At 46.2% G+C, this 57,671-nt stretch carries 39 protein-coding genes and 1 CRISPR repeat array (1 of these 40 running past the window's edge); of the genes, 23 read left to right on the top strand and 16 right to left on the bottom strand.

Annotated elements, in window-relative coordinates:
• Positions 1–1,534, bottom strand: the 5' portion of a protein-coding gene (locus tag QUA43_RS22350; protein WP_333376600.1) for a CHAT domain-containing tetratricopeptide repeat protein. 1,928 nt of this gene lie to the left of the window's left edge; the window shows 1,534 of its 3,462 coding nt (coding positions 1–1,534); its start codon is at positions 1,532–1,534; its stop codon lies off the left edge, out of view.
• Positions 1,535–1,930: 396 nt separating this feature from the next.
• Positions 1,931–4,591, bottom strand: coding sequence for an alanine--tRNA ligase (gene alaS, locus QUA43_RS22345; protein WP_333376599.1), 2,661 nt, complete (start codon positions 4,589–4,591; stop codon positions 1,931–1,933).
• A gap of 1,115 nt (positions 4,592–5,706) precedes the next feature.
• On the opposite strand from alaS, the gene QUA43_RS22340 reads away from it, so the two are divergent.
• The 7 genes from QUA43_RS22340 to QUA43_RS22310 all read left to right on the top strand — a co-directional run bounded on the left by QUA43_RS22340 (position 5,707) and on the right by QUA43_RS22310 (position 18,847).
• Positions 5,707–6,315, top strand: coding sequence for a hypothetical protein (locus QUA43_RS22340; protein ID WP_333376597.1), 609 nt, complete (start codon positions 5,707–5,709; stop codon positions 6,313–6,315).
• A 6-nt stretch (positions 6,316–6,321) separates the two neighbouring features.
• On the top strand, positions 6,322–9,000 hold the full coding sequence (locus QUA43_RS22335; protein ID WP_333376596.1) for an OmpA family protein: 2,679 nt from the start codon (positions 6,322–6,324) through the stop codon (positions 8,998–9,000).
• 2 nt (positions 9,001–9,002) lie between these two features.
• Positions 9,003–9,539, top strand: a complete 537-nt coding sequence (locus QUA43_RS22330; protein WP_333376594.1) for a Rab family GTPase — start codon at positions 9,003–9,005, stop codon at positions 9,537–9,539.
• Positions 9,536–11,089, top strand: a complete 1,554-nt coding sequence (locus QUA43_RS22325; protein ID WP_333376593.1) for a PAS domain-containing sensor histidine kinase — start codon at positions 9,536–9,538, stop codon at positions 11,087–11,089. Before QUA43_RS22330 ends, QUA43_RS22325 begins: the two co-directional genes overlap by 4 nt.
• Positions 11,090–11,146: 57 nt before the next feature.
• Entirely contained in the window at positions 11,147–13,933 is a 2,787-nt protein-coding gene (locus tag QUA43_RS22320) for an adenylate/guanylate cyclase domain-containing protein (RefSeq protein WP_333376592.1), read from the top strand.
• A gap of 83 nt (positions 13,934–14,016) precedes the next feature.
• Complete coding sequence (locus tag QUA43_RS22315) at positions 14,017–17,724, top strand: PAS domain S-box protein (RefSeq protein WP_333376590.1); 3,708 nt, start codon at positions 14,017–14,019, stop codon at positions 17,722–17,724.
• A gap of 4 nt (positions 17,725–17,728) precedes the next feature.
• Positions 17,729–18,847: an ATP-binding protein gene (locus QUA43_RS22310; protein WP_333376588.1), complete on the top strand. Its 1,119-nt coding sequence runs from the start codon at positions 17,729–17,731 to the stop codon at positions 18,845–18,847.
• A gap of 28 nt (positions 18,848–18,875) precedes the next feature.
• On the opposite strand, the gene QUA43_RS22305 is transcribed toward QUA43_RS22310, so the two are convergent.
• Complete coding sequence (locus tag QUA43_RS22305) at positions 18,876–20,141, bottom strand: FAD-binding oxidoreductase (RefSeq protein WP_333376587.1); 1,266 nt, start codon at positions 20,139–20,141, stop codon at positions 18,876–18,878.
• Between the two features lie 211 nt (positions 20,142–20,352).
• Here QUA43_RS22305 and QUA43_RS22300 point away from each other — a divergent pair, with 211 nt between their 5' ends.
• Complete coding sequence (locus QUA43_RS22300; protein ID WP_333143218.1) at positions 20,353–20,631, top strand: hypothetical protein; 279 nt, start codon at positions 20,353–20,355, stop codon at positions 20,629–20,631.
• A 51-nt stretch (positions 20,632–20,682) separates the two neighbouring features.
• A complete protein-coding gene (locus QUA43_RS22295; protein WP_333376585.1) occupies positions 20,683–21,222 on the top strand; it encodes a DUF2231 domain-containing protein in 540 nt (179 codons plus the stop codon).
• 67 nt (positions 21,223–21,289) lie between these two features.
• Here QUA43_RS22295 and cutA read toward each other — a convergent pair whose 3' ends face one another.
• The 3 genes from cutA to QUA43_RS22280 all read right to left on the bottom strand — a co-directional run bounded on the left by cutA (position 21,290) and on the right by QUA43_RS22280 (position 25,658).
• Positions 21,290–21,610 (bottom strand): divalent-cation tolerance protein CutA, encoded by a 321-nt coding sequence (cutA, locus tag QUA43_RS22290; protein ID WP_333228501.1) that lies wholly within the window; start codon positions 21,608–21,610, stop codon positions 21,290–21,292.
• A gap of 183 nt (positions 21,611–21,793) precedes the next feature.
• Positions 21,794–22,690: a pentapeptide repeat-containing protein gene (locus QUA43_RS22285; protein ID WP_333376584.1), complete on the bottom strand. Its 897-nt coding sequence runs from the start codon at positions 22,688–22,690 to the stop codon at positions 21,794–21,796.
• Positions 22,691–22,943: 253 nt separating this feature from the next.
• Positions 22,944–25,658, bottom strand: a complete 2,715-nt coding sequence (locus tag QUA43_RS22280) for a VIT domain-containing protein (protein ID WP_333376582.1) — start codon at positions 25,656–25,658, stop codon at positions 22,944–22,946.
• Positions 25,659–26,011: 353 nt separating this feature from the next.
• Between QUA43_RS22280 and QUA43_RS22275 the strand changes: the two genes are divergently transcribed.
• The 4 genes from QUA43_RS22275 to QUA43_RS22260 all read left to right on the top strand — a co-directional run bounded on the left by QUA43_RS22275 (position 26,012) and on the right by QUA43_RS22260 (position 29,797).
• Positions 26,012–26,962, top strand: a complete 951-nt coding sequence (locus QUA43_RS22275; RefSeq protein WP_333376580.1) for an Rpn family recombination-promoting nuclease/putative transposase — start codon at positions 26,012–26,014, stop codon at positions 26,960–26,962.
• On the top strand, positions 26,959–27,174 hold the full coding sequence (locus QUA43_RS22270; protein ID WP_333376579.1) for a hypothetical protein: 216 nt from the start codon (positions 26,959–26,961) through the stop codon (positions 27,172–27,174). The genes QUA43_RS22275 and QUA43_RS22270 overlap by 4 nt, the downstream gene beginning before the upstream one ends.
• A gap of 64 nt (positions 27,175–27,238) precedes the next feature.
• On the top strand, positions 27,239–28,897 hold the full coding sequence (locus tag QUA43_RS22265) for a CTP synthase (protein WP_333376577.1): 1,659 nt from the start codon (positions 27,239–27,241) through the stop codon (positions 28,895–28,897).
• 477 nt (positions 28,898–29,374) lie between these two features.
• A complete protein-coding gene (locus QUA43_RS22260) occupies positions 29,375–29,797 on the top strand; it encodes a hypothetical protein (RefSeq protein ID WP_333080303.1) in 423 nt (140 codons plus the stop codon).
• Positions 29,798–29,970: 173 nt separating this feature from the next.
• Here the strand turns inward: QUA43_RS22260 and QUA43_RS22255 are convergent, their stop codons facing one another.
• The 4 genes from QUA43_RS22255 to QUA43_RS22240 all read right to left on the bottom strand — a co-directional run bounded on the left by QUA43_RS22255 (position 29,971) and on the right by QUA43_RS22240 (position 33,613).
• Complete coding sequence (locus QUA43_RS22255) at positions 29,971–30,861, bottom strand: ROK family protein (protein ID WP_333376575.1); 891 nt, start codon at positions 30,859–30,861, stop codon at positions 29,971–29,973.
• 419 nt (positions 30,862–31,280) lie between these two features.
• Entirely contained in the window at positions 31,281–31,988 is a 708-nt protein-coding gene (locus QUA43_RS22250; protein ID WP_333376573.1) for a tetratricopeptide repeat protein, read from the bottom strand.
• A 151-nt stretch (positions 31,989–32,139) separates the two neighbouring features.
• Entirely contained in the window at positions 32,140–33,363 is a 1,224-nt protein-coding gene (locus QUA43_RS22245) for a murein transglycosylase A (protein WP_333376571.1), read from the bottom strand.
• Entirely contained in the window at positions 33,356–33,613 is a 258-nt protein-coding gene (locus tag QUA43_RS22240; RefSeq protein ID WP_172192361.1) for a hypothetical protein, read from the bottom strand. Before QUA43_RS22240 ends, QUA43_RS22245 begins: the two co-directional genes overlap by 8 nt.
• Positions 33,614–34,148: 535 nt before the next feature.
• Here QUA43_RS22240 and QUA43_RS22235 point away from each other — a divergent pair.
• Together QUA43_RS22235 and carB are read left to right on the top strand one after the other, a co-directional pair.
• Positions 34,149–34,388, top strand: a complete 240-nt coding sequence (locus tag QUA43_RS22235) for a hypothetical protein (protein WP_333376569.1) — start codon at positions 34,149–34,151, stop codon at positions 34,386–34,388.
• Positions 34,389–35,137: 749 nt separating this feature from the next.
• On the top strand, positions 35,138–38,449 hold the full coding sequence (gene carB / locus QUA43_RS22230) for a carbamoyl-phosphate synthase large subunit (RefSeq protein WP_333376630.1): 3,312 nt from the start codon (positions 35,138–35,140) through the stop codon (positions 38,447–38,449).
• Positions 38,450–38,549: 100 nt separating this feature from the next.
• Here carB and QUA43_RS22225 read toward each other — a convergent pair whose 3' ends face one another.
• Together QUA43_RS22225 and QUA43_RS22220 are read right to left on the bottom strand one after the other, a co-directional pair.
• Positions 38,550–38,804 (bottom strand): DUF6737 family protein, encoded by a 255-nt coding sequence (locus tag QUA43_RS22225; protein WP_333376567.1) that lies wholly within the window; start codon positions 38,802–38,804, stop codon positions 38,550–38,552.
• A gap of 53 nt (positions 38,805–38,857) precedes the next feature.
• Positions 38,858–39,460, bottom strand: a complete 603-nt coding sequence (locus QUA43_RS22220; protein ID WP_333376565.1) for a Uma2 family endonuclease — start codon at positions 39,458–39,460, stop codon at positions 38,858–38,860.
• Positions 39,461–39,707: 247 nt separating this feature from the next.
• Between QUA43_RS22220 and QUA43_RS22215 the strand changes: the two genes are divergently transcribed.
• The 6 genes from QUA43_RS22215 (at position 39,708) to QUA43_RS22190 (ending at position 46,875) form a co-directional block, all read left to right on the top strand.
• Positions 39,708–40,370 carry a VWA domain-containing protein gene (locus tag QUA43_RS22215; protein WP_333376563.1) on the top strand — a complete coding sequence of 221 codons (663 nt, stop codon included), beginning with the start codon at positions 39,708–39,710 and terminating at the stop codon, positions 40,368–40,370.
• A 348-nt stretch (positions 40,371–40,718) separates the two neighbouring features.
• Positions 40,719–41,504 (top strand): PP2C family serine/threonine-protein phosphatase, encoded by a 786-nt coding sequence (locus tag QUA43_RS22210; RefSeq protein ID WP_333376562.1) that lies wholly within the window; start codon positions 40,719–40,721, stop codon positions 41,502–41,504.
• 191 nt (positions 41,505–41,695) lie between these two features.
• On the top strand, positions 41,696–42,388 hold the full coding sequence (locus QUA43_RS22205; protein WP_333376560.1) for a hypothetical protein: 693 nt from the start codon (positions 41,696–41,698) through the stop codon (positions 42,386–42,388).
• Between the two features lie 351 nt (positions 42,389–42,739).
• Positions 42,740–43,747 (top strand): ribonuclease III domain-containing protein, encoded by a 1,008-nt coding sequence (locus QUA43_RS22200; protein WP_333376558.1) that lies wholly within the window; start codon positions 42,740–42,742, stop codon positions 43,745–43,747.
• A gap of 33 nt (positions 43,748–43,780) precedes the next feature.
• Positions 43,781–44,476, top strand: a complete 696-nt coding sequence (locus tag QUA43_RS22195; protein WP_333376556.1) for a Uma2 family endonuclease — start codon at positions 43,781–43,783, stop codon at positions 44,474–44,476.
• Between the two features lie 281 nt (positions 44,477–44,757).
• Entirely contained in the window at positions 44,758–46,875 is a 2,118-nt protein-coding gene (locus tag QUA43_RS22190) for a DNA-binding protein (RefSeq protein ID WP_333376554.1), read from the top strand.
• A 279-nt stretch (positions 46,876–47,154) separates the two neighbouring features.
• Positions 47,155–48,719: direct repeats of the CRISPR family, unit length 37 nt; unit sequence GCCGCAATTAACCTAAACCCCTATCAGGGATTGAAAC.
• 60 nt (positions 48,720–48,779) lie between these two features.
• Here the strand turns inward: QUA43_RS22190 and QUA43_RS30935 are convergent.
• Positions 48,780–49,883: a precorrin-8X methylmutase gene (locus QUA43_RS30935; RefSeq protein ID WP_445301993.1), complete on the bottom strand. Its 1,104-nt coding sequence runs from the start codon at positions 49,881–49,883 to the stop codon at positions 48,780–48,782.
• A gap of 354 nt (positions 49,884–50,237) precedes the next feature.
• Between QUA43_RS30935 and QUA43_RS22180 the strand changes: the two genes are divergently transcribed.
• Both QUA43_RS22180 and QUA43_RS22175 read left to right on the top strand, forming a co-directional pair.
• Entirely contained in the window at positions 50,238–52,151 is a 1,914-nt protein-coding gene (locus QUA43_RS22180; protein ID WP_333376550.1) for a heavy metal translocating P-type ATPase, read from the top strand.
• 303 nt (positions 52,152–52,454) lie between these two features.
• Positions 52,455–54,515: an elongation factor G gene (locus QUA43_RS22175; RefSeq protein WP_333376549.1), complete on the top strand. Its 2,061-nt coding sequence runs from the start codon at positions 52,455–52,457 to the stop codon at positions 54,513–54,515.
• 93 nt (positions 54,516–54,608) lie between these two features.
• Here the strand turns inward: QUA43_RS22175 and QUA43_RS22170 are convergent, their stop codons facing one another.
• The 3 genes from QUA43_RS22170 to QUA43_RS22160 all read right to left on the bottom strand — a co-directional run.
• Positions 54,609–54,998, bottom strand: a complete 390-nt coding sequence (locus tag QUA43_RS22170) for a HEPN domain-containing protein (RefSeq protein WP_333376548.1) — start codon at positions 54,996–54,998, stop codon at positions 54,609–54,611.
• A complete protein-coding gene (locus QUA43_RS22165) occupies positions 54,995–55,660 on the bottom strand; it encodes a hypothetical protein (protein WP_333376546.1) in 666 nt (221 codons plus the stop codon). Before QUA43_RS22165 ends, QUA43_RS22170 begins: the two co-directional genes overlap by 4 nt.
• A 20-nt stretch (positions 55,661–55,680) precedes the next feature.
• Positions 55,681–57,671 (bottom strand): CHAT domain-containing protein (locus QUA43_RS22160; protein ID WP_333376544.1); only part of this gene is annotated, 1,991 nt, incomplete at its 5' end.

Genomic DNA, 57,671 nt, shown 5'->3' with positions numbered 1-57,671 from the left:
CTTCTAAAGCACGTTTTTGACATTTAATCGCCCTTTCTATATTCTCTCCCCTGTCTCCCTGGATTCTGTCACTGTAAGCAGTTGCCAAATTATTTTGAGTCCCAGCCCAATTTTGGGGAAAAGCTTCGCGGGTGCGAACTTGTAAAGCAGCTTCATAAAATCCGATCGCCCTTTCTAAATTATCACCCCTGTCTCCGTGGATTCTGTCACTGTAAGCAGTTGCCAAATTATTTTGAGTCCTTGCCCAATCTTGGGGAAAAGCTTCGCGGGTGCGAACTTGTAAAACTGCTTCATAAAGGGCGATTGCCCTTTCTAAATTATCACCCCTGTCTCCCTTGATTCTGTCACTGTAAGCAATTGCCAAATTATTTTGAGTCCCAGCCCAATCTTGGGGAAAAGCATCGCGGGTGCGAACTTGTAAAGCAGCTTCATAAAATGCGATCGCCCTTTCTATATTCTCTCCCCTGTCTCCCTTGATTCTGTCACTGTAAGCAATTGCCAAATTATTTTGAGTCGCAGCCCAATCTTGGGGAAAAGCTTGGCGGGTGCAAACTTGTAAAGCTGCTTCATAAAATGCGATCGCCCTTTCTAAATTATCACCCCTGTCTCCCTGGATTCTGTATCTGTAAGCTTCTCCCAAATTATTTTGAGTCGCAGCCCAATCTTGGGGAAAAGCATCGCGGGTGCGAACTTGTAACACTGCTTCAAAAAATGCGATCGCCCTTTCTAAATTATCACCCCTGTCTCCCTTGATTCTGTCACTGTAAGCAATTGCCAAATTATTTTGAGTCGCAGCCCAATCTTGGGGAAAATCATCGCGGGTGCGAACTTGTAAAGCAGCTTCAAAAAATGCGATCGCCCTTTCTATATTCTCTCCCCTGTCTCCCTGGATTCTGGAATAGTAAGCATTTGCCAAATTATTTTGAGTATGAGCCCAATCTTGCGGGAAAGCATCGCGGGTACCAACTTCTAAAGCAGCTTCAAAAAATGCGATCGCCCTTTCGATATTCTCACCCCGTTCTCCTTTGATTCTGCTACGGTAAGCAGCAGCCAAATTATTTTGAGTCCTCGCCCATTCTTGCGGAAAAGCATCGCGGGAAAGAACTTCACTAGCTGCTTCATAAAATGCGATCGTCTTTTCTAGATTATCCTGCCTTTCTCCTGTGATTCTGTTCCTGTAAGCAGTTGCTAAATTATTTTGAATATATCCCCAGTTTTCGGGATCATCATATCGGTTAAAAATTTTCAGTGCCACCTCATATCCTGCAATGGCAATTTCCATATTGCTGCTTTTGCTACCCAGTGGAAACTCTTGAATCAAGTTACTGAATTCTAAAATATTAATAATAATGTCTCTAGCTTGGCGGTATTTTTTTTCTGCTATGATTTTAGTTGCCCACTTCCGTAAAAATCCCGCAAAGTCATCATCGATCCGTTTTTCCTTGGATTTCAGGATGGCGATTTGTGCTTCCTCGTTGGGGGAGTTGATCAGGGATTCTATCAGGTCGAAATAGGTTTGTTTTTTGCTTTTCATTGCACTACCCATGTTTGGGATATTTTACATTTTTGGCGCGGGAAAAACCAGGGATTTTGGCACAATACCTTTACCCAGATTTTGTAGGGGCGGGTTCCACCAACAATATCTAACGAATACCAACAATCTAGATAAACCCGCCCCCCACCACCGATCGCCCACATCAACCTGGAATTTGCATCGCATCGGAAAATGTAGTATTTTTCGTGGGGTGGGGGCGGGTTTTCGAGATTGTCGATTATTGACGATTATGGTTGGTGAACCCGCCCCTACAAGCACCATGTACATTGTGATTTATGGTTGGGTGGGGCGGGTTTATCGGATTGTCGATTATTGGCAATTATGGTTGGTGAAACCCGCCCCTACAGTTTCCCATAAATCACCCGATCCGAGTAATTACCCCAACCCTTCAACTAACAAATTGCGAGCACTTTCCAACGCTTCCTGCAACTTACTTGCATCGCGTCCCCCAGCTTGCGCCAAATTAGGCCGCCCGCCGCCTTTTCCGCCGCAAATTTGAGCAATTCCCCCGATAAACTTGCCAGCTTGCAATCCTTTCTTATTGACTTCAGGACTAAAAGCTGCCACCAAACTTACCTTATCCGGTTCAGGAATTGATGCCAAAACAACCGCAGCATTTCCTAACTTTTGCTGCAATCTTTCTGCCGCAGTTTTCAGCGCTTCCGTATCCACATCACCCAATTGAGCTACAATGATTTTGAATTCCCCGATCGCCTCCGCCGCACTCAGCAACTGGTCGGATTTCGCGATCGCCAATTCCGACTTCACAGCAGCCAAATGTTTCTGAGTATCCTTCAACTCATTCTGCAAATTAGTAATCCGGTTCGGCAATTCTTCAGGCTTCGCCTTAAATCGATCGCCCAAATCGCGCACAACCCTGTCACGCACATTCAAATAATCCAAAACAGCCTGGCCCGAAACCGCCTCAATCCGGCGAGTACCAGCCGCAACCCCCGCCTCGGAAACAATCTTAAACAGCCCGATTTCAGCCGTATTGCTGACGTGAGTCCCCCCGCACAATTCCATCGAAACGCCGGGAAAATCGATCACCCGCACCACATCGCCGTACTTCTCGCCAAACATCGCAGTCGCGCCTTTTTCCCTCGCTTGGGCGATCGGCATTTCTGCAACGACCGCAGCGTGCGCCTCAGCAATCCAACTATTAACTAAATCCTCAATTTTCTGCAACTCTTCTGCTGTGACAGCGCGCGGAGAATTGAAATCAAACCGCAATCTCTCTGACGATACCAGCGAACCAGCTTGCGAAATCGAATCGTCTACAATTTTTCGCAAAGCTGATTGTAATAAGTGAGTTGCTGTGTGGTTAGCCTGAATTCGGCGGCGACCGCTATTGTCAATCTTCGCAGTAATACTATCGCCCACTCTCAGCGTTCCCCGTTCCACAAAGCCGAAATGCACGAAGAAATCCGATTCCTTCTTCACATCATCAACTCTTACTAACAAACCCTCTGCATTCTCTCCCTGAATGCTGCCGTTCAAATAACCTTTATCCCCAATTTGTCCGCCAGATTCAGCATAAAACGGCGTTTGGTTCAAAACAACTTGTACCTCAGTACCTGCGGCTGCTTCCTCCACAGATTTGCCGTCAACCAAGATAACTTCCACCTCAGCTAAACTAGACAATTCAGCATAACCGACAAACTCAGTTCCTTGGATTGTTTCAGCCAACTTATCCAAAGAACCCTGCACCGTCAAATCAATTGTTTGGCGAGCATTTTTACCGCGAGTTTGCTGTTCCTCCATCTCTGCTTTAAAGCCGTCTACATCGACAGTAATTCCCTCTTCCTCAGCAATTTCTTGAGTCAGTTCTAAGGGGAAACCGTAGGTATCGTAAAGAGTGAAAGCATCTTTACCGCTGATTTGTTGGTTGGTTTGCTGTTTTGTGCGATCGACAATTTCCTCCAGCAGCTTCTCTCCGCGTTCCAAAGTCTTGAGAAACTGCGCCTCTTCCCTTGCCAATTCCGCCTTAATTTGAGCTTCCCGCGATCGCACGTTCGGATAAGCTGCTTCCGAAAGGCCGATCGCACTTTCAGCCACCCGCACCGTAAATTCGCCCTGAATTCCAATCAGCCGCCCGTGGCGCACTACCCGGCGAATCAACCGCCGCAAAATGTAACCCCGACCCACATTCGACGCGCGAATTTCGTCCGCAATCATGTGCACCACAGCCCGAATATGATCGCCAATTACTTTCAGCGAAACCTTGACTTTTTCATCGCTATTGTGGTAATCAATTCCGGCAAGTTCCGCCGCCGATTGAACGATCGGAAAAATCAAATCTGTTTCGTAATTATTGGGGACTTTCTGGAGGATTTGCGCCATCCGTTCCAATCCCATGCCAGTATCAATATTTTGATTTTGCAGCGGTGTTAAATTGCCCTCTGCATCTTTATTGTACTGCATGAAAACCAGGTTGTAGAATTCAATAAACCTGCTATCATCTTCGAGGTCAATATTGTCGCCTCTTTCTGGGTGGAAATCATAGTAAATCTCCGAACACGGGCCGCAGGGGCCAGTCGGGCCGGATTGCCAGAAATTGTCATCTTCTCCCATGCGCTGAATCCGATCGCCCGGAATGCCAATTTCATCGCGCCAAATCGCAAAAGCTTCGTCATCTTCTCGGAAAACACTAACAACCAAATTGGACGCTGGTAAACCGAAAACTTCCGTGGAAAGTTCCCACGCCCAGGCGATCGCCTGTTTCTTGAAATAATCCCCGAAACTGAAGTTACCCAACATTTCAAAAAACGTGTGGTGGCGGGCGGTGCGGCCGACGTTTTCGATGTCGTTGGTGCGGATGCACTTTTGAGAAGTGGTGGCGCGCGGTGATTCGGCGGCGCGCTGTCCGAGAAATATCGGCTTGAATTGCAGCATTCCGGCGATCGTCAGCAACACTGTCGGATCTTCCGGCACCAAAGAAGCACTCGGCAATATCTTATGTCCCCGCTGAGCGTAAAAGTCGAGGAATGTTTGGCGGATTTGGCTGCCACTGAGAAACTTAGGAGAAATAGACATGACAAAAACACTTAAGTATGTAAAGATGTAGCAACAATAGAATTTATAGGACTTACGCACGGGTGTCCAGAAACCGGGTTTTTCAACCAAAATACTTGCTTAAAATCCTCAATCTCGGTGAAAAAACCCGGTTTCTTTGTTCGGAGTGCGTGAGTGCTAACTTACATCTATGTGGATATTCATATCATTATACTTAGTAATGTAAAGACCTATCAAGTTTTGCAAATAGTGCTTTACTGCTCCGAAAGGCCATGCTAACTTAATAATAGACACCGGGACAGAAAGAGAAAGGAGGTCGCTATATTTAGAAAGAAAGTTCGAGGATATAGGCATGGTGTCTCCGGTCTAGATTCCCAGGAGCAGCAGAAATTAACCGAACACAACTTGGAATAGTGGCAAACTGCTGATCGAGCAGTCAAGCCAAACCGCAGTCGAGTCAGACTTAGTTGTCGTTGCGGATTAAAAGTAAAGCTGCACAAGTTGTAAACCCTAGTAAGTAAAAGTTCTCAACCGGAAACATCTCGTTTGTTAGAAAAAACAAAGTTCTCATATTATTGGGTCTGATCGCTGTCGATCGGGCCCTATGAATTTTTATAGGGCGATCCGAGGAGGAGACGGTTCGAGGGGGAGAGATGGGCCGAGTTCGGCTGTATAAGTGCTTTCTGCTCAAACGCAACATCCCTCGGAGCCGATCGGCGATCGACCCAGCTTTCGAGTTATATCTTATATATAATTGGACGTGGAGCGCGCGCCCGCTTTTTAGCGTACCCCAGGCGCTATGCTATGAGGCACTGTTGTCAAGATGCGATATCATTGAGGATGTCAGTCAAGACATTAAAACCTACCCCGCTGTATAGCAGGAAAGTCTACGCTCCTCTGAGCTTGCTGCAAGGCAAGGATAGCAAACCGTCATTTTTGGTGACAGGACTCGGCCCAAGAATTTGTATCTCAGGATATTTAGAGTCAAAACTCTAAAAAATCCCCTCCCCGACGCAGGGGTGAGAGTTCAAAAAATAAAAGCCCCCTCACTCAAAAAAGCTAGTGCCGCCAACAACGGTCATCAATCACTAGCGCAGTTCTTAAACTCACCATTTTAGGAGATTCGAGGTAAAAGCATGGCGGAAATAACTAAAGAAGAAATGCGGGAACGGCTGGGAAATATCGACCAGATCCGGGATATAATTTTCGGGGCGCAGCTTAGAGAATACGACAATCGCTTCGATAAAATAGATTCCGACTTGTCGATGATGCAGCAAGATATGCAAACTCGCATCGAACAGGTGAAAACAGTTCTGTCCACAGAAATGAAGGCGGCAGTTGATTCATTAGAAAAAAAAGTTAAATCGCTCACCTCAAACACCCAAGAAGAAAGCGCAGATATCCGTCAGCAAGTCGATCGCGTTAACCGCAAATTCTCCAGCAGCATGGAAGCCCTCGACGAGGCTATAGACAATCAAACCAGTTCGCTTCGTGACGAACTCTCCCAAACCAGAGAGCGACTATCTGAAGAAACCCGCACTTTGAAAACACAGGTTTTTGAAGAGCTCGATCGTCGCTTTTCCATGCTCAGAGATGTTAAAGTTTCTAGAGACGATATGGCAGAAATTCTGTTTGAACTCGGCATGAGGCTCAAAGGAACAGAATTTGTACCCGAACTTAAAGGCGTTGCTGATAATAAGTTAAATACCGAATTTCTGTTGCCGGAGCGCCACCATAACGGATAATAACGCATGGCTTTACCGAAAGAAAATCCGGCTGACGAAAATGAGTTAGAGGGTTTTGTTTCTCAACCCGACCAGTCTGCTACCGATGCAGCAACCCAGCTAGAACCCTTGCTGAATTTATTATTCGATCTCAAACTTATAGCTGGTTCAAACCAGCAAAATGCAGAGTCCGAATGTGACAGCAGCGGGGAAAACAATCAAGCTGGGGCTCTCGGCGGGTTGATGGACTTGTTAGGTATTTCTGAGCCAGAGCAAGCGGAAATTGCAGCGAGTGTTCCGCCAAAAACTGGCGATCGCGAACCGGAGTCTACTGATTCTGCTAATCCAGACGAACCTAAAAGTCTGCTATTCCCTACTCACAGACTTAATAGTTCAGAACTAGAAAGAAATTATTCCTCAACTACAACTATCGATGTTTCAGCAGATGTTTCGGATTTTGAGATAGCATCACCGTCCGTACAGGAATTGCCTAACTTGACAATTCCCAATTCTGGGCAGTACATACAAGCGGAAAAATCCGAGGAGACAGAGCCGCCAATCTCCACAACAGAGCAGAATGCCGCAGAGGCCACACTTCTCGCGCCTTCGGAAAAAATATATTTAGATGCGGTGGTTCATCAGCTTCAATCTACACCAAACTTGGTAGAAGAGCCGACAACGATATCGCAGCCAGCAGAAATATTTGGCCAAATTAAACAGGACTTAAATGAAGCCGACAGCGCGATGGAAAGGCTGCAAAGTCTAATTTTCGGCTCCCAAATGTCGGATATCGAGCAAGTGAAAATTCTGCTGGCAGAAAACGATTTGCCGGGGGTGCGCCACCTGATGGCAAGCATCGACGATAAATTAGGAAAACTGGAGCACCAAATCTACGATCCCCAAGAGTTGATTGAGTTGATGCTGCCTTGGATCGCAGAAATTCTCAGCCGCAAAATTGCCGATTCCAGAGAAGAAGTTGTCAAGGCGATGGTGCCAATTATTGACGAAGTGATTAGGGCAAAAACTCAGGAAAACAAGTCGGCAATGAGTGCGGCAATAGCTGAGCTGCTGCCCGACGCACTTGCTCAACAAATAGTGAATTCGCCAGCGGATATTGCTAAGGCGATCGCCCCAGAAATCGGTCTGGCAATTAAAGAGCAAATTCGCCTTGACCAAGAGTCGATCGCTCAAGCCCTCGCCCCGGAAATGGGCAAAGCCATTACAGCCCAAATTGAACTCGAACGCGACGCAATGGTGGATGCCCTCTATCCCGTAATTGGCAATACTATTGCCAGATACATGGCAGAAGCTATCAAGACAATCAATGAAAAAGTGTCAAATGCCCTCAGCGTCGAAGGAGTTCAGCGCAAAATTCGCTCCAAAGTACAAGGAGTCTCCGAAGCCGAATTAATCCTCAAAGAATCAGTACCCTTTACCGTCCAAGCAGCATTCTTAATTCAAAAAGCATCAGGCTTGATAATTTCCGAATTTCAAAACTCAGAAAGCTACCAGTTAGAATCAGAAATGGTAGCAGGAATGCTCACAGCTATTCGCAGCTTTGTTAACGAGTGCATCGTGCAGCCGGGAGAATCTTCCGAACTAAATCAAATTGAATACGGCGACTCAAAAATCCTGCTAGAAGTAGCGGGATATTGCTACATGGCAGTCGTGATCAAAGGAGAACCGCCACACTCGTTCATCAAAAAACTGCGGCAAACAGTTAGTAATCTCATCCTTAATTATGCTAAAGTAATTCACGAGTTTAACGGCGATCCCGGTACTATACCTGAGTCCCTGCACCCGTACATAAAAAGTTTATTCGACCCGCTGCAAAGGGAAAAATCAACAAAACCCCCGATCGCCCTTGCTGCTATTAGTTTAGCAGCCCTCAGCTTAATCTTAGTACCTTGGGGGATTTATCAGTACCGCAGCAACATTTACCGTCGCCTCGAAGCAAATGCCATCGCAGCTTTAGCCTCGACTCCCCAATTAGCTGTTTACCGCTTAGATGTTGCAGTTGATGGCAAAACTTTAAAGCTAACCGGAAAGTTGCCAAATCAAGAATTGCGGGCACAAGCTGCAAAAATAGCCGCATCAACTGCACCGAAATTGCAATTAGATAATAGAATTCTAGCTGTAGATGTCCCCCCAGATCCAGTTTTGACGGCGGCCGAGGTGCAGCGGATTACCGCTGTTTTGAATCAGAAAGAGGGCCTTTCTATTTCTACGCGGTATGGCGATCGTAAAGTTACAGTAGAGGGCACAGTTAGAGACGGTGCAGACGCACAGAAAATAGCTCAGTCCCTGAAGCAAATTCCCGGTGTTCAGTCAGTCATCAGCACTGTTAAATTAGAGCCGCTGAAAATTACCACCCGCATCTACTTCCAGCAAGGAACGGCAACATTAGACTCAACATACGGAGAAATGATCGCCAGTGTCAAAAATTTCATGGATCAATATCCTCAAAAACAGATTAAGATAATTGGGCACAGCGATCGAACTGGGGAACTTGCCACAAATCAACGGTTGTCACTCCAGCGTGCCACAGCAGTGCAAGAGGCTTTAGTGCGGCAAGGTGCTGACCCGAAGCGCCTTGTCGCGATTGGCAGCCCAAATCCTCCTTCCGGCTTGGAACCCAATCAACCGCTACTTTTAAGCAGATGCGTGCTATTTGAACCAATAACTAAGACCATAAACAGAAAATAATTATGTCAGTTACTATATCTAAAAAAATGTGCATGATCGGTGATTTTGGCGTGGGCAAAACCAGCCTAATCCGCCGTTTTGTCGATCGGCAATTCAGCGACCAATACCTCTCCACTGTGGGAGTAAAAATTTCCCGCAAAAGCCTAGAATTAGAAGGCGTAAAACAGCGAGAAAACGTGACTGCACAGTTGCTAATTTGGGACTTAGAAGGGCATACAAAATTCAAAGGAATAGCACCGACTTACTTGCAGGGAGCTAGCGGCGTTTTAATCGTTGCCGATGTCAGCCGCTCCGAAACAGTTGAGCGAATCTCCGAACACATTCATCTTTTTTCTTCAGTCAATCCCAAAGGGTCAATAATCGTCGCTTTGAACAAAGTAGACTTGATTGACGAGGAAAAATTGGCGCTGCTAGTGGAAATATCCCATTCGATAGGTCAAGACAAAGTAATAGCAGTTTACACAACATCTGCTAAAACAGGCAAAGACGTTGACGAAATATTCCATAAACTAGCTTACACAATGGTAGAACAAGCATGAATCCCCTTTTTAGAAAGCTCTTAGGCCCGCGACAAACAGAGTATTTGGTAGTAAATCACCATTTCATCATTCAGGAAACCTCCGCCGAAGTCCAGAATTATGCCGATACTCCGGGCGAGGCTATACCCGGTGCAGATGCTCGCCTGAGTTTTCCCGAACTGATTGGCATTGAAAATATCCTCATGTCTATCATTATGGGACGGCTGCCGGGTTTTGAAGTCAAAGGTATAGCTCGGTTTGCCGACCATAACCGCCCTTTATACTTTGATATGTTGGCTATCAAATATGAAGAAGAACAAGAAGATGTGCCAAGTAAATTGTTAATTTTGATTGAAGATGCCACCGAAAAGATGGTGATGAAGCAATCGTTGATTCAGAGGGCGAATGAAGCTAATCTTTTGGTGAGCGCCTTAGCCGCTTCTAACGATTATATAGATAAAGTTATTCGCTCGATGGGCGATGCTTTGTTGGTGACAACAACATTAGGAACTATCAAAACAGTCAATCAATCAGCACAATGGTTATTTGGGTACAGCGAAGCAGAATTGCTCGGCAACCCCCTCTCCCTAATAGTAGTCGAAGAAAAATTGCTTTACCAAGCTCGCCACCGCTATATTTTGTCTCATAAAGAGCTGCTAAAAGAACTGGAAGTAATCTGCATTACTAAAGCAGGAGAAGAAATTTGGGTAGAATTTTCCTGTTCGGCAATTCAGACAGAATTACAGGAACTTTACGATTTCATCTATATCGGCAGGGACATCACAGAACGCAAGCAACAAGAAATAGAAATTCGCCGCTCCTTGGCAAAAGAGCAAGAACTCAGACAGGTAAAATCTCGTTTTTTTTCGATGCTCGCTCACGAATTTGGCAATCCTTTAAATACAATATTATTTGCTACTAAAATCCTCCAAGACTACGGCGACGAAATCACCCACGAGGAAAAACAAGAATACCTCGAACACGTTAACTCAGCATCTAAACACATGGCTCAGCTATTAGATGACGTGCGGTTGCTCAGCAGCGCCGAAGCCGGAAAACTCGAATTCAATCCCGCACCAGTTGAATTGCCAAAATTTTGCAGCGAGTTAGTAGAATCAATTAAAATTAGTTACGGAAAAAATCATAGCATTAATTTTATTTCTCTAAAATCTAGTTCGCCCGCGAAAAAAACTGATAAAAAGTCGGAGGAAACACAACACTGGCCAGCACTCGATGCAAAATTGCTGCGGCACATCTTGACAAATTTGCTGTCAAATGCTGTAAAATATTCGCCGCTCCACAGCAATATTTATTTTGAATTAAATTGTGACAATGAAGAAGCTAAATTTCAAATTAAAGACGCAGGCATTGGCATTCCTATCGAAGACAGAGAACAACTCTTTGAATCTTATTACCGAGCGCAAAATGTAGGAAAAATACCAGGTACAGGACTGGGTTTATCCATCGTGAAGCTGTGTGTAGACTTGCACGGAGGTCAAATCGAATTTTCCAGCGAGACAGGGTTAGGGACTACCTTTACAGTCACAATTCCATTTTACAAACACAGATAAATAGATTGATTTCAGATAATTCGATACAGAGGGCGCATTCATTACCAAACATCTCACATGAACACCTTGTTAAAAAAATTGTTAGTTCCCCACCACTTGGAGTACCTAGCACTCGATAAAGACTTTTTAATCCAAGAACTCTCTCTGCAAGTGCAGCGGTTTGGCGACTGTCCCGACGAAGTAGTCGCCGGCAACGATGTCCGCATTCCCTTTCCAGAATTGGTGGGAACGGAAGAAATTTTAATTGATATTTTTGAAAAACGTTTGCCAAATTTTGAATTCAAAGCGATTACCCGGTTATTAGGAAATGATTCGAGGCTTTATTTTGATATGTATATCGTCGATTTCACCAATGACGAGAATTATCAGAGATTAATTATATTTTTTGAAGACGTAACTGATAGGATGGCTTTAGAACAAACTCTAGTCCAAGCTACCAATGAAATGGATATTTTATTGAGTACCTTAGCCGCTACTAATAATTATGTTGAAAAAATTATTACTTCAATGGCCGAAGTTTTGTTGGTAACAACAGCATCGGGAAAAATTACAAAAGTCAATCAAGCCGCTCAACATTTGTTCGGTTACAGCGAATCAGAATTAGTAGGCCAGCAAATAGACGCTCTTGCTGCTTTTGGCTCTTCTTTGCAAGCACTCAGCCAAGAGGAGCCTCAACAATCGGAAACTCATGCCGAAGTAATTTGCACGGCAAAAACCGGAGAAAAGCTAACAGTTTCGTTTTCCTGTACGGCGATTTCGACTGACATTAAAGGCATTTCTGGAGCAAGGGCTACGGTTCAAGATTTCGTGTACATCGGCCGCGATGTCACAGATAGACAGCGCGCCCGCAAGCGACAAATAACTCAGTACGTCACCACTCGCATCCTGTCGGCATCCGAAACAATCAAAAAAGCTATAGCAGCAATTCTCCCTGTAATTTGCGATAGCTTGGGATGGGATACCGTCGAACTTTGGATGCCAGAAGCTGGGGAAAAACTGCTGTCAAAAACTAAGAGAATAACTGCGGTTTCCGACCCCAATTTGCTTCGGTGTGTCGCCAGTTGGACAAAACGCTCACTTTTTATACCCAAATTTGCCGAATTTACCGAACAAATGACTTGTGCATTTGGGGAAGGATTACCCGGTTTAGTTTGGGCTAGCGGTTCCTCTCAGTGGATTGCAGATGTCACAAAAAGCGACAGTTGTCTGCGCCGAGAAATTGCTGCCGAAGAAGGACTGCACGGAGCTTTTGGTTTCCCAATTTTGGGCGGCTACGAGCCGGAAAAATCTGCCCGGTCTGTTTTGGGGGTGATGATTTTATTCAGCAGCGAAGTGCAGTGTTTTGATGAAGAATTGCTCCAGACAATGGCAACAATCGGTAGCCAAATCGGTCAATTTATCAAGCGCAAGCAAGCGGAAATAGCTTTGCGGCAAAGTGAAGAACAACTGCGAGACTTATTTGAGAATGCTACGGACTTAATTCAAAGTATTGGAGCCGACGGTCATTTTTTGTATGTAAATCGGGCTGGGCGGGAAACTCTGGGCTACAGCGAAGCAGAAATTGCTCAAATGACTATTTTTGATATCATTCATCCCAACAGTTCCCCAGAGTCTCTGGATATATTCTATAAAGCTATTACCCAAAAAACGGTAAATGAAAATACATTGTATCCAGACTCTATTCAAACAATATTTATTACTAAAAATCACGAACAAATTTTGCTGGAAGGCAGCATAAGCTGTAAATTTGCGGAAGGTTCGCTAGTAGCGATTCGCGCTATTTTGCGAGACATTACTGCTCGAAAAATGGCCGAAGACGCCCTAGCAAAATCTGTATCCCTGCTGCAAGCAACTTTTGATTCTACTGCTGACGGTATTTTAGCTACTGACAGGAGCGGAAAAATAGTCACTTTCAATCGAGAATTTGTGGAAATGTGGGGCATACCTAACGAAGTGATGGCACTGCGAAATGACGCCACAACGATCGCCTTTTTCCTGAACCAACTCAAAGACGCCCAAACATTTCAAGAGAGAATAGAATCGCTTTACGATCAGCCAGAAGCCGAAAGTTATGACTTGTTGGAATTTCAGGACGGCAGATTTTTTGAACGCTATTCGCAACCGCAGCGGCTGGGAGATAAAATTATCGGCCGAGTCTGGAGTTACCACGACATTACGGAACGCAAGCAAGCAGAAGATGCCCTGCGGGAAGAACAAGAAAAATCAGAAAAGCTGCTGTTAAATATCTTGCCCAAGGCAATAGCAGAACGCCTCAAGCAAAACGAAACTACTATTGCCGAATACTTTCCCGAAGTGACTGTTTTGTTCGCCGACCTTGTGGGGTTTACTGCTTTGTCTGCCGTCATGAATCCGATCGAACTCGTGGATATCCTGAATCAGATTTTCTCAGGATTTGACCTTTTGTGCGAACGGCACGGGTTAGAGAAAATCAAGACCATCGGCGACGCATACATGGCGGTTGGAGGACTGCCTGAACCCAGGGCAGACCACGCAGAGGCGATCGCCCAAATGGCCCTAGATATGCAAGCAGAAATAGCCAGATTTAATGCTAGCCATAATAAATATTTTAGCATCCGCATCGGCATTCATAGCGGCCCGGTTGTTGCCGGAGTAATTGGTATAAAGAAGTTTATTTACGATTTGTGGGGCGATACGGTAAATATTGCTTCCCGCATGGAATCTCAGGGTTTGCCTTGGCGGATTCAAGTGAGCGAAACTACTTATAAGTTAGTGGAAGACAAATATCTGTTTCAGGAGCGAGGAATGATTGAAGTTAAAGGCAAAGGGGAAATGAAAACTTATATTCTCCTTCGGAAACAATAACGTTGGTCATCAGTCATTAGCCAGATGACTGATGACTAAAATCCTTGCTAAAGTTAATTAGCAATACTTTTTAGCCCAGATTGATGCAACTTGCTAATTTGTCGGCAAATTTACGATCGCCCTTAAAAGCTGTCGATCGCCACCCTGTGACGGTTGATCCCTCAACTTCGCTCGCAGAGGCGATCGCCCTGATGCGTCGGGCGATCGACCCTTGGACGCTGACTAATGCACCTGCACTTCCTGACTCAAACGAAACGGTAAAAGCATCGATTAGTTGTGTCTTAGTTGTCGATGAAAATCAGCTAATCGGACTGCTAAGCCCGGAAGATGTCCTGAACTTAGCCGCGGCCGAATACGGATGGCAAGGCATGAAAGTTGCCGACGTAATGACGCGGAATTTAATTGTCTTAAAAGAATCAGAATTTACAGATCTTACTACCGCATTTAAGCTATTTTGTCAATACTCGATCGATTGCTTGCCAATTGTAGATGAACGCGGTCAGCTCGTAGGTTTAATCAGTGAAAAAAGTATTCGCCCAGCAATGTATAGCTGGATAGAGGCACTGCATCAAGAAGTGGCAAAACTCCAGGAACAATGCGAACTGTTAGAGGGCAATTGTGAACTAGAAAAAGTCAGCGATCGCCAAAATGCCGAAAATGCCATGCGCCAGAGCGAGGCGCGCTACCTGGCGATTGTGGAAGACCAAACCGAACTGATTTGCCGCTACCTCCCAGACGGTAAAATAACTTTTGTCAATCAAGCTTACTGCCGTTATTTCGGCTTGCAGCCGATCGACTTACTGGGCAAATGCTTCAGGTCGCTGCTGCCAGAAGCAGACCGAGAAATTTTTCAACAGCAATATACTTCTGTCTCTCCCGACAACCCTATTTTTACCTGCGAACATCGAGTAATTTTGCCGAGCGGGGAAATTCGCTGGCAGCAGTGGATCGATCGGGCGATATTTAACGAGAGCGGACAAATCGTCGAGTATCAAGCAGCAGGCCGCGATGTCACGGAGCGCAAACAAGCAGAAATCGCTTTGCAGCAGCTTAATGCAGAGTTAGAACGGAGAGTGCAGCAGCGGACACAATGGTACGAACTGGCAGTATCGGCTGGCAAAGTGGGGGTTTGGGACTGGAATTTGGAAACCGGCGAAATCTACATTGCTCCGTCTTTGAAAGCTTTGTTAGGCTATCAGGACGCAGAGATTCCCAACCGCATGGAAAATTGGGTGTCTCACGTTCATCCCGACGATCTAGTTGTAGTCGCCGAAGCAGTAAATGCTTATCTAGAGGGCGTGACAGAAATTTATGAAGTAGAACACCGGATGCTGCGTAAAGACGGCAGCACCTGCTGGATACTTGCCCGCGGCAACGCGATCCGATCGGCTTCTGGCAAGGCATTACGCCTGACTGGCACTGACACCGACATTACCGATCGCAAATTGACCGAAGAAAAACTCCAAAACTCCGAAGCCGAACTGCTGGCGCTGTTTAACGCCATGACGGATATCGTGCTAGTTTTCGACGCCAGCGGCCGCTACCTCAAAATCGCCCCCACGGCTCCCGAACTGCTGTATAAACCCGCTCCTGAAGTGCTGGGCAAAACCGTCGCCGAAATCTTCCCAGAAGCGGAAGCTAATTTTGCCCTGACCCACATTCGCCAAACATTGGCATCTGGGCAAACCCACAGAGTTGAATACAGGATGGAAATTGGCTGCAAATTATTTTGGTTTGATGCCAGTATTTCGCCGCTGGAGATTGATCGGGTGATGTGGGTGGCCCGAGACATTACCGCCCGCAAACACGCAGAAGCTGCACTGCAAAAGAGCGAGGAAAAGTTTCGCAACTTATTTGACGATGCTCCCATCGCGCTTGGTTTGGTAAGCCTGCGCGACTTCCGCACGATTAAAGTGAATGAAGCTCACCGCCAGATGTTGGGCTACAGCGATTCGGAGTTGGCTAGCATGACTTTTAGTGAACTCACGCATCCAGAAGATTTACAAGCAGATGTAGAGGAAGTCAAGCAGTTGATCTGCGGCAATATTTCTCGCTTCCAAAGCGAAAAACGCTTGATTAAGAAGAATGGCGAGCTGATGTGGGCAAACTTGACGGTGACGCTGATCCGCGATCGCGAGGGCATTCCTCTCTACAGCATGGGGGCGATCGAAGATATCAGTTATCGTAAGCGAGCCGAACTAGAATTTCAGCAGTTAAAAGAACGCCTGCAATTTTTGCTGGGTTCTAATCCGGCGGTAATTTTCACAGCCGCACCGATGGGGAGCTTTTGTACTACTTACATCAGCGACAACGTTCAGACAATCGTTGGCTACGAACCCCAAGAAGTATTAGCTGATTCTAAATTTTGGTCTAACAGAATTCACCCTGAAGATAGGTCACAATTTCTAGTAAATTTTTCTGATTTATCCGAGGAAAAAAATTGTATTTGCGAGTACCGTTTTCTACACAAAGACGGAATTTACCGCTGGCTAAGGACGGAACTAAAACTATTAGTTGACAGCATGGGTATTCCGATCGAAATTATTGGTTACGCCGCGGATATCAGCAATTCTAAATACGCCGAACTCGCTAGGGGGCAGCAGTTCGAGCAAGAACGCCTCGTGGAGGCGATCGCCCGTCGTGTCCGCCAGTCTTTGCAATTAGAGGAAATTCTCAACACCACGGTTGCCGAACTCCAGCAAGTATTATTAGCCGATCGAGTTTTGGTTTATCAAATTTTACCCAAAAGTGGCGGCAGAGTCATTGCTGAAGCCGTGGCAGAAGGATGCAGCCAACTCGTAGATAGATGTTTTGGCGAAGAGGTTTTTCCGCCTGAAAGTTATCAGCTTTATTTGCAAGGGCGAATTGCGGCAATTTCAGAACTAGATTCTCCCAGCATTACACCTTGTGTGATGGAGTTTATGAAACAAATTCAAGTTAGGTCAAAGTTAGTAGTGCCGATTATTCAGCACAGCCAACTTTGGGGATTGCTGATTGCCCACCAATGCGATGGCTCTCGTGATTGGAAAGAATGGGAAATCAATTTATTTCAGCAGTTGGTGAATCAATTGGCGATCGCCATTCAGCAATCTCTACTTTACCAGCAACTGCAAGCTGAACTGAGCGATCGCAAACAAGCGGAAGCAAATTTGAAAAACTCCCTCAGAGAAAAAGAAATTTTGCTCAAAGAAATTCACCACCGCGTCAAAAACAACCTCTGCGTAGTTGCCAGTCTGTTAGAATTGCAATCAAACACAGTTGCCGACCCGCAAGTAAGCAAAATGTTTGAAGAAAGTCAGAATCGCCTTTATTCTATGGCTCTGATTCACGAAAAACTGTACCGTTCGACTAACCTAGCGCAAATTAATTTTGGCGAATATCTCGAAGATTTGGTAAGTAACTTGTTTCACTCTTACAATATTAGCAACAACCAAATTCAGTTGCAGGTATTAGCTGAACCAATTTCCCTAAATCTTGAAACCGCTACTCCCTGCGGTTTAATTGCCAATGAATTGGTTTCAAATACGCTGAAACACGCTTTTCCTAATGGAACAACTGGTACAGTTAGTGTTGAATGTTATCAAACGGGCGATCAAGAAATCAACCTCTTAGTTAAGGACAACGGCATTGGTTTTCCTCAAAACTTAGATTTTAGGAAAACTCACTCAATGGGGTTTCAAGTTGTCTGCACTTTAACCGATCAGTTAGAAGGAACCATCGAAATATCCAGACAATTTGGTACATCTTTTCACTTGAAATTTAACGAGTTAAACTACTTTCAAAGATTGTAAGAATATGAGTTTTGCCGAAAAAAAAATTAATATTTTGATTGTCGAAGACGAACTGTTAATTGCTAAAAACTTATCCCCAAAATTAGAAAAATTGGGATATCAAATCGCCGATATCGTTTCTTCAGGAGCGGATGCCATCCAGCGCGCCCGCGAACTAAGACCCGATTTAATTTTAATGGATATAGTTATCAAAGGTGACATTGATGGCATAGAAACAGCAGCAATAATTAATCAAGAATTAGATATACCAATTATCTATACAACTGCCTATGCTGACGACGAAACTTTGCAGAGAGCCGAAAATACTGGTTCTTACGGCTACCTGCTCAAACCTTTTAAAGAAAGAGAAATGCACGCCACTATCAAGATAGCACTGAGCAAACATCAAGAAGCAGTTATTCTGAAAAAAATAATGACATTAGCAGCAGAAAAAAGCGAAAATAGAGCGCGCTTTATTTCGATGGCTTACCACGATTTAAATACTCCTTTAACTACTATACAGTTATCGGCTGAAATGCTAGAAGATAGCGACTTGCATAGCACCCCCGGAACCAACAATAAAAATGTTGATCGCATTAAAAAAGCCGTCAGTAATATGAGTGGGTTGCTGGAAGATATTTTAATGCTTAGCAAAGCAGAATCAGGCAAAATTTCCTTAAATTTAAATCCGATTAATGCCACGGATTTATGCAATTCTATTTTAGAAGAACTGCAACCTATCATCACCGACAAACACCTAGTACATTTCCGCAGTCACACAAATCCGCTGCACGCCAATCTCGATGCAAAACTACTGCACCACCTTCTGACTAATTTGCTTTCAAACGCCATTAAATATTCTCCAAACGGTGGCCAAGTCAGTTTAGACTTAAGCTGCGAAAACCAGCAAATAATTTTGTGCGTTCGAGATGAGGGAATTGGGATGACAGCGGAATATCAAGAAAAACTATTTCAGCAGTTTGAACGGGGTGCTAATGTAGGCAATATTAAAGGATCGGGTTTGGGACTCTGCATTGTCAAACACATTGTTGACCTGCACGGCGGTACAATAAGTGTGGAAAGTGCGATCGACAAAGGTACTACATTTATTGTCGCCCTGCCTTTTTTAGTCAGTAGTCAGTAGTCAGTAGTCAGTAGTCAGTAGTCAGTTGTCAGTTGTCATCTATCCTTCTTCCTTCTTCCTTCTTCCTTCTTCCTTCTTCCTTCTTCCTTCTTCCTTCTTCCTTCTTCCTTCTTCCTTCTTCTGCGATAAATCTATTGGGAGACAAAAGCTCGATCGCCCTATCTTCTTCTCCCCCCGCCGCCTTCGCAAATCGCTCAGCCAAAGCAGGTACAATAGTCAAAGGATTGCTGAGACCCGAAAAAACGTGCAATCCAGGGCGATCGGCGATCGGCCCCACTACAGGCAAATTATCAGCGCTGAATGCCACACTACACTCGTGCCAAGTTGCAGGTAAACCTGCCAAATCCGGCAAAACCTTGCCGATTCCTGCACGAATTGCCCTTTCGCTGGTTTCGCGATCGACTTTAGCATTCAAATCGCTCAAAGTGCGCGACAATTGCCCGATCCGCAAACTGCCATCATTAAACTGAATGGCACCAGAATCTAAAATCGGCGACAGCAACTCTTTACCAGGTTCATCCCAAAGAAAATCCACCTCATTTCTACTAGATTTAGCTTCTAATTCAAAACGTTTTAATACCGCAGGCATCACCAAAGTCCTGAGTTTCAAATCCACAGGTGCAGTTTCCAAAATCTCCGTGCGAGTAAAATAAACTCCCACAGAAACACCAGCCAGCTTCAGTAAACTCCGACTCCTACCTCCAGCACAAATAACCGTATTTTCGCAGGTATAACTTTCCTGTACCGTCTTAACTCCCGAAATCCGATTTCCCTCTTCTATAAACCCAATTACTTCAGCAAATTCTATAGTTCCTCCCAACCGTAGAAACCCTTGACAATAAGCTTTATTTGTGGATGTCGGCGAAATGTGACCGTGACGCACAGTCAGAGCTCCGGCGATCGCACTTTTATTCAGCAAAGGTTCCAACTCGCCAGCTTCTGCAACACTCAAAAGCTGCGGAACGATCGCAAAATGCGCGTAATTAGCCGCCACTTTTTCGGCATCATTGCCCGCATCAATTGTCAGCAACAAATCCAACTCGCGAAACTCAGTATCAGCATCTAATTCCGCTGATAAATGGCGGTGGCGTTCGATACCTTCCCGACACAATTGCCGAGTTAAATCAGTCGTTCCCGACCAATAAGCCAAGCCGCCATAACTAAAACGAGTAGCATTTTGCATGGTAGCATCTCGTTCCAAAAGCAGCACAGCAAAACCTTTTTTTGCCAGTTCGTAACTCAGTGCCGCACCAGTAATGCCACCGCCGACAACAATCCAATCGTAACTTTTCATGGGCAACTCAAAGGGAAGGAAAATATCATGCTTAGATTTTAGCTTACGTTTTTTCGGCACCAATCGAAAAACCTCTACCTACAGGAAGAGGCTGCCTGCGATCGCCCTAACTGAAACTTCCACCCGTCGGGAGATGTTTGCGTAGAGATATTTTTCGTTCAATAGTAGGAATTAGAGTCAGCAAAAAATTAGAAATACCAGAGAGGTTTTTATGAGTATCGACAAACCAGGCAAAGATATGGAGCGCACTGTCAATCCGGGCGATCGTATTTCCGACAAACCGCAAACCATTGAAGAAAAAGCGCAGCAACTGGCGGTAGACCACGTACCCGACATCACGGGAGATGTTGTTACAGTTCCAACTTATGTAATCGTCGAAGAACCAGACGGGGAAAAGAAAGCTTTGCACCACGTCAAAGACGCCGACGAAATTTCTGACGTAATTCGGCAGGCCCGCGTTGACGAAAATGGCGAACGGGTTTGGGATTAAGTTCAATCCAATAAAAACGGGTTTGTTGTACAAAAGTTATCTGTAGAAATCATGGAAACAAATCAAAGAAATAGTACGCCCTATCCCAATATTCCGCCGATTCTCGAAAGTGACGACACAGAATACCGCGATGCTGGCATTACAAGTACAGTTTCAGTTGCAGGTCATCCCCTCCACCCAGTGCTGATCGTGTTTCCGGTAGCCTTTTTAGTAGGAGCCGCCGGCACGGATATCGGTTATTGGCTGACAAGCGATCCGTTTTGGGCGAGAGCTTCGGTTTGGCTGATTGGTGCTGGTTTTGCTGCGGGGATTTTGGCGGGAATCACGGGCTTTTTAGATTTTTTCAAAATAAAAAGAGTGCGCGATCGCAGTGCCGGTTGGTTGCACATGGGGGGCAATGTGGCGGCTTTGGTACTTTCCCTGATTAACTTGCTGTTGCGACAAGGAAATCCGGCTGAGCCGATCGTCTATACAGGTTTAGCAATATCGATCGTCGTTGCGACCTTGCTGGGCATTACAGGCTGGTTCGGCGGCGAACTAAGTTTTCGCCACAAAATCGGCGTCATTGGCCCTACCAGTCATAATTCCTAGGTTTCTGACCATTTTTAGTAGGGAATTCCGTCCCTCTTCATTGGATAATTTAGGACTAAAATCTTGACTACAAACTTAAAGATTGTCCCAGCCAATTGAGATAAGCATCGCTGCCAGCAATAATAGGAATAGCAATAATTTCGGGAACTTCATAGGAATGGAGTTCCTGAACTTTTGTTTTTAAAGCCTCAAATTTAGCCAAATCAGTTTTAATCACCAACTGCCACTCTGACTCGGAATGAATCTCGCCTTGCCAACTATAAATCGAGCGAATTGGTGACAAACTCACACAAGCAGCCAGCTTGTTTTCAACTAGAGATTTCGCCAGATTCTCCGCCTCCGCCTCCGATGCTGCAGTTACCAGCACCACCCCAAAATTAATTGTCATAGTCATCAGTGAACAGTGAACAGTCAATCGATTTTAGATTGAAGAATTGAAGAATTGAAGAATTGAAGAATTGAAGCATTGAAGCATTGAAGCATTGACCCCACGGATAAATTCGGGAGCTTGTATCCTGGATGCTTTCGGTCAACAGTCAACAGTCAACAGTCAACAGTCAACAGTCAACAATCAACCATTAATCTCATTAACTTCCCAAGAATTGACTCTGCCAGCCCCAGCTAAGGAAAAATAGCGCCTAGTAGAATCCGGCAAAATAGCTCCCGCCAACAAAGCATTATCTAAATTAGCTCCTATTAACGTCGCCTCGCTCAAATCTGCTGACATCAAATCAGCTTGACACAACTTTGCCCAATTCAGATTGGCCCCTCTCAAACAACTTCCCCTCAACTTAGCCCCGGTTAAGTTTGCTCCCGCCAACTTCACCCCTCGCAACTGAGCCGCGCTGAAATTCGCCCCCACCAAATTCGAGCCTTCCAAATTAGCTCCCATTAGTTTAGCTTCGCTCACGTTGACGCCGCTCAAATCTGCACCGCAGAGATTCACCCCTGTTAACTGCGCTCGCCGCAGACTGACTCCGGTTAATTGAGCTCCAAAAAGTTTTGCACTATTGAGCCTTGCACCGTAAAGGTTTGCCCACTTAAAATTAGCTCCCGTCAAATTCGCGCCCAGCAAGTTAACTAATTGCAAGTCGGCGCTGCACAAATTGGCATTCCACAACACAGCACCCCGCAGGTTTGCGCCCGTTAAAGTTGCGCCGCTTAACTTTGCTCTCGGCAATTTTGCTTTTACCAAAAAAGCTCCGCTGAGATTAGCTTTTGTCAAATCTGCACCAGAGAGTTGGGTTTCACCCATTTTGGCAAAACTCAGATTTGTTCTGTGCATCTGTGCATCTTTGAGTGTTGCTTTGGTGAGAAACGCTCTGCTGAGGTTCGCCCCGGAAAGATTAGCTCGGGAAAGGTTGACTCCGATTAAGATTGCTCCGCTGAGGTCTTTCCCGCTGAGGTCGGCTCCAGTAAAATCTCTTTGTCCTTTTTCGTAATTGTTGAGCAGTTCACTAACTTCCATAGGGCATCATACCTTCTATGATTGGGGGGTTTCGATCCAGAAATCTTTACTGTTAAGGTTGTTTCAGAAAGGAAACTGTTTCAGAAAGGAAACTGTTTTAGCGTTTGCCTCAAACGGTATAAATTTCATTAACATCACTTTCTGTTTAAAGGCAATCTCTTAATAAAGATTTTATATCTTCCACGCGGTAGCGATCGCCCTTTCGGTATTTTTGAATTAAAAGTTAACGTTTTTTGACATAGACAGTCATTCCTTAACGATCGACCGTTATTCGCAACTTCAGGCGCAGCGTGCCCTTGAAGCCTGCAGGAGGTTGCCAGGAACTCAAGGCCATCTTGAGACTCTCTACGGCGTCTGTTGCTTGCAGCGTCGAGGTTTGAGGGTCGCTCGCCAATCGGGCAACGCGGCCGTCTTGTACCGATAACTCCCACACCGTTTCACCGCTTACCCCCGCCGGGAGATTAACAGATTGCAGGTATTGAGTCAAAGCGGCGATCGCCCCGGCATCCAACCCTTCGGCGCTAACTACTTGGAGGCGAGAAGCCAAAGGCTTCTGGGGTTGCAACTCACCGTAAGTTCGCTGCCGCGGCATAGCAGGAACTGGACTCACCGGTGCCGAGTTGCGATTCGAGGTAACGCTGCGAGAACCGCCTCTAGTTAGCTCAGCCCCCTCGGACTCAAAAATACCCTCATAGCTGACACCCTGCGGTAATTCTACAGGCACTTGCACGCGGCGACGAGATCCATCGGGTTCAACTCGCACTTCTTCGCTCACAGCCACAAAAGCCGTGTATTCCGACAGCAAGCGATAAGTCAGAGCAGTATTAGTCACAGCTTCCACCAGAGATTTAGTCTCCCCACCAAACATTTGATTCATTAAATCTTTAATGCGCGATCGCCCCCAAAGCTGAGCTACCGCCGGATTGCCAAAATCCGTAGCGGTTGCTGCGACAGAATTTGACTCTCGCTGCCGCCCGCCGGATTGAGCAAAATTGACAGGTAAAACTTGCTCGTAAGTTTTGCCGCCTGCAAGAGTGCCGCGGATGCGAAGTTGGCCGTTAGTTCGATCGGTCTTTTTGCCAAACAAAACCAGCGGCCCACTCGCAAACAAGTCTGGGGGTGCGATCGGATAAATCTCCGGTTTTTCCCCCATTCCTTCCCAACTAATTTGAATATTAGTCAATACCGGACTATTAATTTGACGAAAAAACTTTTCTGCGGCTTCTGCCGACGGTTCATCTTGACGAATTACTTGAGACGTGCCTCTTCCCACTTCCGCCAAACGGTTAATCAAAAACCGATTCACCGAACCGCCGACACCAAAACTATAAAGTCTATTTCCCGGTTTCAGACTCCCCTGAACCCGCGCGAGCACTTCATTTTCATTACCAATGTAACCATCAGTAATTAATACAATACTCCGCAGCCTTCCCGTTGCCACCGGAAAATTCATCACTGTTTGAAGACCGTTAAGCAGTTCACTTCCCCCGTTAGCTTGCAACTTTTCGATATAATTAATTGCGCTTTGTCGATTTTCTGCTGTATTTGCTAAAGGATTTTTTGAAAGCGCTTTTGCAGTATTGGCAAAATCAATAATAGTAAAAGTATCGTTGGAATTCAGCCCTTGAATGAAGCGGCGCATCAACTCCTTAGATTTTGCCAGCGGTTCGCCCTGCTGAGAACCGGAAGTATCCATCAGAAACACGACATCTTTAGGTACAATTTCATTAGTTTTGTAGTTTAATGCCGGAATTAAATAAGTAGCAAAATGACCGCCCCGCTTGTCGGATTGAGTCAAAATAGTTGCCCGAGTATTTTCGCCAGCGACTCGATAGCGCAGAATTAAATCTTTATTGGGAATTGTGTCTGAATTGGCTAATTGGACTTGTACAATATTGCCGCTGCGGTCAGTTGTAATTTGATGGGAAGTAGAGCGGACATCGCCGATCGCAACTCCGGCATCTATTTCTACCGAAACAGCGATATTGTGACCCGATCGCGTTCCTGGAGGCAAAACAGGCGGGTTAATGCGATCGGCATCGGTATTAACCCCCCCCTGCCCCCCCCTTGCTAAGGGGGGGAATTGAGAATCGCCCCCCCTTGCTAAGGAGGAGGATTGAGAATCGCCCCCCCTTGCTAAGGGGGAGGATTGAGAATCGCCCCCCCTTGCTAAGGAGGAGGATTGAGAATCGCCCCCCCTTACTAAGGGGGGGTTGGGGGGGGTCGTATTTCTCGCCCCTGAAGACTCAGAACGATCGCCCCCCCTTGCTAAGGGGGGGTTGGGGGGGGTCGAATTTCCCGAAATATAGCGAGGCCCTACCACCATTGGAAACACAAATTCGTAATCGCCGTCGGCAAATTTGAGACTTTCGGTGTAGCGAATCGTAACTTCAATTTTTTCTCCCGGTTTGATATTAGCCAGAGACTGAGTAAAAATATTGTCGCGTTCTTGTTCCAACAAACCCGCACTCCGGCCTTGCTTTCTGGCTTGTTCGTAAATTTCCAAAGCTTCCTCGCGGCGTTTGATATCAGCTTTAATAATTCGTGAGCCTATTTTAATTTCCATATCATCCACCGCCGCTTCATCGGGCAAAGGAAATACATAAACAGCTTCTATAGATTCGGGAAAAGGATTTTCAAACTTCTGAACAACTTCGACGCGGGAGATATTGCCAGCTATTTTGGCTTTAACTTCAGTCTGCTTGAGAGGAAAGACTTGTTCTGGGGTCGTATTGGGGGTTTTGACGAACAAACCGCCGACTGGACACTGATTTTGTGGCGATCGTCCGCCATTGCAATTAACATCGTTACTAGCGAGGATTTTCGGCGACACAGACGAATAATTTTCCCCAAGAGCATTGGCCCGCGCCCCATTGGGAGCGAGCCACACGCCACACTCCATCGCTGCGAGCAATGCGATACCAGCAGAAAGCAACCGTTGAGAGGATAGAACGCAGACAAACTTCATAGCTGTTTTTTTAGCAGACTTGAGGTGCTTTGTTTACCATGACTTTACCATTGCCGAAACGTTCCTGAGTTAGCTCTTTGGGAAAAATGACCGAGGGCGTAGGGCTGATTTTAGATTTTAGATTTTAGATTTTAGATTTTAGATTGACTCGCCTAGGGGCGGACTGGGCGCTGGAACTTTTGTCGAAGCTATGATTGCTCTGGCCGACAGCAGTCGGCCACTTGCATCCCTATTGGGGTGATGTCGGTTGGGGCGATCGTCCGCGAACCCAACCTAGAAGATTGTATGATGATAGTTAAATAATTAAATAACTCTAATCTCAACCTCTCAACCTCTAATAAATTGAAAAAGCCATGAATTTTATTAACCCCAAAACCGACTTTGCATTTAAAAAAATCTTCGGCTCTGCTGAGAGTAAGGACATTTTGATTAGTTTCTTGAATGCCATGCTCTACGAAGCACAGCCCGTCATCGAAGATTTAGAAATTATCGATCCCTATTTAGCTCCCAAAATCAAGGGAGTAAAAGATACTTACTTGGATGTTAAAGCTAAGATTGATGGCAACAAAACGGTAATTATTGAAATGCAAGTATTGAATGTAGAGTCATTCGAGAAGCGAATTTTATACAATGCCACTAAAGCTTATTCAATGCAGCTAACCACAGGAAGCCGCTACAGCTTGTTAAACCCTGTGATTGCTCTGACGATTACAGATTTTCAAATGTTTGAGGATCTGGAAACAGTGATTTCGCGCTTTGTTTTCAAAGAAAAAAGTTTTTCAACCGAATATCTAGCTGATGAATTTGAACTTGTATTTGTTGAACTGCCAAAATTTGACAAGACCTTACAGGAGTTAGAAACGCTGACAGATAAGTGGATATATTTCATGAAAACTGCTCAAATTTTACGGTCGGTTCCCGAAGAGTTGGGAAATGTGCCGGAACTCCGGCAGGCTTTTGCAATTGCGAATGAAGCGAATCTCGCTCCTGATGAATTGGAAGATTTAGAAAGGCGAGAAATTTTTATTCAAGACCAGCGCGGTGCAATTACCAAAGCTACCAGAATTGGGAGAGAACAAGGTATCGAACAAGGTATCGAACAAGGCATCGAACAAGGCATCAAACAAGGAAAGTTGGAGTTAGTTGTGCGACTGTTGGAGCGCCGTGTCGGCCCGTTGTCGTCCCAGATTCAAACTCGCATCAGTCAGTTATCCGGTGAGCAATTAGAGAATTTAGGAGAGGCAGTTTTAGATTTGACCAGTGTCTCAGATTTGACAGCTAGGTTAGAGACCTATTTTTCATGAAGGAAACAAAAGCCTTCGTGAAGCTGGTTTTCTCAGAAGATCGATCGCCCTTGACTGGTGTCAGCCCAAAGCCCACTGATGAACAATCAACCGTTTGGAAATTGGCCCACCAGCTCAAAACCCCTGCAAACCGCCCGATCGAGGTCGTGGGCCACTCGTCCTATCCCCAGCCGTATTTGATAAATGGTCAAACACTGCTGGACAATTTTTGATTTTAGCTCTTAGAGTTGAGTGTTACCTTAACTAGAAACAGAAACATCTAAAGTCGAAAATCCTATGAGCAAATTTGTGTTTGTGACCGGCGGCGTGGTTTCCAGCATCGGCAAGGGAATTGTCGGTGCTTCCTTGGGCCGCCTCTTGAAGTCGCGGGACTATTCTGTCTCGATTTTGAAGCTAGACCCCTATATTAACGTTGACCCCGGCACTCTTAGCCCGTTTCAGCACGGAGAAGTCTTTGTCACGCAAGACGGTGCGGAAACTGACTTGGATTTGGGGCACTACGAGCGTTTTACCGATACTTCCATGTCTCGCCTCAATAGCGTCACCACGGGTTCCATTTATCAAGCGGTGATCAACAAAGAACGCCGCGGTGAGTATCAGGGGAGCACGGTGCAGGTGATTCCGCACATCACTAACGAGATTAAAGATCGAATTCACAGGGTAGCAAAAAATACCAATCCCGATGTCGTGATTACGGAAATCGGCGGAACGGTAGGAGATATTGAATCTTTGCCGTTTTTGGAGGCAATTCGCCAGTTTCGCAAGGATGTCGGCCGGCAAAATGTTGTGTATATGCACGTCACGCTGATACCTTGGATTCCTTCGGCTGGGGAGATGAAAACTAAACCGACTCAGCATTCGGTGAAAGAATTGCGGTCGATCGGCATTCAACCAGATATTTTAGTCTGTCGGTGCGATCGCCCGCTGTCTTTGGGCATGAAACAGAAATTGTCGGAATTCTGCAACGTACCCGAAGAATGTGTCATCACATCTCAAGATGCTAAAAGTATCTATGAAGTACCCCTGATGATGGAACAGGAAGGTTTGGCGCAACAAACGCTCAATTTGCTGCAACTCGAACATCGCCAGCCAGATTTGCATCAGTGGCAAACTTTAGTCAACAGGCTTTACAGTCCCAATCACAAAATTGATATTGCTTTAGTTGGCAAATACGTGCGGTTAAACGATGCTTATCTTTCGGTGGTCGAAGCTTTGCGGCACGCGGCAATTGCGATCGGCTGCGACCTGAATTTGCACTGGATTAACTCAGAAGATTTAGAATCGGGAAACCTCGATAATTATCTCAAAGGTATCAACGGCATTGTTGTACCGGGAGGTTTTGGGGTTCGGGGAGTTGACGGCAAAATAGCGGCGATTCAATATGCCAAAAACCACAAAATTCCATTTTTGGGATTATGTTTGGGGATGCAGTGTGCTGTGATTGAATGGGCGCGCAACACCGCTCAACTCAAAGATGCCAACAGCGCTGAATTTGACCCGGATACAGCAAATCCGGTAATTAATTTATTGCCAGAACAGCAAGATGTAGTCGATTTGGGCGGTACAATGCGACTGGGTTTGTATCCGTGCCGTGTCAACCCAGACACGCTAGCTTTCAAACTTTATCAGAAAGAAGTGATTTACGAGCGGCACCGCCATCGGTACGAATTTAACAACGCCTACCGCAATCTTTTCTTAGAATCAGGTTATGCAGTCTCCGGTACATCTCCAGACGGCCGATTGGTAGAAATGATCGAATTGCCCAACCATCCCTTTTTCATAGCCAGTCAATTTCACCCCGAATTCCAATCTCGACCTAGCGCCCCCCACCCCTTGTTTCAAGGGTTTATCCAGGCCGCTAGCATCCAGGGAAAGCAGGATGTTTTAGAAGATGAGGGTCGCGACTTGGTTGCCGGGAAAGTTGTCGCAAACTGATCTGATATCATGTGCGATCGATTAGTTCTGATATATTAGATGTCTGTAGGGGCGGTTCAGAGTAGACAATATTCAAATCGCCCCGACAATGGACATTACAAAACCCGCCCAACAGACCAATAGGATTTGATAGGGGTCGCACTTACCGGACTAGATATCGGGCAGCATTCTCAACGACTGAAAAACCTCCCCCCCAACCCCTATGCTAGGGCTGGGGGGCTAGTACCACAAGGGAGAAGGCAGAAGGCAGAAGGCAGAAGGCAGAAGGCAGAAGGTAAAAATGCTGATATTTTTACTTAACTTTTTACGGCTTTCAAGGGTGATACCAGTTTCCCAAAAAAATGCAACTTTAGGCAACTTCCCAACCCCGATAGTCATCAGTCATGCCCAATCTAAAATCTAAAATCTAAAATCTAAAATGGTATGAGTTGTCAAACTATCCTAAAATACCAGGAAACACAGGTTTGAGGAGGCTTTGTGGCTTATTGGAGCAAAATTACTTATGAGAAAAGTACATACATAATTGACCTTGACACTATTAGTGCTTTTTCTAGCGAACTGGATAACAAGCGTCTCACCTTTTGGCTGCCTAATAGCAGTCAGCCGATTATCCTCAATCCCCAAGGCAATTATGAGGCTTACAAGCAAGTTCTCGATTACCTAAAAAAAACCATCGATCGCAATTCTAGAGGTTCGTGGATTAAAATTCATTATGACCGCAAAGAATTTGCGATCGATATGAGTCGAATTAGCTCTTTTGCTTGCGAACAGAACGGTCGGCTAAGCTTTTGCTTGCCTGACAGCGCAACTAATATTATTATCCTGCGCCAAAACAACCCGGAAACTTATCAAGAAATTCAGGAATACATTAAAAATACGACTGGACAATCTCTGCCATGAAGAAGTCATTAGTCATTAGTCATTAGTTAGAAGCATGAACAAGGAAGGATGAAGGGAGACTATGTTGAGTAACTCCTCACATTCATTTTATTTTTTTTGAGCTAAAGTGCTTAGATTGCACCCTAATTTTAGATATGAAAAAAGCGCAGTAAAATGCGCTGGTTTTTTAAATTTTAACTTTGAACAAGCTGCAAAGCTAATTTGGCCGCGCCTACCATGCCTGCTTGATTGCCCAATTCAGCCACCAATAACTGTAAATCTTCGCGAGAACTCGGCAGTACACGTTGATCAATTTCTTCTCGAACCTTCGGCAAGAAAAATTCTGCACCTGCACTAATTCCACCGCCGATAATAATAGCTTGCGGCGTCAAAATATAAATGAGACTTGCCAAACCGATACCTAGATAGCGCCCGTAATTTTGCCAAAATTCTAAAGCTTTGGCATCTCCCGACTTAGCCAGATTTGCTAATTCTAGCGGTTCCAAACCCGTTTGCCGGCGAATTGCTTGCACCGAAACGTACTGTTCTAAAGAACCGCGATTGCCGCTGTTGCACTCCGGGCCGTCGGGATTTATAGTAATTAATCCTAGTTCTCCGGCCGCGCCTTGATGACCTACAAATAGTTTATCGTCTAGGATAACTGCCCCGCCGACTCCTGTACCTAAAGTTATTAAAATTAGGTCTTTAAAGTGCCTTCCTGCACCCAACCAAGCTTCTCCCAATCCGGCACAGTTGGCATCATTTGCTAATATTGTTGGCAGGCAGATTTTAGCTTCCAACCAGTCAGCGAGGGGGACGTTATGCCAGTTTTTGAGGTTAATTGCTACTCTGGCTATGCGGCCGGCGGCGTCTGCGGGGCCTGGAGTGCCGATGCCGATCGCACTTACAGCATTTTCGACCGGATTCAGTTGTAAAATAGCATCGGTCATCGCGGCTAAAACTGCTTCTGGCGTTGCCGGTTGAGGGGTTGGAAGAGTTAAGGATTGGTGACAAATGCCATCTTCGCTAAATCTGCCGAGTTTAATGGCGGTTCCGCCTAAGTCAATGCCGATTACTTGTGTCATTCGATTTGGGTTGTGGATGCAAGGATTTGGGATTAATCCTCATAGGATAAACATATTTTATGGTGCGGATTGTGCACCTTACCAATTAAGTTGGTAGTGAGGATTTATAGCGGTTCTCAAAAAAGTGAGGTATGCCCTATGCCCTATGCCCTATGCCCTATGCCCTATGCCCATGAGTACCTCATCTTTCTGAGAAAGGCTATAAATCCTCAAATTCCTATTTGAGTGTATAATAATTAGCGACAAAAACTGCGCTTAATTCTTAATAGTATCATACCGATCGCACTACTAGCAAAAATTATGGATAAGCTGCTACGCATTTAAATTGAATCCAGAGACGGGCATCCTGCCCGTTCCACAATAATTGTAGAAAAATAGACTGTCAAATTAGATGCACAACAGCTTACAAGCGAGTTCGCCTATTGAATTTCGCCTAACTTACGTTGCGCTACCTCTCGGTTGTGCAAAGCATCCTGATAGTCTGGTTGGAGAGCAATTGCCTGGGTATAAGATGCGATCGCATCTTCAAATCTTCCTAAATTATACTGCTCATTCCCTCTCTCGCACCACGCTTTCGCCTCTACATTAACTTCCGATTCAGCCTCCGCAGCTTCTGCGCCTCTGCGGTTCACTTCCCCAGAAAAACCCAAACCATCCCCAACAAACACCGCCTCAATCACCCTCCCCTTTGTATCCTCCTCCTCAACCTCCGGCAGCGGAAACCGTGTCAATATCTCCCGCCCAATTTGCCTCGCAACCTCTGACAATTCCCCGCTGCCAATTCTACCTAACAAAACCAGCCGCTGCGCCAATTCCTGAAGCGATGCCACCGCATCCGTAGCAGCGGTCTCATCATGTTCGCCCTCTAACAATCTTTCCCCAAACCGTCGCAGCCAAGCCGCTAATTCACCATCTTTAAGGCGTTTTGCGATTAAGAATCCCGCTACATCTCCTCGACTCCAGCCGGCATTCACCCCTTCCAGGATTTCCATGAATTTCGACTCGTATTCCGCGTCAGTTAAGGTTGGGCGGAGGGCGGTATTTTCCGAAGGCGGGGAGGGTTTGGTTGGGGTTCCGAACAGCCGCTGAATTAGTCGTTTGAAGAATTGCAGAATTTTGTCGAGCATTTGTGAGGTTGGGAGGGTGGGGTATTTTCTATTTTATAGCAATTATCAAAAATAGATTACATATTGATTGCCGGCGATATCTGTAGGGACACGGCATTGCCGTGTCCGGGATGGCGACGCACAGCAAACAATCACATGAAGTAGAATTAATCTACTTTAAAAGCGGATAATACAGTTCTCCAGTTGAGTTGATATAACCGGCCCGATCGCCCGCTAAATCCCCCGTTCCCATAAATACGTCAACTCTCCCCGCGCCTTTGATTGCGCCGCCAGTATCCTGATCCAAAACGTACCGATTCACGGCATTTTGTTCGAGTTGTCCTGCAGCATTCGGATAAGGGAGTTTTGTACTAATTAATGCTAGTGCGCCGGGGGGCATTAAAGCTTTATCGGTGGCGATCGACCTTTCGGCAGTTACTGGCACTCCAATGCTTCCTGTGGCTGGAACTCCATTACTATCCCGGAAGAATACAAAGCTTTGATTTTTCGGCAAATATTTGTTCATATCTGCGGGAAAGTTGGTGAAATATTCCCTTAGTTTCGGCAAATTTAACTCTTCTAAAGTAAACTTTCCGTCTTTAACTAATTCTCGCCCGACACCTGTATAACTGTGACTGGTTTTGCCTGCAAAACCGACGGTCATCACGCTACCATCTGTTAGCTGCAATCTCGCAGAACCTTGGACGTGCACGAGAAATGCTTGGAATCGATCGCGCAACCAAACTAATTCTAATCCTCGCAGCAATCCTTTGCTTCCCTGCAAAGCATCTTCGCCTTCTAATTGCAATCTTGTCGGGTGAGGTTTCGGCCAAGATGCCATGTTTGGCGGCATCCGGTACAGGGGATAGCGGTATTCGGAATTCGGCGTGCGAGATGCTGCGTAAGTTGGCTCGAAATAACCGGTAAATGCGACTGTTCCTTTGCCATCTTTGCCCGTGGATTTGTAAAATACAAATTCGCGCTTGACAGATTCCTGAAGTTGTGCAGGAGTTGTGGAACTGACAACTAATTGGCGGAATCGATCGAGGGAACGGCGGACTCGATCGCGCGTAACTCCTGCTACTGGATAGCGACTGTAAGCAGTGGCAGCGGCCGATGTATTGAGATAGCGGAGGCTGTTGTCGATCGACCTTAACAGCAATTCTTTATCGCCCGGTTTGCCATTTTCGCCCCAGATTTGAGCGTCAAAGGCGATCGACTCCAATTCACTCGCTTGTAACTGATTTACACTAATTGGTTGCAGCGACGGAACTGCAACGGCGGGCACCGAAAAAGCGATCGCCAAAACGCAACAGGCGATCGCTAATAGCTGATAGCGAAAAATCTTGCTCAATTTCCAATCTTCCCTACTGAATTGATTATTTTCCTTATTCATCGTATCGTTCGACGCTAGAAGTAAATATCGGTTCTACGCGAATTGCGAGAACGCTGGTAGGCCGAACTACCATGTATTCGCCTTGAATATTTTTAATCGGGACGTTAAGAAATTCTCTTGAATCTTGTTTCGGCACCAGCGTACTGCTGTACCACTTTTGAAAATCTTGCAGCGTTGCGAAACGCACTTCTTCGCGATGGCCGCCTTCAAGCAGCAGGTGCACGGAATATTCGCTGGGTGTTCTAGGCATATCTGTATTTTAGTTTTTTGATTTTAAGCTTTTGGAACGATTCCATATTTTACATCTTCCTCGGCGCATTCCCTCATCTATTAGGTTGGATTGAGGGAGAGGGAGAGACTGGGAGAGGGGGAGAAGGGGAGAAGGGGAGAGTGGGAGAAGGGGAGGGTGGGAGAGACCGGAGAGTTGTTGCAGGAAAATCTCAATCTAAAATCTAAAATCGATAGAGTTGTTGGAGAAAAATCTCAATCTAAAATCTAAAATCCAAAATCTTAAATCGATTGACGGTGGCCCCCATCTGCGGCTACGCTGTGAAAATAAGGCTGCTTTCCTCAAGGAGGAAGCAGCCCGCGTCGCTCAAAAATCTAGTTGCACTGCCCAAAGCTGCTACCAACAGCAATGGACAGCTAACCGCCAAACTGAGTAAGCAGTATGGAGGCTAATGGAGAATTCTAACATTCTCTGTAGCCGCCCTGCTCTGTGTTAACGTGCGGGGCGGCTGGGTTTTTGGGTTTTCCTAGAAAACCAAAAACCAGGAGATCATATTATGTCACAGGAATTCGTACCTGACGATAACTTATCCGTGCGTCCAAATGACGACTCAGCAGTATCCGAACAGGAAGTCGTGCGGATAACGGTTGTCGGTTCCCGCGCCGCCGTGTTAGAAACCATCCACACCTTGTACCGACTGGGATTTGCCGCCGTCGGGGATTGGAGTCCGCCACAGCGAGGTGCACAGCCGGGACAAGTGATAAGCGTACTCATTCGCCGATCGCGCAAAGCCTAAAAATAGGATGAAATACGGTAGGGACACGACACCGTGCCTTTCGTCGTGTCAACAAACACGTTAAACCCTCAGTCCGACAGCGGTTGAAACCCCTGCCTCAAAACTCAAGTCCTCGCTATGAGGACTCAGAAGAAGACTTTTAAACTCATTAGTCCTCTTGAGAGGACTTTAGCTATTAGACAGGGAATTCATTCCCTGGCGGACTGATGGGCGCGTGGGAGGACTGGCGGACGATGGGCTTAAGTTGACACGATGGAGGACACGACATTGCCGTGTCCTCCATCGCCCCGGCTACATGGCTATATCTACGATTGTCACATCCTCCGAGGGCGATGGCGTCCCGGCCCGCAAGATACGGGAAATTTCATCATCCAACCCGGTTAATTCTACCCGTTCCCCACAGTCAGGACAGGCCTGGGCCGAAGTCTCTACAATGATTAATCAGGCGGAATACAGGGATTGTGTATTTTAGAACACGATTTGACCGCAACACTTAAAATAGTCTTGATTTACCGATCGACTGCACCCTTTTCTCATCAATATATCTGGTTAGCTGGGGGTGTCTGTCAGCCGGAGTTGCGAGGTTTTGCTTCCAAAATGCTGATAATGGTGCACAATTTCAAATTAACAACAAAACTTGCACTATTTTGAGTAAGCTTTTGGGGGAACAGCTTAGAAAGCCTGTTTCTAAGACTGATGCAAAATATCAAATTAATCCTCAACCTTGTCCAATTACTAATTACGAACCTATGCCCCGTCGTCAAGACTTAAAAAAGATTCTTCTCATTGGTTCCGGCCCAATTGTTATCGGTCAAGCGTGCGAATTTGACTATTCAGGAACACAAGCTTGCAAAGCTTTGCGAGAAGAAGGCTTTGAAGTAGTGTTGGTGAATTCCAACCCTGCAACTATTATGACCGATCCGGAAACTGCCGATCGCATTTACATCGAACCTCTAACGCCGGCAATCCTGGAACAAATCATTGCTAAAGAAAGACCTCAAGCAATTTTACCGACAATGGGCGGTCAAACTGCGCTAAATTTAGCAGTTGCAGTCGCTAAAAATGGCGTTCTAGAAAAATACAAAGTCGAGTTGATTGGTGCTAAGTTGCCAGCAATTGAAATGGCAGAAGATCGGCTATTATTTAAAGAAGCGATGGCGCGAATCGGGGTCGCAGTTTGCCCTTCGGGAATTGCCAACACTCTCGACGAAGCCAAAGCAATTGGTCACCAAATCGGCAGTTATCCGTTAATTATTCGTCCTGCTTTTACAATGGGCGGCACGGGAGGCGGCATTTCTTACAATCAAGAAGAATTTGAAGAAATGGCACAAGGCGGGATTGATGCCAGTCCAGTATCGCAAATTTTGATCGAACAATCTTTGATTGGTTGGAAAGAGTACGAACTGGAAGTAATGCGGGATTTGGCAGATAATGTGGTGATTATTTGTTCGATCGAGAATCTCGACCCGATGGGCGTCCACACCGGCGATTCTATCACCGTCGCCCCGGCGCAAACTCTCACAGACAAAGAATATCAGCGCCTGCGAGATGCTTCGGTGAAAATTATTCGCGAAATCGGAGTTGAAACCGGCGGTTCCAATATTCAATTTGCCGTCAATCCTGTCAACGGAGATTTCATCGTTATTGAAATGAACCCTCGGGTTTCCCGTTCCTCCGCCTTGGCCTCGAAAGCAACTGGTTTCCCTATTGCCAAAATGGCGGCAAAATTAGCGGTAGGTTACAGCCTAGACGAAATTTCCAACGATATCACAAAGAAAACTCCGGCGTCTTTTGAGCCGACAATTGACTACGTGGTGACGAAGATTCCCCGATTTGCCTTTGAAAAGTTCCCTGGTTCCGAACCGACTCTGACAACGCAAATGAAGTCGGTTGGGGAGGTAATGGCGATCGGGCGCAGCTTCAATGAATCCTTCCAAAAAGCCCTGCGGGGATTGGAAACAGGCCGCGCAGGTTTCGGGTGCGACAAACCGGAAAAGTTGCCGAGTTTGGAACAAATTCGCGCCGGATTGCGAACGCCAAATCCCGATCGCATTTTTACAGTTCGCCACGCGATGATGATGGGAATGTCGGTGGAAGATATCTTTGAGTTCACAGCAATCGACCCTTGGTTTTTGGATAAAATGCAGGAATTGCTGGAAACTGAGAAGTTCTTGAAACGAACGCGGTTGGAACAGTTGACAAAAGAGACAATGTTTGAAGTAAAGCAGTTGGGATTTAGCGATCGCCAAATTGCTTACGCCACCAAAACATCGGAAGATCAAGTCCGCGCTTATCGCAAACAGTTAGGCGTAATTCCGATTTACAAAACAGTCGATACCTGTGCCGCTGAATTTGAAGCGTTTACGCCGTATTATTATTCCACCTACGAAGCGGGAGCGGCAATTTGGGAATTGGGCGATGAAGAAAAGAAAATTTCGCCTGTGGGCCACAGTCTCGCGCCGGAGTCGGAAGTTTTGCCTTCTACCAAACGAAAAGTGATGATTTTAGGTGGCGGGCCGAACCGGATCGGACAGGGAATTGAGTTTGATTACTGCTGCTGTCACGCTTCCTATTCCCTAGGAGAAGACGGCTTTGAGACAATTATGGTCAACTCGAACCCAGAAACGGTTTCGACGGATTATGATACGAGCGATCGCCTGTATTTTGAACCGCTAACAAAAGAAGATGTTCTCAACATCATCGAAGCCGAAAATCCCGAGGGAATAATTATTCAATTTGGCGGTCAAACACCGCTCAAGTTGGCGCTTCCTTTACAAAAAGCTCTCGAAAATCACCCCGACGTACAAACAAAAATCTGGGGAACTTCGCCGGATTCCATTGATACTGCTGAAGACAGGGAGCGATTTGAAAAAATTCTGCGGGAATTGGATATTCAGCAAGCGGCTAACGGTTTGGCACGCAGTTTTGAGGATGCTTTAATAGTAGCTCAACGGATTGGTTATCCGGTAGTGGTGCGACCGAGTTACGTGTTGGGCGGGCGAGCAATGGAAATTGTTTATTCCGATACGGAATTGGAACGTTACATGACCTATGCCGTGCTAGTAGAACCGGATCATCCGATTTTAATTGATAAGTTTTTGGAGAATGCGATCGAGGTGGATGTCGATGCGATCGCCGATGTGACGGGCAATGTGACGATCGGCGGTATTATGGAACACATCGAGGAAGCGGGAATCCACTCCGGCGACTCTGCTTGTTCTATCCCTTACCAAACGCTTTCTGATGCAGCTTTGGTAACAATCCGCCGCTGGACTGTAGAATTAGCAAAATCCCTGAAAGTAATCGGGTTGATGAATATTCAATTTGCTGTTCAAGGGGAACAAGTTTTCATCTTGGAAGCTAATCCGCGAGCTTCTCGAACAGTACCTTTTGTCTCCAAGGCGATCGGAGTTCCCTTAGCAAAAATGGCCTCGCGAGTCATGTCTGGCAAAACTCTAGAAGCTTTGGGTTTTACTGAAGAGATTATACCCACTCATGTTTCGGTAAAAGAAGCTGTATTGCCCTTTGCTAAGTTCCCGGGAACAGATACCTTATTAGGGCCAGAAATGCGATCGACCGGCGAAGTCATGGGAATTGACACCGATTTTGGCAAAGCCTTTGCCAAAGCTCAATTAGGTACTGGACAAATGATGCCGCTGTTGGGAACTGTGCTGGTTTCGATGCGCGATCGGGACAAACTAGCAGTTGTACCCGTTGTCAAGGAATTCTTAGAATTGGGTTTCAGAGTAGTCGCAACTCACGGAACACGCAAAGTTTTGCAAGAGCAAGGTTTACAGGTAGATTTGGAATTGAAACTGCACGAAGGGCGGCCTAATTTGTTGGATTCGATCAAGAATGAGAAAATTCAACTAATTATCACCACGCCTTCCGGCGAAGAATCCCGCGCCGACGGCATCTTTATCCGCCGCACAGCTTTGACTTACAAAATCCCGATTATTACCACAATAGCCGGTGCCAAAGCCACAGCAGCGGGAATTCGATCGCTCAAATCCCACCCGATGGAAGTAAAAGCAATTCAAGACTATTACCCGCAAACCTAGACTGCGAAACACTCAAAGGTAGGGTGTGCACCGCGCACCTTACCCACAACATAGGGTGCACACCACCAAAACCTAAACGTAGGGTGTGCACCACCAAAACCTAATCTGGATGAGAATCTAAAACTCCGCTAGACAGCATCAACCTCGGCCAAACTAACAAGAAAAAACCCATCCAAGCTAATAAAGGAATCGCGACTAAAACAGTTATCCAAACAGTTTTTAATAAAAACCAACTACCACTAATCAGGCTAGTACCAGTTAAAAGAATCGACCAAGGCTGGCACCACCAAGGTTTGTAACTCCAAGGACTAATAGCTTTTTGATTAGAAAGTTTTTTATCAGAAATAGATTTCATATTTTTAGTGATTGTTTATGGAGAATAGTCGGGGGTAGCTTGATTAACGGAAGTTAAACATTCATCACCTCTTCTGCTGTCAGCGTTAATTCTGGAAAAGTCCGCGATACAATTCGTTCGCTGCCTTTAAACGCGCTTCTTTGATAGTTGCCATCTGCCTCCAAAAGGTGAACAAATACAGTTGGTACTTTGGGATTTCCCAGAAAATCCCTGCTGCCAATTGCTAAATAATCGACAATCCAATACTCAGGAACTCCGAGGCGCCGATATTCGTCCAATTTGTCTATATAATCGTCCTCCCAATTTGTTGATGTTACTTCCACTGCCAGTTGGATTGGTTCTCGCAATGCAGCATAAGCAGAACGGTTCGATCGCCACAAATCGCGATCGATTACGCTGACATCCGGTCTCCGTCCTTGTTCGCTTCCGGCTTTACTTACAGTTCTGATAACGGCGGTATTTTTGACTACATAATTTAAACTTAGCCGTTTAATTTCATCTTTAAATGAGTCAGACGTAAAATCAGCAAAATCATCATGATTTCTGGTGGAATTCATCTCTACAATTTCTCCATTTACCAGTTCATAGAGTCCATCTTCTGGACATTCTACAAGGAATTGGTCAAAGGTTAATTTCTGTGTGACTGTTGCAATCATAAGATTTATCCTTATTTTGCAGTAATACTATTAGTCTATATTACCACAGGCAGGAATAAATTTGTTTTTTTGACGGCAGACATCCAATTCTAAAATCTAAAATCTACCATTAAAAATCTCAAATCGATTCAGGTAAATGGTAAAATGCGATCGCCAGCGGGCAGATTGAGTTAAATATGTCACCTACTTGCTAGGGTAGAAAGTAACAAACCTAGAAATCGAGCCACTCCCAGGTCAACCCCGAACCATGAGACTAGACGAAGCCGTAGAATTTGCCGAAAACCCAGAGCCGCGCTGTCCCTGCGTCCTCCTGCTGGACACCTCCGGCTCCATGCAAGGCGCACCCATAGATGCCTTGAATGAGGGGCTGGAAATTTTTAGGAATGACCTAATTAAAGACGAACTAGCTAAAAAGCGAGTTGAAGTGGCGATTATTTCATTTGACAATCAAATCAAAGTCGTGCAAGACTTCGTTACCGCCGACCAGTTTGAGACGCCACTGCTGACAGCTCAAGGACAAACCCACATGGGCGCAGGGATTCAGCTAGCATTAGATACCATTGCCGCCCGCAAATCCGAATACCGCAACAACGGCATTACCTACTACCGCCCGTGGGTATTCATGATTACTGACGGCGAACCTCAAGGTGAATCAGACGATGTTGTGGAAATAGCAGCACAGCGGATTAAAGAGGAAGAAATTAATAAGCGCGTGGCATTTTTTGCAGTCGGAGTGGAAGGTGCTAATATCACCCGTCTGGCGCAAATTGTAGAGCGCACGCCTGTAAAATTGAGAGGATTAGACTTTAGAGAGATGTTCATCTGGCTGTCAGCTAGTATGCAGAGAGTTTCTCACTCAAAAATTGATGAACAAGTAGCACTGCCGCCACCCGGATGGGGAACAGTTTAGTCATTGGTCATTGGTCATTAGTCATTGGTCATTGGTCATTAGTCATTAGTCATTAGTCATTGGTCATTAGTCATTAGTCATTGGTCATTAGTCATTAGTAAGAGTGCCGTGTCCCTACGGCACGGCCGTGTCCTTATAAGGGCTATAGCGGTTCTCAAAAAAGTGAGGTATGCCCTATGCCCTATGCCCTATGCCCTATGCCCTATGCCCATGAGTACCTCATCTTTCTGAGAAAGGCTATAGTACCTACGAACCCAGAAAAGTGCTGTGCTGTAATTAGGGATAAATAAACCCGTCCAGACTTTGCAGAGTTGTGAATTTACGAAGTTTTGAGTTAAAGAGTTATTAATGCAGAATTCATCCTTTAATTGGCAAGTTGTAGCGGCATCGGTGATAGGTACGAGCCACGAAAAACGATCGCAGCCTTGTCAAGATGCCCACTGCTGGCGTCTCTTGCCAAACGGTGTTTTAGCGGCAGCAGTTGCCGATGGTGCGGGTTCCGCAGCACTCGCAGAAGTTGGGGCGAAAATTGCTGTGGAAGCGGTTGTTGAAACGATTTGCCAGCAACAGGAAAGGCTGCCTCAAAATGACGATGAATGGCAGGTATTCTTGACAGCATCACTGCAAGTCGCGCGGGCGCAGGTGGAAGCAGAAGCGGAAGTGCGGGAAGTGGCTGCGAGAGATTTAGCCTGCACTTTAATTGCGGTTGTTGCTACGCCAGAATTAATCGCAGTTGCTCAAATCGGCGACGGTGCGGCGGTGGCGGGTGATAGTGCAGGAAATGCGATCGCCCTGACTGTACCTCCCTGCGGCGAATACATCAACGAAACTATCTTTTTGATTTCGCCGAATGCGATAGAAACAGCGCAATTTCAGGTACTTCGGGAAAAACTGCGACACTTAGCCGTTTTTTCCGACGGCTTGCAAATGCTAGCGCTCAAAATCCCGGAAGGCACGCCGCACGGGCCGTTTTTTGCGCCTTTGTTTCGGTTTTCTGGCGAGTGGAAAGAAGAAGATGATGCGAAACAGCAGTTAGAGTCATTTTTGCGATCGCCCCGCGTTTCCGAACGCACCGATGATGACTTAACATTATTGTTAGCAACTTTTGCGAGTTCGGAGGCACAGGACAATTAAAAATAGACATTTTGCCAAAGCCAACACCCATCTGCGTGAATTGGCGTTGATCTGGGGTTAAAAATTTCCGATTCTAAATTTTGCAACAAGTCTAATGCGTTCAACCTAATCAGCGGTGAAAATTTGGCGCGGTTCTATAATAAAATCGAGGTGTCAACAATTCTGGTTTAGTTTGTACAGTAGGTCGTCGTTTGCAAGCACAAGAGATTAAGGATAAGCTCAACTCCCTAATTAGCGCCGCAGATCCAATAGATCCGAGTTTGGCGAAAAGATTGGATGAAATAAATCGCTGGGTGAAAGATGTTAAACCCGGTTCGCTAACGGCTAAAAAATTTGTGATGGCTTTTTTGCTGCAGCTTATCCGAGATTCTCAGGTTTGGCTGGCAGTTCAATCTCTACCTTCGGAAAGAGAACAGCAAGCCGCTTTTGAGTTAATGACGCCGGGGGAAAGGTATTGGTACAGCTATCTATTTCCTAAATGGCTGAGCGAAAACGATCGCAAATTTTACATTTGGAAACAAAAACTGAAAGCTGGTAAATTCGATCCGGCTGATGATCTCGTCATTCGTGCGATCGCAGCCCGGATAGTCGATCGCCAAGGCACTGTTTTGTATCGATATGTTGCAGATCTTTCTATGGCAACCGATTCGATCGTTAGCAGTCGCCAACAGCAGCCCCTCTGCATTCAAGTCACAACTCTTTCGGATGAATTCTCTGAACAAAAATATCAGAATTGGCAACAAACTCTTCAAGATTGGGGGATTGACAGAGGATTATTTTTAAGTTATGATAAAAACGATGCAAATTTCCTGAATCAGTTAGTTAACATTGCATTATATAATAGCGATAATTTGCCTGCAGGTCGTTACCTCAAGTTCCCGTAAATCAAGCAGATCTACTGCTGAGAATAATTCGACTGCTAAAAACTTGGTGAAAATTTTTTTTGACTCACTCACATATTGCACAATTTTCGACAATGCCAAAAACCTAAGCTCCAGCCAGCTTCGGGAAAAGGGAAAACAGACCAAGATTTTTCCTCCCCTTTTCTGTTTCCGAGAGGGGTCTGCGAGACGGTGGCAACAGGTGCTTGATAGGAAGGCTCAGCAATGGGAAGATTTACCGCAGCAATCAATCTTGTGAAATAACTAGCAACTCTGCCTAAATTGAATTGAGATTTGATTAAATCGCGGTGGAATTGTTGGAAATAAAATCAAATTACATCAAAATCAAATACTATGACTGTACAAGGTACGAGCATCGTTGAAAATAACTTGCAAAAAGTCTGGGAAGAACTGGAAGCAGCCAGAAAAATGCAGGATGAATGGATGAATTACGGGGTAGATTTTGTAGATTTGTATGTTGAAGATGCGGGCGGTGATTGGTTGGAAAAGTGGGGTAAATGTGAAGAAGAATTAGAGCGAATTAAACATAAAAGTGTAGATATTGAAGCAGTCAAAGCAGCGATCGACATTCCCAGCTTTCAGCAGACAAAACTGCTGGAAATCGCCTTAAATTGCAGTTACTCTACCAGCTATTACTCCGATCGCCCGGAGGAGTCTCCCGCTTGGCAAGAGGTTAAGTACAAACGGCTGTCACTCTTAGGGGGAGCGATTTTCGGTGCTGTTGTGACAGATTACCTTTACCGCGAATATCCAGAACTCGATCCCGATGCTATCTCAACCTTAAAAGCTCGTTTAGCAGATCCGAAAAAACTTGCGGATTTTGCACAAAATCTGAAATTAAACGAGATCAGTTGGCGAGTCTCGAATGGAAAAGAAACAGAAGAAAGCGAGTACAATAGAATTTTGTCAGAGACTTGTGAAGCTTTGTTTGGCGCGATTTACTTGGAGTTTGATAGGGATTTTTTTCGTGGGGGTAACTGGCTGATTCAGCACTTGATTGAACCAAATGTTAGCCAGCATGGGGTTCTAACTCAGCGACGACAAGTTGCGCTGGAAAACGAGGTAAAACGGCGGGAAATCCTGGGTGCGGATATTCTAGATGCGATCGCGATCGACTATTTGTACAACCGCTTTCCCGAACGCAACGCCAGCCAGCTAACTTGCTGGAAAAATATGTTAGTGACCAAAGAGATTTTCCCCAAAGACTTTAAAGCAAAACTAGGCAGTCAGTACCTGGAGTTGAGAAGCAATTTCTCGCGTACCCGCGACTGGTTGGTGGATAACTTTATCCAAACCGCAGTTGACGAACTGGAAGAGGAAACAGGCGATCGACTAAAATAAAATCAACTTGTCAAAAAAATTGGGGAAACAGCAATGGTTACACAACTGCAATCTCCCGAAAAATCAAATATCATCTACCCCGACGATAACGGCGAACCGATGTCAAACAATACGGATCAGTTTCGATTAATTGTTTGGATTAAAGAAAACTTAGAATTGCTGTTTGCCGCTGACCCGAATGTTTTCGTAGCAGGTGACTTGCTTTGGTATCCGGTGGAAGGCAATAACAAACTGTCTCAAGCACCAGATGTAATGGCAGTTTTTGGCATCCCCAAAGGATATCGAGGTTCCTATCAACAGTGGTATGAAAATGATATTGCGCCACAAGTCGCATTTGAAATTTGGTCGCGGGGAAATCGTCTGACTCCGATGATGCAAAAATTTCAATTTTACGAACGCTATGGTGTGGAAGAATACTATTTGTACGATCCAGAAAAATTGGAACTGATAGGATGGTTGCGGGCTGAGGGAAAATTAGAACCGATCGAACAAATTGATGGTTGGGTAAGTCCGAGACTGGGAGTGCGGTTTCAATTATCAGAAACAGGACTCGAAATGTTCGGGCCCTCTGGAGAACCGTTTAGGAGTTTTGTGGAACTCGATCGACTGATCCAGCAAGCCGAGGCGCGGGCCGAACAGGCAGAAATGCTGCTGGAACAAGAACGATCGCGATCGCAAGCTTTGGAAGCAAGACTCCGAGAAATGGGCATCGATCCCAATGAATTGTAAGCACAACTGCAAAATTGAACTATTGTGGAACAGGCCCTCGTAGCCTGTTGCTGAGTTTTCCAGGGCGGGCTCTCCTGCCCAACCCACAATAAAATAGAATTATCGTGGAACAGGCCCTCGTAGCCTGTTGCTGAATTTTCCAGGGCGGGCTCTCCTGCCCAACCCCTACTCCCCACAATAAAATAGAATTACGGGTTTATCAGTGGGGTAAGTTCTAAAATCTAAAATCTAAAATCTAAAATCTAAAATCGATTGATGCCCCCATACCCTAAGCGAATTCTATGCAGTTGCAGCGCCAATTTAGCGGACAACTGATTGCGATCGACACCAAAACCGCGATCGCCAGTGGGGGTGAAGGTCGCATCTACCCGATCGCCCAAGACTCGTCCCTTGTAGCAAAAATCTACCACAAACCGACAGACGAAGACGGCGACAAACTCACAGTCATGTTCAGTATGCCGCCGGATGCGCCGATCGCGGAACCCGGGCACGCTTCGATTGCTTGGCCGATCGATTTGCTGCATACTGTGGGCGGGCGAGAAAAAATCGTCGGTTTTGTGATGCCGCGCGTCAACAAAGTGATGCCGGTACACACTTTCTACACACCCAAAACCAGGCGCGAACAAAAACCGCTATTTAGCTATCTTTATCTCCACCGTACCGCCAGAAATCTCGCCTCGGCTGTAAACGCCCTCCACGTCAGGGGTTACGTCATCGGGGACGTAAACGAGTCGAACATTCTCGTGACGGATACGGCGTTGGTAACGCTGGTAGACACGGATTCGTTTCAAGTCCGCGATCCTTATACGGGTTACGTTTATCGGTGTCCCGTGGGGAAACCAGAGTTTACGCCGCCGGAGTTGCAGGGCCAGACTTTCCGCGATATCGATCGATCTCCAGAGCACGATTTGTTCGGTTTAGCTGTATTAATTTTTCAATTGCTGATGGAAGGTACGCATCCGTTTTCGGGAGTTTATCTCGGTAGCGATGAACCGCCGCCTTTGGAAGCGAGAATTCGATCGGGTCATTTCCCCACAGGTACGAAACGGATTCCCTACCGCCCGATGCCCGCTGCGCCTCCTTTTGAGATGCTGCATCCGCGACTGCGGCAGATGTTTATCCGCTGTTTTGAGGAAGGACACGGCAATCCTGCGGCGCGCCCGGATGCGAAAACTTGGGTGAATGCGATTCGGGAAGCGGAAGATGCTTTAGTTACTTGCAGCAAAAACAGTCAGCATAAATACGGAAATCATCTCAGTCGGTGCCCTTGGTGCGATCGGGCAAAACTCCTGAAAGGGCGCGATCCGTTTCCTTCGCGGCAAGCAATCAGCCACGGATTGCACTTGCAGCCCGCGAAAACCAAGCGTAAAAAGCCCCAACCACCGCCTGTCGTGCCCAAGCCCGCAATGCGCCGGCAACAGCCCGCCACGGGGCTGCCACGCCCCCTGGGCCAGTACGCAGTGCCGTTGCTACCGATGCCGATGTCTTCTCGGAGTCGGACTCCTGCGCCTCAGCTTCCCGTGGGCAAGTTTGAGCGCATTTTTCAGGATGCTGCTTGGGGAGGTGTTTGGGGTAGTTTGTGTTTGGCGGCGATCGGGGGGATTTATTCGGCAATAGCTGAGGGTGGCGGTGCTATTTTGGGGGCGATTTTTGTTGGTTCGATTTGGGGCTGTTTTTTTGGGGTGATGTGGGGGGTTTTTACTTTGCCGCCGAATCAGATTTGGCGGAAGTGGGGCGGTGTTTTGGTGGGGGCGTCTTGGGGGGCTTTTTTGTTGGCGGCGATCGGCGGTGCGGTGTTTGGCGCGATTAATAGCACTCCGGGGATCGGGGAGAGGATTTTGGCTGGGGCGGTGGTTGGTGCTATCTGGGGCTGTGTTTGGGCAACTTTTCAGCCTCCTCTGGCGCTGCCAGTGGGGAGGGTGTGGGGCCGGCGGGGAGGGTATTTGGGGGCCGTCTGGGGCTCGTTTGTGGGGACTCTGGCTGGTGTTTTTTTGGGGGCGGGGCTGGTGGTTTGGCAGCAATACGGTGTCCAGATGCGGCCGGTGAATGAGTTTGCGGGTTTGTTGCTGGGTGTGGCGATCGTGGCGGCTGGTGTGGGTTCTGTTGGAGGTGTGGTTTCTGGGGGTTTGTTGGGTTTGTGCGGGTTTGCGCCGAAGTTGCCGATTTCGTTTCAGCCTTCGGGTGTCAATGGTGGGAGTTTGGGGGCGATTTGGGGCAGTTTTTTGGGGACTTTTGCGGGTACTGTGTTGGGGGCGGCGGTGTCTGCGATGTTTCCGGCTGTTAGCGCTGGGGTGCCGGTGGAGTTGGGGCCTGTGGCGGGGGCGATCGTGGGGGCTGGTTTGGGGGCGATTTGGGGCGTGGTTTCGGGTACTGTTTGGGGGGCTTTGGGCAAGTGGTGATCGGGTTGATGTCTGTTTTTGGGTTGAAAATGCGTCTATGCGTAGGTGTAAAAATCGAGGTGTTAATTTTGGGGGCTATAATGTAGATCCTGTAACGGTTAGAGGCACTTCAAGCAATAAAAGGGTAGACGCAATCGCTGAAATCTATGCGGGACAAGGGTTTGAGGGCTATCTGAAAAGTTGGGTATTGACAAGTCGAAGGCTGAAATGGTACTTTTGTTTTATGCAGACGCAAATGAACGTTGAAAACCAAATACAGCAAAGCTTCTGGAACGGGCAGCCGCAATTAACCTAAACCCCTATCAGGGATTGAAACTTAGCATTGAGGAAGAGCAAAATCAGCTTTTGAGGGAAGAGCCGCAATTAACCTAAACCCCTATCAGGGATTGAAACCTTCATCCGGACGATCGCAATACTTAACGTCCGTGGCCGCAATTAACCTAAACCCCTATCAGGGATTGAAACTACAGCTTTCGCCGGTGTTTGCACGGAGCCGGCAACGCCGCAATTAACCTAAACCCCTATCAGGGATTGAAACTGAAGCTTTGAGTGGTTTTCCAGTTTCTTCATCTTGCCGCAATTAACCTAAACCCCTATCAGGGATTGAAACTAGAATTTTTACCTGACAAAGAATCTAAGCCGCTAGCGCCGCAATTAACCTAAACCCCTATCAGGGATTGAAACACAAGCTGTATGGGCTAGCCCTTCTAATTTTGCAGCCGCAATTAACCTAAACCCCTATCAGGGATTGAAACCTTCATGGTAGCTATATAGTTCATCGTGAGTCTGTGCCGCAATTAACCTAAACCCCTATCAGGGATTGAAACTTTAATAGAATTCGCCAAGTCAACACTTCCTTTTAGCGCCGCAATTAACCTAAACCCCTATCAGGGATTGAAACCTTGATTTAATGCCTACATCTCCTGACACTATTAGAGCCGCAATTAACCTAAACCCCTATCAGGGATTGAAACATGAATGAAGAAGACGATGAACTAGAGACGGAAGAAGACGAGCCGCAATTAACCTAAACCCCTATCAGGGATTGAAACTTTGAGTACATATGCTGATGAGGGGTGATAACCGCCGCAATTAACCTAAACCCCTATCAGGGATTGAAACTTTAAGCTCTCGGAGATAGCTCCCCGGCATTTTGCCGCAATTAACCTAAACCCCTATCAGGGATTGAAACGCCGGACTTCTCAACTGCCCTTACTCCCCCGGCGACAAAGCCGCAATTAACCTAAACCCCTATCAGGGATTGAAACGTGTCGATGTCTGGGAATTGCGACCCGACAACTGCTGCCGCAATTAACCTAAACCCCTATCAGGGATTGAAACTTTTAGCAGAACTTTAGCAATAATGTAGTCAATGCCGCAATTAACCTAAACCCCTATCAGGGATTGAAACATCAAATAGAACTACCTGACTTCATAGTAGAACGCCGCAATTAACCTAAACCCCTATCAGGGATTGAAACCAAATAGAAAAAGCTCTTACTAGACCTATTAATGCCGCAATTAACCTAAACCCCTATCAGGGATTGAAACAGTTAAAGGGCATGGGCAATCGATGCTTTATGACTTAAGCCGCAATTAACCTAAACCCCTATCAGGGATTGAAACTGCTGATTAAAGGCATGACAGCCAACTTTGATGGAGGCCGCAATTAACCTAAACCCCTATCAGGGATTGAAACGAAAAAACAGAGCCTTCTGGTAACACCTTTATTTTGGGCCGCAATTAACCTAAACCCCTATCAGGGATTGAAACCTGGAACTTTTGGAACTCTGCAAGAAAAAGGCGAGCCGCAATTAACCTAAACCCCTATCAGGGATTGAAACAATAATTTTGTCAGGTAAAGCCATGTAACGCTCAGGCCGCAATTAACCTAAATCCCATCTTCACTTAAGATGACAGTGACAATTCGGCTTTTCAATCAAAGACTCAACCAAAGCATTCAAAGCAACCGCCGCCAACAATCCGCCGCCAAAAGTTCCCACAGTCGTAATATAAGCAACGCCCGATCGCACTAACCGCCGTTTCGCCACCGGAGAATGACTAAAACCGATCGGCATTCCAATTACCAAAGCCGGTTGCAATTGCCCACACTCGATCGCCTCGCAAACCGCCATCAGCACAGACGGCGCATATCCTATCACCAATATACATCCTTTTTCCAGTTTCAACAACTTTTCAAACCACTCACCCTGCCGCCAGAATTCCTGTTCCGCTTCCGCCGCAGCATTGATGTGCGGGTCATCAATTAAAGTTGCAATACTTGTTCCCAAATGCGCCAATCTAGTCCCATCCAAAGCCGCAAAAACAGGCGGCACATCAGCCACAATTTGACACTGATTTTTCAAAGCTTCCCGCGCCGATTGAATCGCCGTTGCGCTCAACTTCACAAACGGCAGCAGCGAACAATCTCCGCAGGCTAACACCAGTTTAGAAAGCAAGTCTACCTCAATTTCCGAGCGATCGGCCAAATCCGGCAACAAATGCTGCAACGACTCCCCAAACTCCTCCGGGTGAGTGTGCGCCCCCGCATCCCAACCCTCCCAAAGTTGTTCCCACTCATCCAACCCCCCCTCAGTTTCCGCCTGCAACAGCCTTAATTGCGCCAGTGCGTCCGCTTGCACCGCTTGACAGGAAATATCCCGCCCCAGCAATCCTTCCAGCGCCGAAGCCGTTTCTCTGAGGCGAACAATTTGCTGAATTACCGACAGATATTGCCGTTGCAGAGTCGCCATCAGCGCGTCAGGAGAAGCATCCGCGTCAGTTTCTAACAGTTTGCGGATGTGAGACAGTTGAAAGCCTTGCTGCTTGAGTGCGACTATTCTTTGCAGCCTTTGCACATCGCTGCGGGTATACAATCTGTAGTTAGAAGTCGATCGCACCGCCGGAGATAGCAGCCCCAAAGCGTGATAATGTCGCACCATCCGAGGGGTAATTGTGCCTTTTACCGCTTCTGTAAGTTGTTTGATTGTCAGGTATTCTTGTTGCATTGAATTTTGGGAATTTTGGGACTGTATATTGGGTTCTCGAATTCACCCGCAGTCCTAGGAGTGAATCAATTCCCACGCATTCACCCACAGTCCGCCGGGGATTGAAATCCCCGTCTCATAGCAGAAGTCGGTTTTAACCGACTAAAACATTAAATTCAATTCTCAGCCATCTTCAGTCCTCTTTCAGAGGACTTGCGCTATGAGACAGGGAATTCATTCCCTGTCGGACTGTCTGACTCTGGTACTCAACGAGAGGCGAGTTGATGCTGGATTTATTTTAGTTTCACTCTTGACATTGACACTAATGTCAAGGTTTAGGCTAAAAGAGTCATTCTACCAAATCAAGCTTTACAAATGACTTCTAATTCTTTGTCAATTTCTCGCATCTCCCAGTTAGCAGAAGAACATCCAGACGCTGTGACTGCCGCCCTGTGCGGAATTCTAGTAATCTTGGGTTCCCTAGCCCTGCAACTCGGCTGGCTGGGTGTAGCCGTGTTAATCTTACCCGCAGCTTATGTTATCGGCGGCTATTCCAGTACCCGCGAAGGCTTAACTACGCTTTTTCAAGAACGCGAATTAGATGTAGATTTGTTAATGATTGTCGCTGCTTTGGGCGCGGCCGGTTTGGGGCTATGGCGGCAAGAATATCATTTAATTGTTGACGGTGCGGTGTTGATTTTAATCTTTGCAATTAGCGGCGCCCTGGAAGGTTATGCTATGCAGCGGACTGAACGCAGCATCCGCAGTTTGATGAGTTTGACGGCGGATACTGCTAGGGTGGTAATGTACGGCGGGGAACGGGAAGTTGCGATCGACAAATTGGAAATTGGCGATTACATTTTAGTCAAGCCAGGAGAAATCATCCCCACAGATGCCATAATTATTGAAGGCTACAGCGCGATCGATCAAGCCTCGATTACCGGCGAATCGATGCCCGTGGAAAAAACCAGCGGCGATGAAGTCTATGCAGGTACAATTAACGGTGTCGGCGCGCTGAAACTCGAAGTGCATAAAACTCCAGAAAGCAGCTTGATTCAGCGAGTGATTCGGCTAGTCCAAGAAGCGCAAACAGCAGCGCCGCCTTCTCAAATGTTTGTGGAAAAATTCGAGCGCGGTTATGCTAAATTAATTGTCGGTTTAGGCTTGCTTCTCGCAACTTTGCCGCCCTTTGTTTTAGGCTGGAATTGGGAAGAGACAATCTATCGGGCGCTGATTTTCCTAGTAGTCGCATCGCCCTGCGCGCTGATGGCTTCGATTATGCCCGCGCTGCTTTCGGGAATTGCTAACGGGGCGAGACAGGGGATTTTGTTTAAAAGTGGCGCGCAATTAGAGATGATTGGTAAAGTCAGGGCGATCGCCTTTGACAAAACCGGAACTCTCACCACGGGAAAACCCGAAGTTATCCAAATTGTACCAGCAGCCGGATATACTGAAACAGAAGTTCTGCAATTGGCTGCTGCCCTAGAAGCTCATTCCGAACACGCGATCGCCTCTTCAATTGTCAGCGCCGCCCAGCAGCAACAGTTACAATTGTCAACCGCTACCGACGTACAAGCAAAAATCGGCCAAGGAATAGTCGGCAAAGTCAACAATCAAATCATTGCCATTGGTAAAGCCAATTTTGTCCAAGCAACTTCCGAATTGACTCAAATCAGCCAGCAGTTGCAAGCCGAAGGTAAAACAGTTGTTTGGGTGGCAAAGGGCGCTCAACTTTTGGGAATCATTGCAGTAGCAGATACCCTCCGCCCCGAAGCAGCAGCAATGGTAAAACGCTTGCAAAAATTAGGCATAGAACATATAATTATGCTAACCGGCGACAACGAGCAAACAGCTCAACACATCGCCCGTCAATTAGGCATCAAAGAAGTGTACGCCGAACTTTTGCCAGAAGACAAAGTGCAGGCAATTAAACAACTGCAAACCCAGTATCAAACTGTAGCAATGGTAGGAGACGGCATCAACGACGCCCCCGCCCTAGCTCAAGCTTCCGTCGGCATTGCGATGGGAATTTCCGGCAGCGATGTTGCTTTAGAAACTGCTGATATCGTATTAATGGCAGATAAGTTAGAGCAACTAGCTAAAGCAATTAGTTTAGGCCGCCGCGCTCAAAATGTTGTCAAACAAAACATTGTTTTTGCACTCAGTTGCATTGTCATGTTGTTGGCGGCTAATTTTTTCGGAAATATCACCATGCCTTTAGGTGTCATCGGTCACGAAGGCTCCACCGTAATAGTAACATTAAGCGGTTTGCGACTGCTGAGAAATTAGACACAAAAAACAGCTAAAATCGAGGCAGAGCCTCTAGAAATGCGTTCTCAGGCAGAGCCTGGGAACGAGAGTTTTATCTGCGTTCATCTGCGTTCATCTGCGGTTGAAAATTAAAAGTATTAAGAAAAAATACAATTTGTGTTTGCGTCCCTCAAAACACGCTACCGTCAAAAGTATAGAATCATACCAAAATATGAAATTGCTCGAAACTGCAATAAAAATTAACCTAGAAAAACTCTAGAAAATGATAGAGAACTGATTGCACCAAGAGCAATGGAAAACAAGTTTTCTGTTGGAGGGAATATGAACGAAAAAGTCATTGGGGCCACGCGAAACGTTGCAATTGTTGGCCCTTATTTAAGCGGTAAAACCGCACTGCTCGAAAGTTTGCTGTCGGTGACAGGGACAATTACCCGCAAAGGAAATGTCAAGGATGGCAACACAATAGGTGATAGTTCGCCGGAAGCACGCGATCGCCAAATGAGCGTAGAAGTAAACGCCGCCACCGCTGAATATCAAGGCGTCCGCTTCACATTTCTCGACTGTCCGGGCTCGGTAGAATTTGCCCAAGAAACTTACAATGCGCTGATTGGTGTGGATGCGGCGATAATAGTTTGCGAACCGGTTGCCGATCGCACTTTAACCCTCGCACCCCTGTTTAAATTCCTCGATGATTGGGAAATTCCCCACCTAGTTTTCATCAACAAGATCGATCGAGCTTACACAGACGAAACTACTTGTGGCACCAACTTCACCGAGGTGATCGACGCGCTCAAATCCGTTTCCAGTAGACCGATCGTACCTCACCAATATCCGATCGGCAAAAACGAACAAATCATCGGTTTTATCGACCTAGTAACCGAACAAGCTTACCACTACCATCCGGGCGCCGCCGCAGATCCCGTCCCGCTTCCAGAACACCTCAAAGCAGAAGAAAGCGCAGCGCGGCAGCTTATGCTCGAAGAATTGGCGAATTTTGACGACCATTTACTCGAAGAATTGCTCGAAGAAATCAATCCCGACGCCGAAGAAATTACCCGCGATTTAAAGATGGAATTAGGCGCAGATTTAATTGTGCCAGTATTCATCGGCATCGCCGAACAAGATTTCGGCGTGCGGCCTCTGCTGGAAGCTTTGCTGAGGGAAGCGCCGACACCGGAAACTACAGCCGATCGCCGCAGCATTATACAAAGTGAAAACAAAGTTCTGGCTCAAATCCTCAAAACCTATTACACGCCGCAGGGAGGCAAACTATCGTTAGTGAGAATATGGCGGGGGACGCTGGCAGACGGAGCAAATTTGAACGGCGTTCGAGTTAACGGTTTGTACCGCTTGACCGGCCAGCAAACGCAAAGTTTGCAGTCTGTCAGCGCCGGGGAAATTGTGGCTGTGGGAAGGCTAGAAGGCTTGAAAACAGGCGATACGCTGGGTTCGGAGGAAGAATTGCCAAAAGCCGAAATCATCCCGCCTGTCTACGCACTGGCGATCGTCCCAGAAAAGCGCAACGATGAAGTCAAGCTGAGCTCCGCTTTAGCTAAATTGCTAGAAGAAGACCCATCTTTAGTCTGGCAACAGCACGGCGACACTCACGAAATTATACTTTGGGGTCAAGGCGAAATCCACCTGAAAGTAGCCTTAGACAGGTTGCGCCGCAAGTATAACTTGCCGATGGTAACTCACTTACCGCAAGTGCCGTACAAAGAAACCATCCGCAAACCTGCATCTTCCATCCACGGGCGCTACAAACACCAAAGCGGCGGACACGGACAATTCGGCGACGTGTACCTCGATATCGCACCGCAGCCGCGCGGAGAAGGTTTCAATTTCACCGACAAAATAGTCGGCGGAGTTGTTCCAAAACAGTACATTCCCGGCGTGGAAGTGGGAGTGCGCGAGTATTTGGATCGCGGCCCGCTGGGTTTCCCGGTGGTAGACGTAGCGGTGACGCTGACGAACGGTTCCTACCATTCTGTGGACAGTTCCGAACAAGCTTTCAAGCAAGCGGCGCGTTTGGCGATGCAGGAGGGAATGGCCAAGTGCGAACCGGCATTGCTGGAGCCGATCGCCAAAGTTGAAATTTGCGCTCCGAACGAGTGTACATCAAAGGTGTTGCAGTTGGTCAGCGGACACCGCGGCCAAATTCTCGGCTATGAAGGTAAACAAAACTGGAAGGGATGGGATGCAGTTTCTGCTTATTTGCCGATCGCCGAAATGCAGAATTTGATCGTAGAATTGCGATCGCAGACAATGGGAGTCGGATTTTTTAATTGGGAGTTCGATCGACTGCAAGAAGTGCCGGAACCTTTAGCTAAGCGGGTTTTGCTAACGACTGGCGGCAATGGGAATGGTAACGGTAAAAGTTAGGTAATTTTCTTAAAAAGCCCGGTTTCTTCAAGAAACCGGGTTTTTGCAGGAGTTGCCATTAAAGTTTATTGCGATCGATTCCCATTTCTGGGATTATTCGGTTAAGTTACTTAACGCTGAAATAATATTCTCAGCTAGCACTAACGCATTTCTCGCTTCTCTTTGTAAGTTAAACATAGTATCTTCATAATCAGCTTTATTCCTCATTTTTCTCAAGCGAGTTAAATCTTTGCCTATCTCTATCATTGGCTGGGATTTTGATTGATTGTGAATAAATTCTTCAGCTACATATTGATGGTCATTGATATCATAAGTTTTATTGCGCGAGAGTCTGGGATCTTGTTGAATGTCGCGCAAGTAATTCCGTGCTAGGCAAAACACAGAATAGTAAGCTCTACTTACAGCAGAACGCAATTTTGCTTCTTCAGTGGTTCCAGCTAGCTCTTTTGCTAAATTAAAGTATTCCTCCCAATTGAATTTCATTCCCACCCCAAATCAATGTTTAGTATATTGTTAGGAATGACAAGACTCGCGTCTAGCCACCAAGTGCGATCGAGATTTTTTAACTTTGCAAAAGCTTCATCGACTTCGAGTTTGGTGTAGATGGTTATCCACAGCGATCGCCAGTTGGCAATTTCTGGATCGGTTTTCACTTCCAAGCCTAATCTTTCCGTAGGAAATAGCGCTCGAATGCGATCGTAACCTTCCAGAATCAAAGGTGCGATCGCTTCTTGTTCCATGATGATTTGAAAACTTTCTATAGGGTTTTCAACCGCGTACAGGCTTTTGACTTTATTAAAAGATGCAATTAAATTGTCAAAGGCTTTAGCTATTTCAGAGGGATTTTCCATTTCTTCAGGCGACTGAGGAAAGGAAGGGCTTAAACTTATAGCGTCGGTGCTGTAAATGCTGTCACTTGTCGGCTGGTAGCGTTTGTCTTTTGATTTTGCTTCGTACTGATCTTGTAAGTCGAGGCGTTCTGTTCTGTAAATTTCGTTCAGAGTGTTGTTTTGTTGTGCTAATTTTTCTAAAGCCAATATCTCAAGACTTATATTCTCTTCCAACTCGCCAAGCTGGACAGATGAATCAAGTTTAGCTAAAGCAGCGCCAAGGGCTTGCAGCCTCATAATATCTGTTTCTTTCATAAGAGTCGATGGTTTGGAAGTTAGGGATTAACTTTACCAGTAATCGTGAAACCTGCCCAGTGGTAGAGATCGGCATAAGGAGGTTTGTCAGATCCCATTTTAGCATCACGTCTGCCGATTCGGTCAGCTTGGTCTCTCAAATCTTGACTGCAACGGGAATTGTGTTTTGTTACTTCAGACAATTCCAGATACCATTTGGAGAGTTCGCTGTAAGTAATAGTTCGGAGCCATTTTTGCGCTTCTTTGAGGGCTAGTGCCGGATGCAACTTATTTTGGCAACGCTGTTCGTTGAGAATTTGATAGAATCGAATCATCATTAAAGCGCTAGATATCTCATCAACTATCCAGAGAGTGCTGAGGGCGTAAACAGCACCCGCAGCTAAAAAGCTGCTGGCTAAACCGACAAATTCATCTATCAGTTCTTCTTTTCCTGTTATGCCAGTTTCGCAAGCGGAAAGGCAGACTAGATAATAGCTTTTCAAATCGAATTTGGCGATTTCTTCTGAAGTTAGAGGCTGTTGGTTTTTCAGGATTAACGCTGACTGGGACGGCTGTTTTGTGTTGTGGTAGGCGTGACCTGTAAAATGGAATATGTCAGCAGCTTGTTGCAGAGCTTCTTTAAGATTACCTGTGGTAGCTTGTGAACTGGAGATGGTATTGCAATTAAGGTGAAAATTTGCGATCGCGGGCGCTTCTATTTCAGCAAAAAGTAATGGATCGGGGCTTTCTACCAACAGCAGAGACATTGAAGGTGAGGGTTGTCTGTCTAGTCTGTCTATCCCAACTTGGATACTGGGCAGATAAGTGATAGTGAAAAGATTATCGGAGAATAAAAAGTGCAGTGGCAGCAGGTGCAAGTCGCGGTGGGGAATTAAGATTAAGTGTTGGATATTGGTGAGGTGCGTACAAATTTCGGGAATTTTGAGGATGTCAGCGAGTTGTTGCAATTGCGCTGTCATTGACTCGCGCCAGGGATGGGATTCTTTGCTTTGCTGTTTGTTGGTAGTTTTGCCGTAATTTTGATAGCTGGTTTTCCAGTTTTTCAGCCATTTTTCTAAACTCTGACTGTTGTCCTTTGGGAATAAGTCGCACAGAGGTGTGGAAATAACTTCAAACTTTTCTAGGGTAATGATAAAAGCAGTCAGGGAAACTGGGCTCAGATGCCAGTAAATAATCGCCGTTTCAGTGGTGTTTGCCAGTAAGTCTCGGATTTGGGGATAAGTCGGGCTTTCGGTGCGGTTTTGCGAAGCGGCGCGCATCCATTGCAGGCAAAAGTTTTTCCGCGATTCGGCTTTTTCCAGTGCATTTACCTTGTCGCCCGAGTCGACGAGGATATCGACTTCTAGTTGGTAAAGTCCGGCAAATTTGCGCTGGAGTCGCAGTTGGATTTCGGGGTGAGTTTCATTGTCTAAAATTAATTGTTCTAGCAGGATAGTAGCTTCGTTAAGGTACTCGCTGGTTTTGGCATCTCCCAAGCTGCGGCAGACGGTAATTAAGCCTTGCATTACTTCTAAATAAGTTTCTGGGATGAGGGGCGATCTCAAGAATTCGCGGGCTTGTTCGTAGCTGGATTTGGCTTTGTGGAAAGATTCAAAATAAGTGAATGTTTGTTTACCGTGTTCGTAGTGTGCTTTGCCTTTTTCCTTGTGCAAATTGCCACAAGCGAGGCGATAGTCGCGGTTGCTGGGCTGAGATTTCTCCAAGCCTTCATTCCAGTTTTGAATAGCTTCACTGTAGCGCCCGGAGTTGAAAAATGCCGAACCTCGATTGGCCCAAGCTTCCCACAATTGATCGCCTGTAATTTCTAAGGCTTTATCGAAGGCTGCGATCGACTCTGTGTAGCGGCCCAAATCATTTAGGGTATTGCCCAGGTTGTTCCAGGCAAAGTGGAATTTGGGGTCAATTTCTAAGGCTTTCTCCAAGGCTGCGATCGCCTCTGTGTAGCGGCCCAAATCATTTAGGGTATTGCCCAGGTTGTTCCAGGCAAAGTGGAATTTGGGGTCAATTTCTA

Origin of the sequence: Microcoleus sp. N9_B4 (assembly GCF_036701635.1) — a bacterium.
GTDB lineage: Bacteria > Cyanobacteriota > Cyanobacteriia > Cyanobacteriales > Microcoleaceae > Microcoleus.
Note: the sequence above shows the minus strand (reverse complement) of the source record. Positions and strands in the feature narration are given on the sequence as shown.

What these genes read in the sequence shown, in the direction of transcription:
- QUA43_RS22250 (WP_333376573.1), bottom strand. Translation starts at nt 31,988, where the DNA reads ATGCTCGACAAAATTCTGCAATTCTTCAAACGACTAATTCAGCGGCTG.
- alaS (WP_333376599.1), bottom strand. Translation starts at nt 4,591, where the DNA reads ATGTCTATTTCTCCTAAGTTTCTCAGTGGCAGCCAAATCCGCCAAACA.
- QUA43_RS22330 (WP_333376594.1), top strand. Translation starts at nt 9,003, where the DNA reads ATGTCAGTTACTATATCTAAAAAAATGTGCATGATCGGTGATTTTGGC.
- QUA43_RS22220 (WP_333376565.1), bottom strand. Translation starts at nt 39,460, where the DNA reads ATGATTGCAACAGTCACACAGAAATTAACCTTTGACCAATTCCTTGTA.
- QUA43_RS22170 (WP_333376548.1), bottom strand. Translation starts at nt 54,998, where the DNA reads ATGAAATTCAATTGGGAGGAATACTTTAATTTAGCAAAAGAGCTAGCT.
- carB (WP_333376630.1), top strand. Translation starts at nt 35,138, where the DNA reads ATGCCCCGTCGTCAAGACTTAAAAAAGATTCTTCTCATTGGTTCCGGC.
- QUA43_RS22225 (WP_333376567.1), bottom strand. Translation starts at nt 38,804, where the DNA reads ATGAAATCTATTTCTGATAAAAAACTTTCTAATCAAAAAGCTATTAGT.
- QUA43_RS22275 (WP_333376580.1), top strand. Translation starts at nt 26,012, where the DNA reads ATGAATTTTATTAACCCCAAAACCGACTTTGCATTTAAAAAAATCTTC.
- QUA43_RS22165 (WP_333376546.1), bottom strand. Translation starts at nt 55,660, where the DNA reads ATGAAAGAAACAGATATTATGAGGCTGCAAGCCCTTGGCGCTGCTTTA.
- QUA43_RS22200 (WP_333376558.1), top strand. Translation starts at nt 42,740, where the DNA reads ATGACTGTACAAGGTACGAGCATCGTTGAAAATAACTTGCAAAAAGTC.
- QUA43_RS22195 (WP_333376556.1), top strand. Translation starts at nt 43,781, where the DNA reads ATGGTTACACAACTGCAATCTCCCGAAAAATCAAATATCATCTACCCC.
- QUA43_RS22175 (WP_333376549.1), top strand. Translation starts at nt 52,455, where the DNA reads ATGAACGAAAAAGTCATTGGGGCCACGCGAAACGTTGCAATTGTTGGC.
- QUA43_RS22285 (WP_333376584.1), bottom strand. Translation starts at nt 22,690, where the DNA reads ATGGAAGTTAGTGAACTGCTCAACAATTACGAAAAAGGACAAAGAGAT.
- QUA43_RS22265 (WP_333376577.1), top strand. Translation starts at nt 27,239, where the DNA reads ATGAGCAAATTTGTGTTTGTGACCGGCGGCGTGGTTTCCAGCATCGGC.
- QUA43_RS22340 (WP_333376597.1), top strand. Translation starts at nt 5,707, where the DNA reads ATGGCGGAAATAACTAAAGAAGAAATGCGGGAACGGCTGGGAAATATC.
- QUA43_RS22245 (WP_333376571.1), bottom strand. Translation starts at nt 33,363, where the DNA reads ATGAATAAGGAAAATAATCAATTCAGTAGGGAAGATTGGAAATTGAGC.
- QUA43_RS22310 (WP_333376588.1), top strand. Translation starts at nt 17,729, where the DNA reads ATGAGTTTTGCCGAAAAAAAAATTAATATTTTGATTGTCGAAGACGAA.
- QUA43_RS22295 (WP_333376585.1), top strand. Translation starts at nt 20,683, where the DNA reads ATGGAAACAAATCAAAGAAATAGTACGCCCTATCCCAATATTCCGCCG.
- QUA43_RS22305 (WP_333376587.1), bottom strand. Translation starts at nt 20,141, where the DNA reads ATGAAAAGTTACGATTGGATTGTTGTCGGCGGTGGCATTACTGGTGCG.
- QUA43_RS22215 (WP_333376563.1), top strand. Translation starts at nt 39,708, where the DNA reads ATGAGACTAGACGAAGCCGTAGAATTTGCCGAAAACCCAGAGCCGCGC.
- QUA43_RS22180 (WP_333376550.1), top strand. Translation starts at nt 50,238, where the DNA reads ATGACTTCTAATTCTTTGTCAATTTCTCGCATCTCCCAGTTAGCAGAA.
- QUA43_RS22335 (WP_333376596.1), top strand. Translation starts at nt 6,322, where the DNA reads ATGGCTTTACCGAAAGAAAATCCGGCTGACGAAAATGAGTTAGAGGGT.
- QUA43_RS22300 (WP_333143218.1), top strand. Translation starts at nt 20,353, where the DNA reads ATGAGTATCGACAAACCAGGCAAAGATATGGAGCGCACTGTCAATCCG.
- QUA43_RS22315 (WP_333376590.1), top strand. Translation starts at nt 14,017, where the DNA reads ATGCAACTTGCTAATTTGTCGGCAAATTTACGATCGCCCTTAAAAGCT.
- QUA43_RS22325 (WP_333376593.1), top strand. Translation starts at nt 9,536, where the DNA reads ATGAATCCCCTTTTTAGAAAGCTCTTAGGCCCGCGACAAACAGAGTAT.
- QUA43_RS22235 (WP_333376569.1), top strand. Translation starts at nt 34,149, where the DNA reads ATGTCACAGGAATTCGTACCTGACGATAACTTATCCGTGCGTCCAAAT.
- QUA43_RS22320 (WP_333376592.1), top strand. Translation starts at nt 11,147, where the DNA reads ATGAACACCTTGTTAAAAAAATTGTTAGTTCCCCACCACTTGGAGTAC.
- QUA43_RS22280 (WP_333376582.1), bottom strand. Translation starts at nt 25,658, where the DNA reads ATGAAGTTTGTCTGCGTTCTATCCTCTCAACGGTTGCTTTCTGCTGGT.
- QUA43_RS22255 (WP_333376575.1), bottom strand. Translation starts at nt 30,861, where the DNA reads ATGACACAAGTAATCGGCATTGACTTAGGCGGAACCGCCATTAAACTC.
- QUA43_RS22240 (WP_172192361.1), bottom strand. Translation starts at nt 33,613, where the DNA reads ATGCCTAGAACACCCAGCGAATATTCCGTGCACCTGCTGCTTGAAGGC.
- QUA43_RS30935 (WP_445301993.1), bottom strand. Translation starts at nt 49,883, where the DNA reads ATGCAACAAGAATACCTGACAATCAAACAACTTACAGAAGCGGTAAAA.
- cutA (WP_333228501.1), bottom strand. Translation starts at nt 21,610, where the DNA reads ATGACAATTAATTTTGGGGTGGTGCTGGTAACTGCAGCATCGGAGGCG.
- QUA43_RS22190 (WP_333376554.1), top strand. Translation starts at nt 44,758, where the DNA reads ATGCAGTTGCAGCGCCAATTTAGCGGACAACTGATTGCGATCGACACC.
- QUA43_RS22270 (WP_333376579.1), top strand. Translation starts at nt 26,959, where the DNA reads ATGAAGGAAACAAAAGCCTTCGTGAAGCTGGTTTTCTCAGAAGATCGA.
- QUA43_RS22210 (WP_333376562.1), top strand. Translation starts at nt 40,719, where the DNA reads ATGCAGAATTCATCCTTTAATTGGCAAGTTGTAGCGGCATCGGTGATA.